General features: G+C 62.1%; 50 protein-coding genes, 1 tRNA gene and 3 pseudogenes. 30 read left to right on the top strand and 24 right to left on the bottom strand.

Features of this window, described 5'->3' with window-relative positions; translation table 11 throughout:
• Positions 1-333: pseudogene (locus EDF61_RS18015) on the top strand (HNH endonuclease); the annotation flags it as partial.
• Positions 334-404: 71 nt separating this feature from the next.
• Here EDF61_RS18015 and EDF61_RS18010 read toward each other — a convergent pair.
• Positions 405-3,236, bottom strand: coding sequence for an FAD-binding and (Fe-S)-binding domain-containing protein (locus EDF61_RS18010; RefSeq protein ID WP_208294307.1), 2,832 nt, complete (start codon positions 3,234-3,236; stop codon positions 405-407).
• Between the two features lie 130 nt (positions 3,237-3,366).
• Here EDF61_RS18010 and EDF61_RS18005 point away from each other — a divergent pair, with 130 nt between their 5' ends.
• From EDF61_RS18005 to EDF61_RS17970, 9 genes are all read left to right on the top strand, one after another.
• Entirely contained in the window at positions 3,367-4,035 is a 669-nt protein-coding gene (locus tag EDF61_RS18005; RefSeq protein ID WP_133835055.1) for a GntR family transcriptional regulator, read from the top strand.
• Between the two features lie 4 nt (positions 4,036-4,039).
• Entirely contained in the window at positions 4,040-4,492 is a 453-nt protein-coding gene (locus EDF61_RS18000) for a hypothetical protein (RefSeq protein ID WP_105658975.1), read from the top strand.
• Positions 4,493-4,611: 119 nt separating this feature from the next.
• Positions 4,612-5,997, top strand: coding sequence for an MBL fold metallo-hydrolase (locus tag EDF61_RS17995; RefSeq protein ID WP_105658976.1), 1,386 nt, complete (start codon positions 4,612-4,614; stop codon positions 5,995-5,997).
• A 32-nt stretch (positions 5,998-6,029) separates the two neighbouring features.
• Complete coding sequence (locus tag EDF61_RS17990; RefSeq protein ID WP_105658977.1) at positions 6,030-6,569, top strand: rhodanese-like domain-containing protein; 540 nt, start codon at positions 6,030-6,032, stop codon at positions 6,567-6,569.
• Positions 6,570-6,572: 3 nt separating this feature from the next.
• Complete coding sequence (locus tag EDF61_RS17985; protein ID WP_133835054.1) at positions 6,573-7,442, top strand: sulfite exporter TauE/SafE family protein; 870 nt, start codon at positions 6,573-6,575, stop codon at positions 7,440-7,442.
• On the top strand, positions 7,439-7,783 hold the full coding sequence (gene trxA / locus EDF61_RS17980; protein ID WP_105658979.1) for a thioredoxin: 345 nt from the start codon (positions 7,439-7,441) through the stop codon (positions 7,781-7,783). The genes EDF61_RS17985 and trxA overlap by 4 nt, the downstream gene beginning before the upstream one ends.
• A 27-nt stretch (positions 7,784-7,810) precedes the next feature.
• The gene (locus EDF61_RS17975) at positions 7,811-8,089 is read left to right on the top strand and encodes a metal-sensitive transcriptional regulator (RefSeq protein ID WP_105658980.1); all 279 of its coding nucleotides are present in this window, start codon (positions 7,811-7,813) and stop codon (positions 8,087-8,089) included.
• 22 nt (positions 8,090-8,111) lie between these two features.
• Positions 8,112-8,270, top strand: a complete 159-nt coding sequence (locus EDF61_RS18910; RefSeq protein ID WP_166650877.1) for a DUF8730 family Cys-rich protein — start codon at positions 8,112-8,114, stop codon at positions 8,268-8,270.
• A gap of 114 nt (positions 8,271-8,384) precedes the next feature.
• Entirely contained in the window at positions 8,385-9,368 is a 984-nt protein-coding gene (locus EDF61_RS17970; protein WP_133835053.1) for a diaminopimelate dehydrogenase, read from the top strand.
• A 20-nt stretch (positions 9,369-9,388) separates the two neighbouring features.
• Here the strand turns inward: EDF61_RS17970 and EDF61_RS17965 are convergent, their stop codons facing one another.
• From EDF61_RS17965 to EDF61_RS17935, 7 genes are all read right to left on the bottom strand, one after another.
• A complete protein-coding gene (locus tag EDF61_RS17965; protein WP_133835052.1) occupies positions 9,389-9,841 on the bottom strand; it encodes a pyrimidine dimer DNA glycosylase/endonuclease V in 453 nt (150 codons plus the stop codon).
• Between the two features lie 9 nt (positions 9,842-9,850).
• Positions 9,851-10,276 (bottom strand): DUF779 domain-containing protein, encoded by a 426-nt coding sequence (locus tag EDF61_RS17960; protein WP_013347532.1) that lies wholly within the window; start codon positions 10,274-10,276, stop codon positions 9,851-9,853.
• A 168-nt stretch (positions 10,277-10,444) separates the two neighbouring features.
• Positions 10,445-11,476, bottom strand: a complete 1,032-nt coding sequence (adhP, locus tag EDF61_RS17955; protein WP_133835051.1) for an alcohol dehydrogenase AdhP — start codon at positions 11,474-11,476, stop codon at positions 10,445-10,447.
• Positions 11,477-11,625: 149 nt separating this feature from the next.
• Positions 11,626-13,149, bottom strand: coding sequence for an aldehyde dehydrogenase (adh, locus tag EDF61_RS17950; protein ID WP_133835050.1), 1,524 nt, complete (start codon positions 13,147-13,149; stop codon positions 11,626-11,628).
• 163 nt (positions 13,150-13,312) lie between these two features.
• Entirely contained in the window at positions 13,313-14,533 is a 1,221-nt protein-coding gene (locus EDF61_RS17945) for a GAF domain-containing protein (RefSeq protein WP_105658985.1), read from the bottom strand.
• A 93-nt stretch (positions 14,534-14,626) separates the two neighbouring features.
• Positions 14,627-16,405: an alpha/beta fold hydrolase gene (locus EDF61_RS17940; protein WP_133835049.1), complete on the bottom strand. Its 1,779-nt coding sequence runs from the start codon at positions 16,403-16,405 to the stop codon at positions 14,627-14,629.
• Positions 16,405-17,004: a TetR/AcrR family transcriptional regulator gene (locus EDF61_RS17935; protein ID WP_105658987.1), complete on the bottom strand. Its 600-nt coding sequence runs from the start codon at positions 17,002-17,004 to the stop codon at positions 16,405-16,407. Before EDF61_RS17935 ends, EDF61_RS17940 begins: the two co-directional genes overlap by 1 nt.
• A 502-nt stretch (positions 17,005-17,506) precedes the next feature.
• On the opposite strand from EDF61_RS17935, the gene EDF61_RS17930 reads away from it, so the two are divergent.
• The 7 genes and pseudogenes from EDF61_RS17930 to EDF61_RS17900 all read left to right on the top strand — a co-directional run.
• The gene (locus EDF61_RS17930) at positions 17,507-17,845 is read left to right on the top strand and encodes an ArsR/SmtB family transcription factor (RefSeq protein ID WP_105658988.1); all 339 of its coding nucleotides are present in this window, start codon (positions 17,507-17,509) and stop codon (positions 17,843-17,845) included.
• An 11-nt stretch (positions 17,846-17,856) separates the two neighbouring features.
• Positions 17,857-18,828, top strand: coding sequence for an SRPBCC family protein (locus EDF61_RS17925; protein ID WP_133835048.1), 972 nt, complete (start codon positions 17,857-17,859; stop codon positions 18,826-18,828).
• Between the two features lie 58 nt (positions 18,829-18,886).
• Positions 18,887-19,588, top strand: coding sequence for a demethylmenaquinone methyltransferase (locus EDF61_RS17920; protein ID WP_133835047.1), 702 nt, complete (start codon positions 18,887-18,889; stop codon positions 19,586-19,588).
• Between the two features lie 162 nt (positions 19,589-19,750).
• Positions 19,751-20,533: a CPBP family intramembrane glutamic endopeptidase gene (locus tag EDF61_RS17915; RefSeq protein ID WP_133835058.1), complete on the top strand. Its 783-nt coding sequence runs from the start codon at positions 19,751-19,753 to the stop codon at positions 20,531-20,533.
• Between the two features lie 213 nt (positions 20,534-20,746).
• The gene (locus EDF61_RS17910; protein ID WP_133835046.1) at positions 20,747-22,351 is read left to right on the top strand and encodes an ABC-F family ATP-binding cassette domain-containing protein; all 1,605 of its coding nucleotides are present in this window, start codon (positions 20,747-20,749) and stop codon (positions 22,349-22,351) included.
• 75 nt (positions 22,352-22,426) lie between these two features.
• Positions 22,427-22,678 (top strand): hypothetical protein, encoded by a 252-nt coding sequence (locus tag EDF61_RS17905; RefSeq protein WP_013347523.1) that lies wholly within the window; start codon positions 22,427-22,429, stop codon positions 22,676-22,678.
• Positions 22,679-22,693: 15 nt separating this feature from the next.
• Positions 22,694-23,287, top strand: a pseudogene (locus tag EDF61_RS17900) (dienelactone hydrolase family protein); the annotation flags it as partial.
• Between the two features lie 90 nt (positions 23,288-23,377).
• Here EDF61_RS17900 and EDF61_RS17895 read toward each other — a convergent pair.
• Positions 23,378-23,450, bottom strand: a tRNA-Lys gene (locus tag EDF61_RS17895).
• 160 nt (positions 23,451-23,610) lie between these two features.
• On the opposite strand from EDF61_RS17895, the gene EDF61_RS17890 reads away from it, so the two are divergent.
• The 4 genes from EDF61_RS17890 to EDF61_RS17875 all read left to right on the top strand — a co-directional run bounded on the left by EDF61_RS17890 (position 23,611) and on the right by EDF61_RS17875 (position 27,437).
• Positions 23,611-24,276, top strand: coding sequence for a hypothetical protein (locus tag EDF61_RS17890; RefSeq protein WP_133835044.1), 666 nt, complete (start codon positions 23,611-23,613; stop codon positions 24,274-24,276).
• Positions 24,277-24,339: 63 nt separating this feature from the next.
• Positions 24,340-25,551: an MFS transporter gene (locus tag EDF61_RS17885; protein ID WP_286172346.1), complete on the top strand. Its 1,212-nt coding sequence runs from the start codon at positions 24,340-24,342 to the stop codon at positions 25,549-25,551.
• Positions 25,552-25,789: 238 nt separating this feature from the next.
• Positions 25,790-26,404, top strand: coding sequence for a hypothetical protein (locus EDF61_RS17880; protein ID WP_041649201.1), 615 nt, complete (start codon positions 25,790-25,792; stop codon positions 26,402-26,404).
• 4 nt (positions 26,405-26,408) lie between these two features.
• Entirely contained in the window at positions 26,409-27,437 is a 1,029-nt protein-coding gene (locus EDF61_RS17875) for an inorganic phosphate transporter (RefSeq protein WP_133835043.1), read from the top strand.
• On the opposite strand, the gene EDF61_RS17870 is transcribed toward EDF61_RS17875, so the two are convergent.
• The 7 genes from EDF61_RS17870 to pstS form a co-directional block, all read right to left on the bottom strand.
• The gene (locus tag EDF61_RS17870; RefSeq protein WP_133835042.1) at positions 27,434-27,631 is read right to left on the bottom strand and encodes a helix-turn-helix transcriptional regulator; all 198 of its coding nucleotides are present in this window, start codon (positions 27,629-27,631) and stop codon (positions 27,434-27,436) included. The two genes, EDF61_RS17875 and EDF61_RS17870, sit on opposite strands and share 4 nt — an antisense overlap.
• Positions 27,631-28,122, bottom strand: a complete 492-nt coding sequence (locus EDF61_RS17865) for a hypothetical protein (protein ID WP_133835041.1) — start codon at positions 28,120-28,122, stop codon at positions 27,631-27,633. Before EDF61_RS17865 ends, EDF61_RS17870 begins: the two co-directional genes overlap by 1 nt.
• Complete coding sequence (locus EDF61_RS17860; RefSeq protein WP_133835040.1) at positions 28,122-28,598, bottom strand: hypothetical protein; 477 nt, start codon at positions 28,596-28,598, stop codon at positions 28,122-28,124. Before EDF61_RS17860 ends, EDF61_RS17865 begins: the two co-directional genes overlap by 1 nt.
• Before the next feature lie 202 nt (positions 28,599-28,800).
• The gene (gene pstB / locus EDF61_RS17855) at positions 28,801-29,580 is read right to left on the bottom strand and encodes a phosphate ABC transporter ATP-binding protein PstB (protein ID WP_013347511.1); all 780 of its coding nucleotides are present in this window, start codon (positions 29,578-29,580) and stop codon (positions 28,801-28,803) included.
• A 46-nt stretch (positions 29,581-29,626) separates the two neighbouring features.
• A complete protein-coding gene (gene pstA, locus EDF61_RS17850) occupies positions 29,627-30,766 on the bottom strand; it encodes a phosphate ABC transporter permease PstA (RefSeq protein ID WP_133835039.1) in 1,140 nt (379 codons plus the stop codon).
• Positions 30,766-31,701, bottom strand: coding sequence for a phosphate ABC transporter permease subunit PstC (gene pstC / locus EDF61_RS17845; RefSeq protein ID WP_105659002.1), 936 nt, complete (start codon positions 31,699-31,701; stop codon positions 30,766-30,768). Before pstC ends, pstA begins: the two co-directional genes overlap by 1 nt.
• A 119-nt stretch (positions 31,702-31,820) precedes the next feature.
• The gene (pstS, locus tag EDF61_RS17840) at positions 31,821-32,936 is read right to left on the bottom strand and encodes a phosphate ABC transporter substrate-binding protein PstS (RefSeq protein ID WP_105659003.1); all 1,116 of its coding nucleotides are present in this window, start codon (positions 32,934-32,936) and stop codon (positions 31,821-31,823) included.
• Between the two features lie 326 nt (positions 32,937-33,262).
• Here pstS and EDF61_RS17835 point away from each other — a divergent pair, with 326 nt between their 5' ends.
• From EDF61_RS17835 to disA, 3 genes are read left to right on the top strand one after another with little or no spacing between them, the layout of a single operon-like run.
• Positions 33,263-34,291 carry an FUSC family protein gene (locus EDF61_RS17835; RefSeq protein ID WP_286134711.1) on the top strand — a complete coding sequence of 343 codons (1,029 nt, stop codon included), beginning with the start codon at positions 33,263-33,265 and terminating at the stop codon, positions 34,289-34,291.
• A gap of 35 nt (positions 34,292-34,326) precedes the next feature.
• On the top strand, positions 34,327-35,721 hold the full coding sequence (gene radA / locus EDF61_RS17830) for a DNA repair protein RadA (protein WP_105659005.1): 1,395 nt from the start codon (positions 34,327-34,329) through the stop codon (positions 35,719-35,721).
• A 34-nt stretch (positions 35,722-35,755) separates the two neighbouring features.
• Positions 35,756-36,829, top strand: coding sequence for a DNA integrity scanning diadenylate cyclase DisA (disA, locus tag EDF61_RS17825; RefSeq protein ID WP_105659006.1), 1,074 nt, complete (start codon positions 35,756-35,758; stop codon positions 36,827-36,829).
• Between the two features lie 6 nt (positions 36,830-36,835).
• Here disA and EDF61_RS17820 read toward each other — a convergent pair whose 3' ends face one another.
• Positions 36,836-37,453 carry a hypothetical protein gene (locus tag EDF61_RS17820; RefSeq protein ID WP_105659007.1) on the bottom strand — a complete coding sequence of 206 codons (618 nt, stop codon included), beginning with the start codon at positions 37,451-37,453 and terminating at the stop codon, positions 36,836-36,838.
• 123 nt (positions 37,454-37,576) lie between these two features.
• Between EDF61_RS17820 and EDF61_RS17815 the strand changes: the two genes are divergently transcribed.
• Positions 37,577-38,485 (top strand): iron-sulfur binding domain-containing protein, encoded by a 909-nt coding sequence (locus tag EDF61_RS17815; RefSeq protein WP_105659008.1) that lies wholly within the window; start codon positions 37,577-37,579, stop codon positions 38,483-38,485.
• Positions 38,486-38,549: 64 nt separating this feature from the next.
• Positions 38,550-39,350, top strand: coding sequence for a DUF1206 domain-containing protein (locus tag EDF61_RS17810; RefSeq protein WP_133835038.1), 801 nt, complete (start codon positions 38,550-38,552; stop codon positions 39,348-39,350).
• A gap of 5 nt (positions 39,351-39,355) precedes the next feature.
• Here EDF61_RS17810 and EDF61_RS17805 read toward each other — a convergent pair whose 3' ends face one another.
• Positions 39,356-39,865 (bottom strand): amino-acid N-acetyltransferase, encoded by a 510-nt coding sequence (locus EDF61_RS17805; RefSeq protein ID WP_105659010.1) that lies wholly within the window; start codon positions 39,863-39,865, stop codon positions 39,356-39,358.
• 130 nt (positions 39,866-39,995) lie between these two features.
• Here EDF61_RS17805 and EDF61_RS17800 point away from each other — a divergent pair, with 130 nt between their 5' ends.
• The 4 genes and pseudogenes from EDF61_RS17800 to EDF61_RS17785 all read left to right on the top strand — a co-directional run bounded on the left by EDF61_RS17800 (position 39,996) and on the right by EDF61_RS17785 (position 42,527).
• On the top strand, positions 39,996-41,213 hold the full coding sequence (locus EDF61_RS17800; RefSeq protein WP_166650876.1) for an MFS transporter: 1,218 nt from the start codon (positions 39,996-39,998) through the stop codon (positions 41,211-41,213).
• 57 nt (positions 41,214-41,270) lie between these two features.
• A pseudogene (locus EDF61_RS17795) lies at positions 41,271-41,613 on the top strand (helix-turn-helix domain-containing protein).
• Positions 41,614-41,661: 48 nt separating this feature from the next.
• Positions 41,662-42,084 carry a VOC family protein gene (locus EDF61_RS17790; RefSeq protein ID WP_133835037.1) on the top strand — a complete coding sequence of 141 codons (423 nt, stop codon included), beginning with the start codon at positions 41,662-41,664 and terminating at the stop codon, positions 42,082-42,084.
• A complete protein-coding gene (locus tag EDF61_RS17785) occupies positions 42,081-42,527 on the top strand; it encodes an iron chaperone (protein ID WP_133835036.1) in 447 nt (148 codons plus the stop codon). Before EDF61_RS17790 ends, EDF61_RS17785 begins: the two co-directional genes overlap by 4 nt.
• Before the next feature lie 32 nt (positions 42,528-42,559).
• On the opposite strand, the gene EDF61_RS17780 is transcribed toward EDF61_RS17785, so the two are convergent.
• The 6 genes from EDF61_RS17780 to EDF61_RS17760 form a co-directional block, all read right to left on the bottom strand.
• A complete protein-coding gene (locus tag EDF61_RS17780; protein ID WP_133835035.1) occupies positions 42,560-43,027 on the bottom strand; it encodes a hypothetical protein in 468 nt (155 codons plus the stop codon).
• Positions 43,028-43,117: 90 nt separating this feature from the next.
• On the bottom strand, positions 43,118-45,631 hold the full coding sequence (locus EDF61_RS17775) for an ATP-dependent Clp protease ATP-binding subunit (RefSeq protein ID WP_105659016.1): 2,514 nt from the start codon (positions 45,629-45,631) through the stop codon (positions 43,118-43,120).
• A 269-nt stretch (positions 45,632-45,900) separates the two neighbouring features.
• Positions 45,901-46,221 (bottom strand): histone-like nucleoid-structuring protein Lsr2, encoded by a 321-nt coding sequence (locus EDF61_RS17770; protein ID WP_105659017.1) that lies wholly within the window; start codon positions 46,219-46,221, stop codon positions 45,901-45,903.
• A 137-nt stretch (positions 46,222-46,358) separates the two neighbouring features.
• Entirely contained in the window at positions 46,359-46,526 is a 168-nt protein-coding gene (locus tag EDF61_RS18905) for a hypothetical protein (RefSeq protein WP_166650875.1), read from the bottom strand.
• A 2-nt stretch (positions 46,527-46,528) separates the two neighbouring features.
• Complete coding sequence (lysS, locus tag EDF61_RS17765) at positions 46,529-48,043, bottom strand: lysine--tRNA ligase (protein ID WP_133835034.1); 1,515 nt, start codon at positions 48,041-48,043, stop codon at positions 46,529-46,531.
• Positions 48,044-48,181: 138 nt separating this feature from the next.
• The gene (locus EDF61_RS17760) at positions 48,182-50,155 is read right to left on the bottom strand and encodes a M13 family metallopeptidase (protein WP_105662699.1); all 1,974 of its coding nucleotides are present in this window, start codon (positions 50,153-50,155) and stop codon (positions 48,182-48,184) included.
• Positions 50,156-50,360: the final 205 nt, after the last annotated feature.

Below are 50,360 nucleotides of genomic sequence, written 5' to 3'. Positions count from 1 at the left end.
CGCACCCCGTTCTGCGACGGCATCGTGGAGGAAATAGACCACGTCAAGCAATACGCCCGCGGAGGCAAGAGCACCGTCTTCAACGGCGATGGCCGATGCGCTAGTTGCAACAAGGCCAAGGAAGCCGCCGGCTGGTACGAATACACGACCTACGGCAACGGCCACACCATCATGATCTGTCCCGGCTCGGCGATGTCCTACAAGTCCACCGCGCCACCAGCCACGGGCTACGCGCACAAGCCGTTCCCGCAATTGAGACGCGACTCGCAATGGATACAGCAACTCAAGGAACGGCTGAAGCCCAAGGACGGCCCCGAAGACCTCGCAGCCTGACTCCCGGCAAGCAACCATTGCGCGTACCCATGGCTTAATGCCGCTCGACGCCGCCGGCTTTGCTCCGACCTCTACTTGCTGGCGGCGTCTGCCAGCAGTTCAACGATGTGGCGGTATTCCTTGCCCGTCGCACGGGTCATGCCCAGTTCACAGGTGCGGTTGCACGAAGCGTGTTCCTGCGCATCCAGTTCACGAACCTCGGCAGCTTCGCGAGCGGTAGCCGACTCGGTCAGCTCCGGATGCAGCATGCCGCGGTCACCGGCAAAACCACAGCAGCCCCAGTTCACCGGGGTGTTCACGGTATCTGCCACAGCCTCTGCGATCTTCTGCATGTCCGGGTTCAGGCCCATCTGCGTGGACGAGCAGGTTGGGTGCAAGGTGACCGAGGAGATCTTCTCGAGCGCTGGCAGCTTCTCCAGCAGGTGCTGCGAAGTGAACGCCAGCAGGTCAACCACTTCGTAGCCATGCTCGGCCAGGGTATGCGCAAAGCCTTCGGTGCAGCTGGAGGCATCGGAGATGATCGGCAGGTCCTTGCCCGGCATGGCCGCACGGACTTCTTCCAGCACGCGCTGGCCCATGACCTCATGGCCCTGTTCGTAGCCCTTGGAAGTCCACGGGGTACCGCAGCAGGTGGATTCAATGCCCTCGGGAACGTAAACCGAGACGCCAGCAGCGTGCAGCAGCTTGGTGAACGCCGGGGCGACTCCTTCCCCGTCTCCTGCAGGGCCGAACATCGAATTCACGCAGGCTGGCAGGTAGATGGCCAGCGGCTCGGTGCCAGCTGCACCCAAGTTGCCGGCCATGGGCTTGCGCGCCTTGCCTCCACCAGGCAGGTCGGCATCGTAACGTGGCATGGTGTCGGTGCTGACCACCTTGCGCGCAGCATCGGTGGCACCGCGGACCAGCGAAGCAGGGAATTTATCGGCGATGCTCAGGGCCAGCGACCCAGCGCGCGTGGCAGGTCCCCATCCCTTGGCCGCGGCCTTGAAGCCGGCTTCCAGGACCGGGTGCGCGTCTTCGCGGCGCAGGCGCTTGACCAGCAGGCCCGTGTTGATGCCCACCGGGCAGGCGGTGACGCACATGCCGTCCACGGCACAGGTCTGCACGCCGTTGTATTCGTAGTCGCGCTCCAGTTCGGCCGCCAGCTCGGCGTTGCCCTCGGCTTCGGCCTTGGCGATGGCCCGGCGCACGACGATGCGCTGGCGCGGGGTCAGGGTCAGGTCCTTGGACGGGCAGACCGGCTCGCAATAGCCGCATTCCACGCAGTGGTCGGCCTCGATCTCGATGGTCTCGTTGAGCTTGATGTTGCGGATGTGCGCGGCGTGGTCTTCGTCGATGATCACCCCGGGGTTCATCATCAGGCGCGGGTCGCAGGCGGCTTTCAGCTCCAGGTGCACCTCGTAGAGCTCATCGCCGTACTGCGCGCGCACGAACGGCGCCATGGCGCGGCCGGTGCCGTGCTCCGCCTTGAGGTTGCCGTCCTTGTCCAGAATCAGCTGGACCATCTTGTCGTTGAAGGAGTTGTAGCGGTTCAACGCCACATCGCCTTCGAAACGGTCGGTGAGCATGAAGTGGATGTTGCCGTCCTTGGCGTGGCCGAAGATCACCGAATCAGCGTAGCCGTACTCGGTGAACAGCTCCTGCAGGCTGTCGCAGGTTTCGGCCAAGGACTCTACCGGGACCACGACGTCCTCGAGCAGCGCGGTGGTGCCTGTGGCGCGGGCACCGGCCACCGAAGCATACAGGCCCTTTCGGAACTTCCACGCGGCCTGACGGTTCTTCGCATCTGGGGACAGCACCGCTGGGGCGCGCAATGCCGATGCGTCGAGCAGCGACTGGCCAGCGGAGCGCAGCCCGGCCAGTTCCTCTTCGGTGTCCGCATGGTATTCGACCAGCAAGGCGGCCTGCTGGTCGACGTCGAAGCCCATGATGGCATCCGGCACGCCGGGCAGCGACTGGCCCACGCGCAGCGACGTGGAATCCATCAGCTCCAGGGTGGCGGCGCCGGAATCCACGAGTTCAGGCAGCGCCCGGGTGGCCAGATCCAGGTTATCGAAGACGGCCAAGGTGGCGATGGCCAGCTTGCGGATCGGCACGGTGCGGAAGACGGCCTCGGCGACGAAAGCCAGGGTGCCCTCGGAGCCGATGATCAGGTGTGCCATCAGCTCTGCCGGGGTGTCGTAGTCCAGGAAGGCATTGATGCCGTAGCCCATGGTGTTCTTCAGCGCGAAGTGCTTCTCGATCTTGGCGACCGAGGCCGGGTTGCTGCGCACGCGCTGGCCCAGCTTGTCCAGCGTGGCGACCAGTTGCGGTTCAGCGGCGGCCAGCTTGCGGTCGGCCTGCGGATCCGCGGTGTCGATCATGGTACCCGAGGGGAGCACGAAAGTCATGGATTCCAGGGTGCGGTAGGTGTTGAATTCGGTGCCGCAGGCCATCCCCGAGGAGTTGTTCGCGATCACGCCTCCGATGGTGCAGGCCGCCTCGCTGGCCGGATCCGGCCCCAGCTTGCTGCCATAGACGGCCAGGCGCGCGTTGACCTGGCGGACGGTGGCACCGGGCTGCACACGCACGCGCGCTCCGTTATCGAGCACGGTGATGCCGCGGAAGTTGCGGCGCACATCAATCATCAGTCCGTCGCCGCTGGCTTGCCCGGCCAGCGAGGTGCCGCCCGAGCGCAGGGTGACCGGCTGGTTGCCGCGCGCGGCCGCAGCCAGCAGGGCGGAGACTTCCGCGGCGTCCTTGGCCAGCACGACAGCTTGCGGCGTGTACAGGTAGTGCGAGGCATCCGAGGCGTAGGCAACGCGGTCGATGGATCGGGTCTTGACGCGATCCTGGTCGCCGACCAGATCGAGGATGCCGGATGAAACCGTCGTTTCTCCGAGTGCTGGCGTGCTCAATGCCATGGTGCGCTCCTGTGCAGTTGGCAAGCGGCGCTTGCCGAATACGAAAATTGTCTTACAAGTATACAAGCGATAGTAGTACTATTCATGGGATACTTGTTAGGTAAATTTTCCGCGGCTCGAAAGGACCCTGATGGCGGCCCGTTTAGGTGTGGTTTCCGTGGTTCAGGCCGTCGTCAAGTCACTGCGTGCCCGGATTTTCAGCGGGGAACTGTCCCCCGGCACCCCGCTGGGCGAAGTGGACGTCGCCGCGCACTATGAAGTGGCCCGGCCAACCGCCAAGGCCGCGCTGGAGAACCTCGTTGCCAGCGGCCTGCTGACGCGCAACGCGCATCAGAGCGCGAAAGTCACGCTGCTCTCATCCGCCGACGCCCGCGACATCTACCGCACCCGCGCCATCATCGAAGCAGAGGCCGTGCGGCTGCTGGCCAGCACCGGACAGGTCCCGGAAGCTGCACGCGAGGCCAATGCCGAAATCACCGCACCGCGCGATGCTTCCCCGATCCAGATCGTCGATCCGGATGTCCGCTTCCACTCCGCACTGGTCCAGGCCCTGGATTCGACCCGTACCAGCGCAATCTACGGCCAGCTCAGCGATGAGATCCGCCTGTGCATGACCCACGTCCAGGATGCAACGCTGCTGAACACCGCGGACATCGCCAGCGAACATGAACGCCTGCTCGAATGCATCGCCGCCGGCGATGCCCAGGGCGCGGCAGAGGTTTTGGCCCAGCACCTCTCCCGCGCCAGCACCCGATTGGCCGAGCACCTCGACAGCCTTTCCCAAGGTAGGCGAAGATAGGAGCATGGGCATTTTCGCAAGCAGGAAAAGCATTGAGCAGGACTTCGCGCGCATGACACAGCGCCTGGATGCGGTAGCCGCCTTCCAGGCCGAGGGGCTCAGCGCGAAAGCGCGCGTCCTGGCCACGGGCCTGCGCAAGATTGTTCCCGAAGCCGGGTTCGAGCTGGCTGCCAAGGATGCCACCGCATGGATCCACGCGCACGAGGCCCTGCGCCTGCTGGAAGGCACCATCTCGATCCTCGAGGGTTGGAACGGTTCACCCGACGAGGTCTTCATCTCCAGGGCGGCGAGCGCATCGCCCGATTCCCCGGCTGGCGAGGCGATGTCCGATGTTCCAGCCGATCACCTGGGTATTCTGCGCCCCGCAGACGACGGCACCCTGCAGCTATTGGCAACCTTGGACCCCGCGGAGCAGCTGCGGCTAACCGGCTGGCTGCGCACTTTCACCCGGGCATAAAAACACCTTTCCCACCTAGCGGCATTGCGGGCCTCCGCACATACCCCCACCCGTATTTTTGACATACCCCCGGGGGTATAGTTTAGTCTGGTTCCAATCCACCTTGAAAGGAACCAACCATGCTGCTTGAACGCCTCTACGACGAAGATCTCGCGCAGGCCAGCTACTTCATCGGCTGCCAGGCCAAAGGCGAAGCTCTCGTGGTCGACGCGCGCCGCGACATCGCCGACTACCTTGCCCTGGCTGCCAAGCACGGCATGCGCATCACGGCCGTCGCTGAAACCCACATCCACGCCGACTACCTTTCCGGAACCCGCGAACTAGCCGCCGCCACCGGCGCCACCAGCTACGTTTCGGGCGAGGGCGGCAAAGATTGGCAGTACGGATTCGAGGCAGAACGTTTGATGGATGGCGATATCATCACGCTGGGCAACCTGCGCATCGCCGCCCGCCACACCCCGGGCCACACCCCGGAGCACCTGGCTTACGCCATCACCGACGGAGCCTTCAGCCAAGACCCTGGCTACCTGCTCTCCGGCGACTTCATCTTCGCCGGCGACCTAGGCCGTCCGGATTTGCTGGACGAGGCCGCCGGCGGTGTCGATACCCGCTTCGAAGGCGCCCGCGATCTCTTTGCTTCGCTGAAGAAAACCCTGGCAGAATTGCCCGATTACATCCAGGTGCATCCAGGCCACGGCTCGGGCAGCGCCTGCGGCAAAGCGCTGGGCGCGGTCCCTTCCACCACGTTGGGCTACGAACGCGAGTTCGCCTGGTGGAGCACCTACCTGGCCAACGACGACCAGGACGGCTTCATCGCCGAACTGCTCAACGGCCAGCCTGACGCCCACGCCTACTTCGGCCGCATGAAGCGGCAGAACCGCCTGGGCCCAGCCATCCTGGGCCAGCTCGACCCCCTAGCTGAAATACCCGTCCAGCAGCTCCTCCAGCAGCTGGAGGCGGGGGTCTCGGTGTTCGTCGATACCCGTGGGCACACCCAGATCGCCGCAGGCACCGTTCCCGGCGCGCTGTCCATCCCGGGTACGGCGAAGACCGCCAGCTTCGGCGCCTGGGCCTACGATCCGGAAAAGGACCAACGCGCCCTGATCGTGCTGGCCGAGACCGGCGAACACGCCGCGACGATCCGCGCCCACCTAATGCGCGTGGGCATCGACGCGGTCAAGGGTTTCACCACCAGCTTGGAAGGCCTGCCAACGGTGAAGCCGAAGTCGATCACCCCGGCACAGCTGGACGATTTCGAGTACGAGATGCTGCTGGATGTCCGCAACAAGACCGAGTTCGCCGCCGGGCATATCCCGGGCGCCAAGCAGCTGTCCGGCGGACGGGTGTTGTGGAATCTCGATCAGCTGCCCGCCGGCGGCACCATCGTCACCTACTGCCAAAGCGGCATGCGCAATGCCGTGGCCGCCAGCGCACTGCGCGATGCCGGCTACAACGTCGTCGAGCTTGAGGGCAGCTACCTCGGCTGGTCCTCCTTCGCCAACTAGCCACCCCCGCCACGAAAGCTGAACTGCATTCAATGACTACCCCTTTGACCACCATGGACGCCGAAGCACTTAAATGCCTGGTAGAAGCCCCCGACACGGACCTCGCCTTGATTGACGTGCGCACCGCGGGCGAATTCGAAACCCTCCACATTCCCGGCTCGTACAACGTGCCGCTCGAAGAATTCACCGCCAACGCCACCGAGGTGCTCGCCAAGATTCCAGGCAAGCCGGTGCTGATCTGCCACAGCGGCAACCGTGCTTCCAAGGCGCAGCGTGCCCTGCAGGAGCAACAGATCGAGCACAGCACGGTACTGCTTGGCGGCGTCACCGCCTACGAAAATGCCGGCGGCACCATGGTGCGCGGCGTGCAGCGTTGGGCGCTGGACCGCCAGATGCGCATGACCGCAGGTTCCGTGGTGCTCGCCGGGTTGCTCGGAGCGAAGTTCATCTCCCCGAAGTTCGCCTATCTTTCGGCGGCCATCGGTGGCGGACTGGTGTTCTCAGCCCTGCGGGATTCTTGCCCGATGATCAGCTTCTTGGGCAAGATGCCCTGGAACAAAGTAAAGAAGTAGGCCATGGAGTTCGGACCGCTGCTGGTTCTGGCCCTTGCACTAGCGAGCATCGTCGGGCTGTCCCTGGGACTGTTCGGCGGCGGCGGTTCAATCCTGATGGTTCCCCTGCTCAGCTATGTAGCCGGGTTGCCCGCCAAGGAAGCGATCGCCACCTCCCTGCTGGTGGTCGGTGCGACCTCGGCAACGAGCCTGATCCCGCATGCCCGCAAGGCCAATGTGCGTTGGAAACAGGGGATGGTCTTCGCGGCCACCAGCATGCTTGGCGCCTTTGGCGGCGGGCTGCTGGCCAGCGGGATCCCTGCCCAGCTGCTGATGCTCGGTTTCGCGATCATCATGCTGGCCGGTGCCCGCGGGATGATCCGCGGACGGAAAAACACTGGCAGCGCAACACAGTCGTTGTGGCTGTCCGCCCCGGTCGGCTTGGGCATTGGCATGGTCACCGGCCTGGTCGGTGCCGGAGGCGGTTTCCTGCTCGTCCCTGCACTGGCTTTGCTGGCCGGGCTGTCCATGCAACAGGCGGTGGGCACCTCCCTGCTGGTGATCACCCTGAATTCGATCACTGGCCTGGCCGGGCAGTTGAATTCAGTTGCACTGGATTGGCCGCTGGCCGCAGGGCTGGCGACCACCGCGATCCTCGGTTCGTTGATCGGCGCACGGCTTTCGCGCAGGATCGACGAACGCGCTTTGCGCAAGGGTTTTGGCTACTTCGTCTTGGCCATGGGCGTGTTCGTGCTCAGCCAGGAACTGCCGGCTCCCGGCGGGCTGGTCGTAGTTGCGGTTGCAGCCCTCGCGGGCGCATTGGTGCTGCTGTGCAACAAAATTCCGGCGATGGGGGCGCGCTGCCCGCTCGTTCTGAAAGGAGAAACCCGATGAAGCCGCTTGAATTGTCAGCTTCGAACTTCGCTGGGTTCATCGCAAGGAACCGGCTGGTGCTCGTGGATTTCTGGGCGCCTTGGTGCGGTCCTTGCCGCGGCTTTGCCCCGATTTTCGACGAAGCATCCGCGGCGCATCCTGAAATCGCCTTCGCCAAGGTGAATACCGAAACCCAGCCGGATTTGGCGCAGGCAGCCCGGATTGCATCCATACCGACGCTCATGGCGTTCAAGGATGGGATACTTGTACATTCAAAACCCGGAGCGTTGAGCTCTGGCGCTATGGAGCAGTTGCTCGTCCAACTCAAACACCTGGATGCCGAAATTGCAGAAGACGACTAACCCGCTACCCGTACCAAGGAGAAATTGATGCGTACTGCTGACGAAGCGACCCGCAAGCGGATCCTCAACCGCCTTAAGCGTGCCCGAGGCCAGCTTGATGCGGTGATCAACGCCGTGGAAACCGATGGTTCGTGCAAAGAGGTAGTCACTCAGCTGGCCGCCGTCTCCACCGCGTTGGACCGCGCCGGATTCGCCATTGTCTCCACCGCGATGCAGTACTGCATCGCCGATCCCGAGAAGGCTTCCGAGGAAGAAGACGGCCTGAGCGTCGAAGAACTCGAAAAGCTCTTCCTCTCCCTGTCCTAACCACTACCCCAAGGAAAAAATTATGTGCCGCCAGGTTCAATGCAAGATCTGCCAGAAGACCACGTGGGCTGGCTGCGGCCAGCACGTTGAAGCAACTATGCGCAATGTCCCCAATAAGGACCGCTGCCAGGGCCACGAAGCCGAACCGAAGAAGGGCTTCTTCAAGCGCCTGTTCGGCTAGACCGGGGTCATAGAGGGTCAAGGGTTTCACTGCCCCGGGATTCGTTGGCATAATCCGAAGTATTTAGCCCATCCGCGGCTGAGCAAACTTCACTCCCCCAAGGAAACGGCAGGCATGACTTCAAAGATCCGCATCGGTATTGCTGGCTATGGGAATCTGGGACGCGGCGTCCAAGCCGCGATCGCCAAGAATCCGGATATGGAGCTGGTGGGCGTCTACACCCGCCGTGACCCGCAGGCCCTCCAACTGGCTCAACCAGCACGGCGGTTCGGCATCGATGAGCTGGAAAAGCACGCCGCACAGATCGACGTATTGATCCTTTGCGGCGGCTCGAAATCGGACTTGCCGCAGCAGGGCCCGAAGTTCGCGGCGCTGTTCAACACCGTGGACAGCTTCGATACCCACGCCCGCATCCCCGAGTACTACGCGTCCATCGACGGCCCAGCGAAGGCAGCTGGCAAGACCGCGTTGCTCTCCGTGGGCTGGGATCCGGGCATGTTCTCGATCAACCGCGTCTTCGGCGAAGCATTGCTGCCCGACGGCGAAACCTACACCTTCTGGGGCCGCGGGCTGAGCCAGGGGCATTCGGATGCGATCCGCCGCGTCCCGGGCGTCGCCGCCGGCGTGCAGTACACCATCCCGAGCCAGGAGGCTATCGACCGGGTCCGGGCCGGCGAGCGCCCTTCCTTGAGCACCCGCGAGAAGCACCAGCGCGAATGCTTCGTGGTGCTCGAAGACGGTGCCGATGCGCAGGCGGTGCGCGAAGCTATCGTGGGCATGGAGCATTACTTCGACCAGTACGACACCACCGTCGAGTTCATCGACGAGCAGACCTTGGCCGCCGAGCATTCGAATATGCCCCACGGCGGGTTCGTAATCCGTTCGGGCAATACCAGCGACGAGCAGAAGCAGGTCATCGAGTATTCGCTGGCCCTTGGCTCCAACCCGGAATTCACTTCCAGCGTGCTGGTGGCTTACGCCCGGGCCGCCTTCCGGATGAACCAGCGCGGCATCACCGGTGCGCAGACCGTTTACGATGTGGCCCCGGGGCTGCTCTCGCCCAAGTCCCCCGCACAGTTGCGCGCGGAGCTGCTCTAGGCTTTTGCCGGGCCAGCAGCTCATCCGCTGGCGAGCGCATCCTTCTCCCAGGCCTCCACTGGCCCCGGGACCTGCACGAACAGCGGATGCAGGGCCACCTGCCCTGCCGGTTCCAAGCGGGCGATGCGCGCGGGATCCCGGACGGAGAGCTTGCGCAGCAGGTGCTCGCGCTCGAAGTGCACCTGCCCCTGGGTGACCGGGATCTTTTCCAGCTGCGCGGCGGCTGCCGGATGCAGGATCTTCGCGGCGTCGAAGCGATAGCCCCGGACAGACGCTTCGTCCCACAAGCCCTGCAGGTAGCCGCCCATATGCACCAGCGGGGCGGGCTGCGCCTTGAACCGGAGAAGCTGCGGGTGCCCGGTATAGCCCTTGGTCTGGCCTGCGAGCACCTTCTGGGCCAGCAGTGTTTCACGCCAGCAGGCAACGAGCCCTTTGGCGTCGAGCAATGAGGGGTGCAGGGACCACAGTCGCATGGGCCAAGCCTAGTCGGGGTTCGGGCCAGCCGGGAACTCGATGATCTCGCTGCGGATCAAGAAGCGCTTGCCCTCCGGGGCTTCGACGGAGAAACCGGATCCCCGCCCGTTGACCACGTCCACGGTGAGCTTGGTGTGCTTCCAGTATTCGAATTGCTCCTTGGACATCCAGAAATCGATGTCGCCCAGAGCGGTGCCATCAGCGCCGTCCAGGGAAAGCACGCCGAGCCGGATGTCCGATCCCCCGGTGCGGAACTCGCCGGCCGGGTAGCACATCGGCGAGGACCCGTCGCAGCACCCTCCGGACTGGTGGAACATCAGCGGGCCGTGGATCCCCCACAGCTTGCGCAGCAGGTCCAGGGCTTCGGAGGTGAAGGCCACCCGCGAGAACTCTTCGCCCTCGATTGCGGCGCGTGTTTCGGTTACGGTGCTCATGTCCTGCTCCTGCCTCGTTGTCCACGTCCGGATTTATCTCGTTGTGGCCAGTGTCCTCTTTTTGGGCCGCACCGTCCATCGCTCGGCCAGGGCGGCCAGGACACCGGTACCGGATGCCGCTTCGAAAAGCCGCATCCGGTACCGTGCCATCAACCGTTGCGGATCCGGCTACGCCCTGCTGGCGTAGTCGATGACAACGCGCCCATCGATCTTGCCATGGCGCATTTCGTCGAATACGGCGTTGATGTCTTCCAGCGGGCGGGTATGGAAGGTCGGCTTGATCTTCCCTGCCGCATAGAATTCCAGCGCCTCGATCATGTCCTGCCGTGTTCCCACGATCGATCCGCGGATGGTCAGGCCCTTGAGCACGATGTCGAAAATGGGTGCGGGGAAATCACCGGCGGGCAGCCCGTTGAACACGATCGTTCCGCCGCGCCGGGTCATGCCGATCGCTTGCCCGAACGCCTTTGGATGCACCGCCGTAACCAGCACGCCGTGCGTTCCGCCAACCTTCTGCTGGATGATCTCGGCCGGGTCCTGGGCGAAGGCATTGACGGTGATTTCCGCTCCATGCTTCGAGGCCAGCGCCAGCTTGTCATCGGCCACGTCAATGGCGATCACCCGCATGCCCATGGCCACCGCGTACTGCACCGCGATATGGCCCAGTCCGCCGATACCCGAAATAGCCACCCACTGGCCGGGCTTGACCTCAGTCATCTTCAGGCCCTTGTAGACAGTCACTCCCGCGCACAGCACCGGCGCGATTTCATGGGGATCCGAGCCCTCCGGGATGTGCGCGGCATAGCGGGAATCCACCAGCATGTACTGGCCGAAGGAACCGTCCACGGAGTATCCGCCATTGGACTGGGCTTCGCACAGCGTCTCCCAGCCGGTGCGGCAGTACTGGCAGTGCCCGCAGGCGCTGGCCAGCCACGCGTTGCCGATCATGTCCCCGAGCGCGACCTCGGTGACTCCTTCGCCGAGCTTTTCCACGATGCCCACGCCTTCATGCCCGGGAATCAGCGGAAGCTTCGGCTTGACCGGCCAATCGCCCTCGGCGGCGTGCAGGTCGGTGTGGCAGACGCCCGAGGCGATCAGCTTCACCAGCACCTGGCCGGGGCCGGGCTCGGGGATCTCGGCGTCCTTCACCTGGAACTCTTCGCCGAAGCCTTCGACTATTGCAGCTTTCATCTTGCTCATGTACTTTGTCCTTTGCATGGCATTCGAAGGTGCGGGGTGCCGGCTGGCGTGCGGGGGATGAGGCCAATCGATCCCCGGACGCTGTCCCGGCTGGCCCCGCACCTTCGAGGTCTGTTGTCATCTCATGCTGCTCGTGGCAGCTACTGCTCCTAGAAGAAGCCCAGCTTGTCTTCCGAGTAGGAAACCAGCAGGTTCTTGGTCTGCTGGTAGTGGTCCAGCATCATCAGGTGGTTTTCGCGACCGATACCCGAGGACTTGTATCCGCCGAAGGCCGAGTGCGCCGGGTAGGCGTGGTACTGGTTGACCCAGACACGTCCGGCCTGGATGGCACGGCCCGCACGGTAGGCGACGTTGCCATTGCGGCTCCACACGCCCGAACCCAGTCCGTACAGGGTGTCGTTGGCGATGGAGATCGCGTCGTCATAGTCCTTGAACTTGGTCACCGCGACCACCGGACCGAAGATCTCCTCCTGGAAGATGCGCATGTCATTAGTGCCCTCGAAGATGGTCGGCTGCACGTAGAAGCCGCCGGACAGTTCCCCGCCCAGATCCGCCCGTCCCCCGCCAAGCAGCACCTTGGCACCCTCGGCCTTGCCGATGTCCATGTAGGACAGGATCTTCTCCAGCTGGTCATTGGAGGCCTGGGCACCCATCATGGTCTCGGTATCCAGCGGGTGGCCCTGCTTGATGGCCTTGGTGCGGGCCACGACATCGCCCATGAACTTCTCGTAGATGCTTTCCTGGATCAGTGCACGCGATGGGCAAGTGCAGACCTCGCCCTGGTTCAGCGCGAACAGGGTGAAACCTTCCTGGGCCTTGTCGTAGAAGGCATCGTCCTTGGAGGCAATGTCCTCGAAGAAGATGTTAGGGGACTTGCCGCCCAGCTCCAGGGTGACCGGGATCAGGTTTTCCGACGCGTACTGCATGATCAGCCGGCCGGTAGTGGTTTCGCCGGTGAAGGCGATCTTGCGGATGCGCTTGTTGGAGGCCAGCGGCTTGCCCGCTTCCACGCCGAAGCCGTTGACCACGTTCAGCACGCCGGCTGGCAGCAGGTCGCCGATCAGCTCCATGAGCACCAGGATCGAGACCGGGGTCTGCTCGGCGGGCTTGAGCACGATCGCGTTGCCGGCTGCCAGCGCCGGGGCGAGCTTCCAGACGGCCATGAGGATCGGGAAGTTCCACGGGATGATCTGCCCGACCACGCCCAGCGGCTCGTGGTAGTGGTATGCGGTGGTGTCGTCGTCGAGCTGGGAGAGGCTGCCTTCCTGGGCGCGGATAGCACCGGCGAAGTAGCGGAAGTGGTCCACCGCCAGCGGGAGGTCGGCGTTCAGGCACTCGCGGATCGCCTTGCCGTTATCCCAGGTCTCGGCCACGGAGAGCATTTCGAGGTTTTCCTCGATGCGGTCCGCGATCTTGTTCAGGATGACTGCGCGTTCGGCCGGGCTGGTCTTGCCCCAGGCGCCAGCCGCCGCATGCGCCGCGTCCAGTGCTACTTCGACGTCCTCTGCGGTGGAACGGGCCACCTCGCAGAAGACCTTGCCGGTGACCGGGGTGATGTTCTCGAAGTACATGCCCTTGACCGGGGCTACCCATTCACCGCCGATGTAGTTCTCGTAGCGCGGCTTGAAATTGACCAGTGCTCCATCGGTATTCGGGTTTGCGTAAACCGCCATTGCTCCACGTCTCCTTAATCGGATGTCCTGGCCGCGACGGCATCATCGCGGAACCATGCTTGTGACTCTAGTCACATAAAGGTTGCAGGCAGGTTGCAACGGGTCCCAGATGACCGCAATGGCATGTTCGTGCCTGGCGGGAGGAACGGCAATGGCAAGGAACCTAGTTCTCGAGGGCCTGGACCTCGGCGACGACAAGTGAGCGCGCTGGCGATTGCGCAGGCAATTCGCGCAAGGCAGCTCGCAAGAGGCCAGGGTCAGCCAACTGGCGGCCCAGGTTCAGCAGCTGATGCGCAGTTCCTCGATCCAGCACCATTTCACGCAGCGCGGCCTCGGTCCGGTACAGCAGCGAGACGATGCCTGGCGCCTGGGAGCGGGCCAGCAGGCCCGGGGAGTACAGCGGCAGGGCGGAATCGAGATCGCCCTGCTCCAGTGCACGCCATAGGCGGCCAAGGGTCGTATGCAGGTCCCACTGAAGGCGGTACGGGCGTGAAGTCAAGGCACGCCCGCCTGGGCCCGCGAGTACCTTGCGCAGCCTGACGATTTCGGCGCGGACCGTGCCCTCGGCCGCGGAATCGGGACGCTCGAACAGCTCTTCCACCAGCTGGGCAGTGCTCAGGCCTTCCCGGTAGTGCGCCAGAAGGGTCAATATTTCTGCATGGCGAAGGGAAATCGGCACTGATCCCAGATGGGCCCCATCAGAGCGCCCCAAGTCCAGGTAGTCGGGATCGGCCACGACTCCGGCACCCGGCAAGAGCAGCTGCGTTTCCGCAGCCATGACCGCCGCTTGCAGCAGCGGCAAGGAGTGCGTGGCAACGGCTTCCGGGCCACCGGTCAGGTCGATTGCGCCAATTACCTGACCAGTGCGCGGATCGCGGATCGGTACCGCCGAGCAGCTGTACTGCTGGGCTTGCTCATAGAGATGCTCAGCCCCCGAGACCTGCGAACCGGCCCCGGTTGCCAGCGCCATTCCCGGCGCGGATGTGCCAACACTCTTTTCTGCCCAGTCGGCACCTGCCATGAAGCCCACGTGCTCGGCTTGGCTCATCGAACTGGTGCTTCCCGCAACCCACAACAAGGTTCCGCCGGCATCCGCAAGGGCGACCAAGAGATTGGCGTCGGTTGCGGCGGGAACAAGGAGCTTTTCGAAAACAGGCCAAATCCGCTGGAGCTCGCTGCGCTCGCGGGCAAGGCGCAACCGGTCGTTGCTCAGAACCGGCGGTTCTTGAACCGAGCCTGTTTGGGCCAGCGACCGTTTCCAGGATTCGCGCACGTCATTGCGCAATGGGAGGTCGCCCAGTCCGGTTTCCTGCGAGGAGAGCAGCTCGCGGGCTTTTTGTGCGCGGCGAGTTGCGTTGGACCAGTCGATGGCAGATGTGCTCACGCTCCCCCTTCACCCCGTCGGAAAGATGGTTCTGTGCAGTTCCAACCAGACTAGGCGAAGAGGGGATGCTTGAGAAGAGGCGTGCTCCAACCCCTACTTCAACAGTTCAATCAGGGCATCCTCGTGGGTCAGCTGCGGGTGGTGCCCCGCGGAGGGAATGGAGTGCAGTCCAGCCTCGGGCCGGGACTCCAGCTGCCGGATTGCGGCGGGGTCCAATGGGTCTTCGGCTCCCCAGATAATTCGGAGCGGACCGTCATAGCGATCGAGCATCTCCCGCAACTGCCGGCGCCACTGCTTGGAACTCGCCAGGGCGAGATGGCCAGCTACCGCGGCGGCGGTACTTCGCTTCAGATCGCTGACGCTGGAGACCAAGGCAGTTGAGCTCGCCTCGTTGCCGGTCAATTGACGTGAGAGTTGCTCCGCGGTCGCATGGCGCAAATAGCCGCGGACCAGCGGCTGGAACCTTGGCGCCTTCCCTGCGTGCCCTTGCAAGAAAAACGGCGCAACCAAGGTCAGCGAGCGGACCTTGCCCGGCAGTCGACCCGCGGCGAGCGTGGCGGCGGCTGCCCCGATGGAGTGCCCGATCAGATCCACCGGGCCGCCTGCCAGGAGAGCGGGAAGCCACCGGTCCCAATCCGGGACGCCCCGTCCGCCGCTGAGCCCAAGCCCTGGCAGGTCAACGGCCCGTCCGCCAATGCCCTGAGCTACTGCGGCCCAGGTATCGGCATTTACCGGAAGGCCAGGGAAGATCAACCGGCGTTCCTCGCGGTCGCCCAGCTCAAAAGTTCTCACTCCCCCGACATCTACATAGCGGCGTGCCCCAGATGCCGCGGCCCCGAATCGGTGGGCGGCCAGATAGTCGGCCCAGCGCTCCAGAGAGGAACCAACATCAGGCATCTGGATTCCGTGCCGGTTGGCGAATTCGATCGCGGGCCCGGTCGGATAGCGGTCCGCGGACATGAAGTGGAGCGTTTCCGGATCGGCTTTGGTGACCCACGAAGGAAGAGCCTTGATTAGACCCACGGGCAAGCGCAGCTTGGGGACTTTCGCGCCAAGATGCCGGCCAGTTTCGGCCAGCAAGCGCCCCAGTGGCGCAGTGGCATCATCCAGCAGCCAGTAGGATTTGCCTATCGCCTCCGGCGCAATGGCCACGGCCGCCATGAACGCAGCCATATAGTCGACCGTGAGCACCGGCAAGAAAGTCGAGTCACCTGCGGGAAGAGCTGCGGTTTTCCCTTCCCAGAGCTGCTCAATGGTGCCGGCCAGCCCGATGTGCTGGTCGGATTCCCCGGTAATGCTGTGGCCGATGACGCTGGCCGGATTGACGATGGTCCAAGGGATTCCGTGTTCTTTGCCGAGGGCTTGGAAGACCGCGTCGGACTCCACTTTCGAGGCTTCGTAAGCGCCTAGTTTCCGGTAGAGATGATCGCGGCAGTCCTGCGGCCACGGAACCTTCGAGGGATCCTGCCCGCCGACTCGGTAGCCGGAAATATGCACAATGCGCTGCAGCTCTGGCAGTGCTGCAGCAAAATCCACCAGCTTCTCGACAATGCCAACATTAGCGCTGCGGGCTTCCTGCGCACTCATGCCGAATCGGTAGGTTCCGGCGCAATTGTGAATTTCGGTGACGCTGGTGAAGGCCGCAGGTCCGCCAGCCAGGATTTCAGGGGCGTCGAAGTCGACGATCGCGGTATTGATCTCTTGTTCCAGTCCGTGCTGGCTCAGCCAATTCTTGACCTTCGCTGCGGATTCAGCATTCCGGACAGCTGCTGTTACCTGCGTTCGGGCGTCGAGGAGGGCAAGGATCAGATGCCTGCCGATTAGTCCCGATGCCCCGAAAACCAGCGCATGGCGAAGGTTGGCTCCGTGCATCAATTCTGGTCCCCTTCGCCCTGTTGGCGCAGGCCAATGAGGTCGGCTACCGCGTCGGCGGCGGCGAGAAGCGGCCGGGTGCTTTTCATCGCCCGGGAAACGATGGCGGCCCCTTCGATGGTCGAGACGATAACAGTTGCCAGGGACTTCGCTTGGGCATTGCCCACGCCATCGGCTTCGAGCAGGGCAGTGGTCGGAGTGATCCATGACTCGAATGCGGTGGCGCAGGCTTGCCGCAGGCGTTCACTTGAGTCTCCCATTTCCAAGGTCACCACTGACACGGGGCAGCCTAAGCGGAAGCCGCTATCGCTGATGATGGCGGCCAACGCTTGGATAGCAAGCTTGGCGGCTTCGGCAGCACCTCCTGCGCTCTGGGCGACCTGGATAATCATGGTCTCGAATTGCTTGGCGGCCAGTTCTACTGCGGCCACGCCCAGCCCCTCTTTCCCATCGGGGAAGTGGAAATAGACCGACCCCTTTGGTGCTGCAGCGTGCTCGATCACTGCATTGAGGCCGGTGCCGCTGTATCCGCTGGTCTGGATGAGTTCAAGCATGGACTCTGCGAGCCGTGCCTTGGTGAGGTCTCCTTTGGAAGTCATACAATTAAAAATAGACCAGTCTATATATTTTTACAATCCGGCCTCTCGAACGCCCCGGGCAGCGCATCCACTTGCCACGCGCGCCCAAGCAATCCTGGGCGCGACGCTGCAGAAGCGCTGAATCATGATCACCGGAGCCATGGATGATGCTTGCCCCGTCCAGGCTTTGCGCAAGCAGTCGCCTCAGGGCGCACTGGGGAATTCGCTCCGCTCATGCCCGACGCCTCGCCGAGGCAAGGGATGCGATCGCATCGGCCACCGCCTCGGGTTCGGCAAATCGGAAATCCGCGCACGATGCGCATCAGCACCCTGTTCCCGACATGGGAACGGCTGCTCGCGAGTGGCATGGGGGCGGCCCCGCGGCGCGCAATCCCAAGGCTAAAATTCGCAGGTGACATATCACCTATACAATGTCGATTATATAGGGGATAAGTACACTACCTCCAAAAGTTTTGATCCACCTCTTTACTTCCAGCCCATTCCGGGCGTAACATACAACCAAATGGTTGTATATGAGTTGAGCGAAGAACAGGCAAACAAGGTCTTCCGCGCCTTGGCAGATGCCACACGACGAGACATCGTGCGGCGGACGCTAAACGCCGAGGTGAGCGTTTCGGAAATTGCTGCAAGCTATGACATGTCTTTTGCGGCAGTTCAGAAGCACGTCGCGGCATTGGAATCCGCTGGTCTGGTCACAAAAATCGCACGTGGTCGCGAACGCATAGTTCGCGGGCAGCCGGATACCATCCGGCACGCGCAAGAGCTACTCTCTTCCCTCGAAGACATCTGGCGCCAACGCATCAGCCGGCTCGATGATTTCCTCGCCGATGGGGACAAATAAGGAGCATTCCCATGCCTGTCACATCCGTTGTCAAAGATTCCGAAGCACTCTCACTGACTGTCCACGCAGAATTTCCGGTCAAGGTTTCCCGCCTGTGGGATGCTTACCTGGACGCCCGGCAACTTGAAAAATTCTGGGGGCCGGTGGAATACCCGGCAACTTTCACCCGGCACGATGCCGCCCCTGGTGGCCGTTCGAATTACCACATGACTTCTCCCGAAGGCGAAGAATTCCACGGATACTGGATCTGGAACGAAGTCGTCGAGCACAAATTCTTCGAGGTCAGTGACGGCTTTGCGCACGCCGACGGCACGCCCAATACCGACTTGCCGTCCAATCGCATAGTCTTCACCTTCGATCCGACATCCGAGGGAACGAAATTGGCCATCACCTCCACCTTCGACTCCGCCGAGGACCTGGAGCAGGTCGTAGCAATGGGCATGATCGACGGCACCCGTTCGGCCATGAGCCAGATCGAGCAAGTCCTCATCGACCTGCGCAATTATGCCGAAGATTTCATCACCGACGCACAGATCCTGTCGGACACCCAGGTGCGCATTACCCGCTTGGTTCGCGGGTCAGTGGCGCAAGTCTGGCAGGCCCACCATGACCAGCGGCTCATGAAGCGTTGGATGCTCGGCCCCGACGGATGGCAGTTGGCTGAATGCGTGACGGCGCAAGAGGCCGGCGAGACCTACCGGTACTGGTGGGAACCGCTATCTGCCGATGACGGCTCCGGTTTCGGTTTCACTGGAACCGTGCTTGAAACGTTGCCCCAGTCCTACGAGCGGACCACGGAGCAAATGATTGGCACCGAGTACCCGGCCACGGTGAATGAATTAACGCTGACATCGAACCAGGGCGGCACCCTGCTGACGATCCTGATCACCTACCCAGACGCGCAAACCCGCGACATGGTGCTCTCCACCGGAATGACCGACGGAATGGAGGCCAGCTACGCCCGGCTCGAATCGATTCTCTAAGGGCGATTCGCCCCACATCCGGCGCCTTCGCGCGCGCAAATATGAAAGACTTAGACCCATGAGTTCTCAGAATGCGCGCGCAGGCCTGGATAAGAAGGCCGATCAGGTTCAGGAAATGTTTGACAAGCTGGCTCCTCGCTACGACTTGCTCAATACCTTGATGACCGGCGGCATCGTGAACTACTGGCGCAAGATCACCACCGAAGCGATCGCGCCAAAGCCCGGCGAGCGCATTCTCGACCTCGCCGCAGGCACCGGCACCTCCTCGGTCCCGCTCGCGGAAGCCGGCGCTGACGTCACCGCCTGCGATATGTCCCACGGCATGCTGGATGAAGGGCGCAAGCGCTACCCGCAGCTGAACTTCGTCTACGGAGACGGAACCGACCTGCCATTCGAGGACAACACCTTCGATGCAGTGACCATCTCCTACGGGCTGCGCAATATCGCAGACACCGAGAAGGCCCTGTCCGAAATGCGCCGCGTGATAAAGCCCGGCGGACGCATCGTCGTCGCCGAGTTCTCCACCCCGACGGTCGCCCCGATCAAGGTGGCCTACAAGCAGTTCCTGCCGCGCGCCATTCCCGCGCTGGGCTACCTGGTTTCCCCTAACCCGACCGCCTACGCCTACTTGGCTGAATCCATTGCGGCTTGGCCAGACCAGGACGAGCTGGGTGCCAAGTTCGTCAACGTTGGCTGGAAGAACGTGGAATACCGCAACCTGACCGGTGGCATCGTCGCCGTCCACCGCGCCTGGAAGTAGCACTTCTCCAGAATTTTCCTTCTGGCCCGCAGCCGAAATGACGGATGCGGGCCAGAAGCTTTAAAGCACCGGTTCCGCGGCGGCGGGCTGTGTCTTTCTGCCGGCCCAGCTGGCATGCTTGTGTCCGTGAGCCAGATACCAACCGAATCGCACCGCCCCGCGATGAGCTGGAAGCTGCTGCCGGCTTCCCTGCTCTCGGGTTCCGCAGTGCTGCTTTTCGGCGTCGGCAACGACCCGGCGGGCTACGGCCTGCTGGCGCTGAGCCTGCTGTGCGCGGGGTTCATCGACCGCAGGCTTGCGCGGCATCTGGGACTCATCGCAACCGGTTTGGTGGTCATCAGCCTGGTTCCATTGAATGCCGACCTGAGCCTGGGGCATATGGCATTAATGGGTGGCGCGCTGGCCGCGGCAGTCCTGCTGCCCTGGCTGATCTCGCGCTTCGCCTTGCGCGAGCAGATCATCAAGTTCCCGGTGAATACCGGCCGCAAGTGGCCGCTGGCGGCGAAGCTGTACTTGCTGGGGGTGGTGGCCCTGGGCTTCTTCATCCTCCCGGTGTACCTGATCAGCACCGGTGCCTACCAGAACTGGCCGGACGCCTCGGACCCAGCCATCTTCTGGCGGCTCTTCCTCGGAGTTAATTCGGTGGGCATCTGGGACGAGCTGTTCTTCATCTGCACGGCATTCGCATTGCTGCGCCAGCACTTCCCGGACTGGCAGGCCAACATCCTGCAAGCGGTGATCTTCTCGTCATTCCTTTGGGAGATCGGCTACCAATCCTGGGGGCCATTGCTGACCTTCCCCTTCGCCCTGCTGCAGGGGTATACCTTCAAGCTGACGAAGTCCCTGTCCTATGTAGTTAGCGTGCACCTGATCTTCGACCTTGTCCTGTTCCTCGCGCTGGTCCACGCGCACAACCGGGAATGGCTCCCGGTCTTCTTGTACTGAGGGGGTTAACACCCCAATTCCCCCCTGCTACACTCGTTGGCATGGATACCTACTGAGCCAGCCAATGACCCCGCACCGATTCCGGCCGGTGCATCTTGTTCATTTCGGCTACCGGCTTCGGTATCCATTTCTTTGCGGCTCCCCTTGCGTGGTTGAGCCAACTCCGCGATTACCCCAGTCGGCAGCCTCTTCACCTTCGTGAGAGGACCCCGCATGCCTTTGACACCACCAGTTACCCTCAATCACCTCAGTTTCGCCTGGCCCTCGGGAGAAAACGCCCTAGCGGATGTGGACGGCACGTTCCCCTCCGGGCTCACCGGCTTGATCGGCGCCAACGGCAGCGGCAAATCGACGTTGCTGAAATTGATCGCCGGACAGTTGCGCCCCACCAGCGGAACGGTAGAAGCCAGTGCGCCGCTGAGCTATCTTCCGCAGACCATCGCTTTGGAAAAGGACACCACCGTCGCCCAGCTGCTGGGGATACATGAGGTCCTGGCAGCTCTGGAAGCCATCGAGTTAGGCAGCATCGACCCGGCAGATTTCGATGCGGTCGGCGCGAACTGGGACGTGGAAGCCCGGGCTCGCGCCGAGCTGGCACCATTGGGCTTCGGCGGCCTGGATCTGGGCCGCAAAATCACCACCTTATCGGGCGGGGAGGTCATGCTGCTGGCGGTACTGGGCCTGCGTCTGGCCGATTCGCCGATCACGCTGCTCGACGAGCCCACGAATAACCTCGATCACCCAACCCGTGAGCTGCTCTACGACCTTGTACGTGCCTGGAAGGGCACGCTGGTCGTGGTCAGCCACGATATCGAGTTGCTCGAGCTCATGGAGCATACGGTGGAGCTTTACGACGGGAAGCTCAGCGTTTTCGGAGGGCCCTACAGCGCTTACCGGGAGCAGCTCGAAACCGAACAGCAGGCAGCCGAGCAGGCAGCCAGAACCGCCCAGGCGTCCCTGAAAGTGGAAAAGCGCCAACGGGTAGAAGCCGAAACGAAATTGGCGCGTGCCAAACGCAAGGGGCGGGCCACCCAGCTTTCCGGAGGCATGCCGAAGATCCTGGCCAACCACCTTCGCCAGAAATCCGAGGCAAACGCCGGGAAGATGCGTTCCAACCTGGATGGCAAGGTCGATTCGGCACAGGCCCGGCTCGATGATGCCGATCAGCGGGTTCGGCAGGCCGAGCACATCAACATCGAGTTGCCCGATCCGCGGCTGCCCTCGGGCAAGCAGGTCGCGGCGCTGGGTCCAGCGGATCACCAGTTCATCATCCAGGGACCCGAACGCGTGGGCCTTGTCGGCCCCAACGGTTCCGGGAAAACCACTCTGCTCAAGCAGATGCTCGCGGGCGAAGCTCCCGGCCCCGGACTGGGCGGACAGCTCTTCCTTGACCGGGTTGGGTATCTGCCCCAGCGACTGGACGGCCTGGATGGGGAACTGAGCGCCATGCAGAACGTGGCATCGGTGGCGCCAGCGGCAACCGCGAACGACGTGCGCAAGATGCTTGCCCGGTTGCTGCTGCGCGGTGACAGCGCCGACCGGCCATTGGCGGTGCTTTCCGGCGGCGAGTGTTTCCGGGTCTATCTGGCGACGCTGCTGCTGGCAGAACCAACTGCGCAGCTGCTCATCCTCGATGAGCCGACGAATAATCTGGATATGGACAGCGTGCGCCAGCTCAGTGAAGCACTGGGCGCCTATAAGGGCGCGTTGCTGGTAGTCAGCCACGATCAGCATTTCCTGTCGCAGCTGGATCTGGACTATTTGCTGGAAGTCGGCCCTCAGGGAACCTTGACGAAGACCTACCCGAATCCGGTTTGATTGCCTTCAGGCAGTGTGCTGGCGGTCTAGACTTGTTCAAAGCACACCGCCGAGGACCGAGAAAGCAAGTTGAATATGTCCTATCCCCAGCGTACCGTCGAAGTCGTTAAGACCGGTCTGGTCATCGACCAGTCCGCAACCCTGCTCTGGCAAGACATCAAACGTGCCTTCATCTATGAAACCGGTTCCGGCCAGGAAGCACTGACCTGCGCTGAATTCATGCTCGTTGAGGGGTACAGCGTGGAGATCAACAGCCAGATGCCCGGCTGGGATTTGGCCATTGAACACCTGACGCAGCGCATTGAAAACCTTGTCGACGAGCGCTAGACACCACTAGGAGCACCCATGGCTACGATCGTTCTCTTCCACCACGTCCAGGGCCTGACACCCGGGGTGCAGGAGATGGCCGCAGAATTGCGCGCCGCTGGCCACACCGTGCACGCACTGGATCTGTACGCCGGCAAGCTGCCCAAGGATTTCGATGCCGGGATGCGCATGGCAGGCAAGCTGACCGCGGACAAGATCCAGGACCGCGTGGACAAGCTATTTGGCAAACTGCCCGAAGAGCTGGTCTACATCGGCACTTCCTGGGGCGCGGCCCTGGCCCAGCAGTGCGCGCAGCAACGTCCCGGCGCCATCGCCGCGATCCTGCTCGAATCCTTCGTGGATCTGGACGCCGACTGGAGCTTCGGGCCGTGGCCGGAAAATGTCCCGGTGCAGATCCATGGTATGGACCAGGACCCGTTCTTCGCGAAGGAAGGCGACCTGGAGGCAGCTCAGCGCTTCGTTGAAGCAGAGGGCGACGATATCGCCCAGCTCTTCACCTACCCTGGCAAGCAGCACCTGTTCACCGACAGCTCGCTTCGCTCGCATGATCCAGAAGCTCGCGCGTTGGTGATGGAACGCATGGTCAAGTTCCTTCAGCCCTACGTCTAGCACGAGGGCAGTCCGCTGGTTCCATGCCGGACAATAAATCGAAAAACCGGACCCGGCTTGCGCTAGCAAGCCGGGTCCGGTTTCATTTCGTGCGCCCTGCGGGGATCGAACCCGCGACCAATGGATTAAAAGTCCAGTGCTCTACCAGCTGAGCTAAAGGCGCACGGCACAAGGCCAGAATCCATACTACCTGATTGATCGGCATGAGTATTAATCGGCGTATTCCGCAATTCGGCAGCCCGTAATTTCCGCTGGATCTTGGGGATTGCAAGCTAAATCACTTGTTAGCGGAGAACTCAGGATCAGCGAGTATTCTGGAGCGCATGAGAGGTGCACGCGCAGGATCAAGAGTTGCCCAGGATGCGGGATTCCGCCATCACAAACCACGCCCCTTCGCCCCGGCAGAATTCGAGCCATACGAGGGTGGCGCGGATCCGGCGCGGGTATCGGAGGCAGCCCACTTATCCGCACAGGCTTTCGTGCGGCGCGGCATCGCCAATAACGATCCCGAAGTATCCCACCGGCTGATCGCGGTGGCTGAAGACGAGGGACTGGAGGTGCTCGCACAGCTGTGGAGCGAAGCCCCGGCCCATTCCCTGCCAGGTGCCCTGTGGCGCTTGTATGCGGTTCGTGCGGCCACCATGAGCAAGCCCGAGGTGCATTCGGCGCGATTCATGGCCGGAGCCCATCGCGCCGAAGTGGAACGCGTCGTTGCCGGAGTAGCTGAACCGCCGACCGCCGAGGAAATGAAGAAGATGACCGGGTCAATCCTCTCCGGCGCCTTCAACGGCGACTTCGCCCATGCCTTGGAACGCACCGCCGCCTATTGCCGGGTATTGGCCTTGGGCATGACCGAGCATGCCGATGCGGCAGATTTCTCCAACAGCGATCGCGGCACCAAACTGACCCAGCAAGCGCGGGCACTGGACGGCACCGCAGCGGACTTGGAAGTCTGCGCCCGCCTTTGGCGCCAAGACGCATTGGACTGAAAACCGGCCCCGCCCCTCTAGGATGGACTGGGGAAGTTACCCCTCAATCTTAGGCAGGTGGGTGTGGGCGCAGCATCGAGGACCAACTCTTCAGGACTCGTGCGCTGGTTGCTGATCTTGATCGCAACGGCGCTGCTTTCGCAAACGGCGCTGAACCTCATCCGCCCGGTGACCACCTATAAGCTCATCTCTTTTGGCTCCGGCGAGTTCACCGTCGGCGTGGTAACCGCGGCCTATGCCATCCTCCCGCTGTTCACCGCGATGATGCTGGGCCGCATCAGTTCGCGGATCCGCAGGGTGCGGTTCTTGATGGTCGCCGGCGTGGCCTTGCTGGCCGCGGGCGGCATCGGCATCAACTTCTCGCCCAACGCATTGACCGTGGCCCTGGCCAGTGCCGTGCTGGGACTTGGGCATCTGATGTTCACCATTGGCGGGCAATCTTCCATAGCCCGGTTCTTCCCCGACAGCGATCTGGACAAGGGATTCGGCTGGTTCACCGCAGCCTATGCGGCCGGGCAATTCGCCGGACCGCTGATCGGCGGCTTGGTGCTCGGCTCCGGCACCGATGCCACTTCCCCGGAACGCATTGCCGATATCAGCCTGTCCTTGTGGATTGCCGCCGGATGCTCATTGCTGGCCATCCCCTTCTTGCTTCCGAGCTGGCAGCCGCGGATCTCCAAAACCAAGTCGAATACTCGCCCGCAGAAGTCCATGGCTTCCCTTGCCTCTGTTTTGCGCGTCAATCGCATGGCTTCGCACATGTTCGCCTCGATGACCCTGCTGGCCATGCTGGACATCCTCACGGCGTTCTTGCCGCTGGTCGCGGAGAAACATGGTGTCACACCGGAAGATGTTGGTGTGCTTTTGGCCATTAGAGGCCTCGCCTCGGTGATATCACGGCTGTTCATCCCCAAGCTCTCGGCCCACTTTGAACGCAACCACCTGCTGGTTACCAGCTTGTACATTTCGGGCATTGCCATTGCGCTGGCACCGGTATTCATCGACAACTTATGGGCCTCGGGAGCCGCGCTGCTGATTGGCGGATTCTTCCTGGGCCTGGGCCAGCCGATGACCATGACCATGATTTCCACGTCGGTTCCGGCGGTGGATCGCGGTGCCGCATTGGCGGTGAGACTCATGGGAAACCGGGTCGGACAAGTAGCTTTGCCGATTATTTCAAGTACCGTGGCTGCCGGTTTGGGGCCGGCGGGCGCGATCTGGTTCTGCTGCGCCCTGCTCTGCCTGAGCGGAGCCGAGAAGAGCGTGCGCCGCTAGCGTGAGAAAACGCACGGGTGGCGGTCTGCGGTTGACAGCACCGGTGCCGGGCGAGAACACTAGGTATCGGTGCCGGGCCGCTGGTAACCCCGGGCTCCAAAATTCTGCCGCTTCGAGCGGCCTTCCGCCGAGAGGCGTTCCCGGTCCGGCACCTTCAAATACGATTCGTTAACTTCCACGTCGTAAACTGTTCTGCGTTGGTACCAATTAGCTGTCGAATCGAATGGTGCGCCGTAAAGTGAAGTTCCAGATCTTTCCCTCCACCTCGCGTGGCATCGAGTTGCTGTGCGGGTTGACGACGACCATTCGCACCTCCGTTGCCAATGTGTCCGAGATGATCGGCTCCCCCGACACCCGTGCGGATCAGCTGCGCGATTTGGCCTCAGCAGAAGCCGAGGCCTCCGATCTGGTGCACGCAGTGCTCACCCACCTGCGAACCAGCTATATCAGCCCGCTTCCCCGCGAAGACATGTACACGCTTTCGCGCTTGCTGCACGAAACCATGGAGCATCTGCGCGGCACCGGCGAACTGATCATGAATGTCGGCTCCACTCCGCTGTCCGAACGTTCCTCGGAGCAGCTCGAGCTCATTTCGCAGCTGGCCGAGCTGGCTTCCGATTCGGTACAGCGCCTGCATAACCTCGATGATCTGGAAGACAACTGGCTGCAGATGCTGCAGTTCTCCAAGCGCGCGGCCCGAACCCACCTGGTGTGGGTCAATGAGATTTCCAAATTCGCCAAGCCGGGAACCATCCACCGCCACCAGCGGGTGGCCGATCACCTGATGCTCACCGCCAACACCCTGCGCCAGTTCGCCGACCACCTCGGTCGCGTGCTGGTGAAGGAGTCCTAGGTAAATGGCCATCCTTTCGGTCCTCACCGGAATCGCGATCGTCCTCACCCTGGGCTATGGCGTGCTCAACGGCTTCAGGGATGCCTCCACCGCCGTCGCGGCCTCGATCCGCACCAGGGCGCTGCGTCCTGCTGTTGCGGTCTCAGTGGCCGCCCTATTCGCCTTCCTGGGCACCTTGGCGACCACGGGACTGAGCGTGGCCCTGGTGGACAAGCTGAACTTCAACGTTCCCGATGGCGTGGTCGGCCTGAAGCTGCTGATCTGCGGTCTGCTGACCGCCGGGGCCTGGGGCCTTTACTGCTGGTGGCGCGGACTGCCGGTCAGTTCCACCCACGCGCTGTTCTCCGGCCTGGTAGGCGCCAGCGGCGCCTCGGCCTTCATGGGCGATATGTCGATGTCCGGCGCCTGGGGCCTGTTGCTGGGCTCGGTGCTCCTGCCCTTGCTGGTCACTCCGGCAGTTGCCTACATTTTGTCGTATGCGCTGGTGATTCCAGCAACCTGGCTGATGCGCCACAACACCTCGCGGTCGGTCAACAACGGGTCGCGCGCAGGCCAGGCCATCGCCGCTTGCGCCGTGGCCCTGGGATTGGGACTGCAAGACGGCCAGCGTACCGGTGCGATGATCGCCCTGGTGCTGATCACCGGGCATGCGATGGATCCGGGGCCGATGACCTGGGCGATCCAGCTGGCCGCAGGTGCGGCGCTGAGCCTGGGAGTGCTGCTGGGCGGATGGCGCATCACCTACACGCTCAGTCGACGGCTGGTGAACTTCGATCCGCTGCGCGGAATGATCGCCCAGGGCGTGGCCGCAACCATGCTGTTCCTCGGCTCGCTGGTCTTGCATTTGCCGCTGTCCACCACGCAGGCGGTCACCAGCGGCATCGTCGGTGCCGGCAATAACCAGGCCTTTGAATCGGTGGTCTGGCGCAATGTCAGCAAGGTGCTGGTGCATTGGGTCCTGACCCCGGCCATCTGCGTTGCCGGTGGCGCGATCCTGACCTTGGCGGTGCACCCGCTGCTGGGCAACGCCTAGTCTTCACCTGGAATGAAGAGGTCTTCGATCTTGCACCCGAAGACCGCTGAAAGCTTGAAGGCCAGCGGCAAGGACGGGTCGTAACGGCCCTTTTCCAGTGAGATAATCGTCTGCCGCGAGACGCCAAGCAGGTCCGCCAACGCCTGTTGGGAGAACCCGTGTTCCTTGCGGTATTCGCTGAGGTTGTTCTCCACTAGCTTTCGGCTCGCTTAACCAATTGGTACCTGATCATGTAATCGAGCAGGGCGGCCAAGATCAGCCCCGCAAAAACCAATGGTACCGGCCAGGCAGGCATCTGGCCTGCGATTAGTGACACCAGCGAGACCGTCACGCAGCCAAGTCCCAGAATTGTGATCAGGTCCCGGTAAACGCCTGCCTGAGCGCGGGTATGCCAGTTCTGCTCGACAGTTTGTTCAGGATTCTTCGCGAGCTTGGGTAGGGAGCTGCGGTCAACGAAGAAGAACCATGCAATCGCGCTGGCCACCAGCCAGAAGGTGAATGCCAAGTTGATCCACGCTGGCCAGAACCCTTCATCGAAGTCCACCAGCAGGCTGATCAGGGTGCTCAGCACGACGGCGGCAAGCAGGCCGCTTCCCAGGACCAGTGTGATCATCAACGCCTTACCCCCGCCGAAACGGGAGCGGCCCAGCGCCAGGGTGCGCGGTTCGATTCCTCGGTTGCCCATCAGCCTTCCACCTTCTTGATCACCAAGTAGCGCACGAGCACGTCCACGGCAGCCAGCAGCACGACCCCGACAAGCAGCATCACCGGATCTACGTCAATGCGCAGCAAGCCCAGCGCCATGGCGCCTAGCCCGCACAGGGCGATCAGATCATTGAATGCACCGAAAACCGCCTTTTCGTACCACTTTCCCTCGATAGAGGAATCGGGATCTTTCACGGCTCCGGCAAGAGTGTCCCGGTCGAGCATTATTACCCAGCACAGGGCGAAAGTTGCCGGCAGCATCAGCAGTGCAAAGACCAGCCCGGCCAGCATCTTGCGCTGCTGATCGGCCTCGGGGCCGAATGTCCACCAGATCAGCGCCATGGCAGCGCAGAGCACCAGGCCCCCGAGCAGCGACAGGAGCATCAGCAAGGCCGTCGATCCGCCAAATCGCGAACGGCCCCATTTGCTTTGGCCAACTGACTCTTTTGAATCCACCGTTATCCCCTTTCCGATAAATGTAAACCTCACTTTACTGACAAGCTTGCTTTACAGTCAAGGGTGCTTTACATCAGTAGTTAAAGTGCAGCGGCGCACCGTAATCGGTGCGCCGCTGGCGGTGATCCCCTCCAGGATCCCCGGAAGACCCCCCTTCCGGTCCGTCTACCGCCAGCTCAAGGAGCGGCGGCATACGAAATCTTTATCCGAAGCGCCCGGAGACGTAATCTTCTGTGGCCTTCTGCTCCGGGTTGGAGAAGATGGCTGCGGTGTCGTTGAACTCGATGAGCTTGCCCGGCTTGCCGGTGCCCGCAATGTTGAAGAAGGCGGTGCGGTCGCTGACGCGTGCGGCCTGCTGCATATTGTGGGTCACGATCACCACGGTGTAGTCGTTCTTCAGTTCGTTGATCAGGTCCTCGATTGCCAGCGTGGAAATCGGGTCCAGTGCCGAGCAAGGCTCGTCCATCAAGATCACGTCCGGCTTGACCGCAATGGTGCGGGCGATGCACAGGCGCTGCTGCTGGCCGCCAGAAAGGCCCGAGCCTGGCTTGTCCAGACGGTCCTTGACTTCGTTCCACAGGTTCGCGCCGCGCAGCGACTTCTCAACCAGGGAGTCGGCATCGGACTTGGAGATCTTCTGGCCGTTCAGCTTCACGCCGGCGAGTACGTTGTCCTTGATGGACATGGTCGGGAACGGGTTCGGACGCTGGAAGACCATGCCGATCTGGCTGCGTACGGTCACCGGGTCAACGCCGGCACCATACAGGTCATCGCCGTCCAGCAGCACCTGGCCCTCGACGCGGCCGCCGGGGATGACTTCGTGCATGCGGTTCAGGGTGCGCAGGAAGGTGGACTTGCCGCAGCCCGATGGGCCGATGAAAGCGGTGACGGACTTCGGCTCGATGTTGATCGAGACGCCTTCAACGGCGAGGAACTTGGAGTAGTAGACGTTCAGATCGTTGACGTCAATGCGTTTTGCCATGATGTAATCCTTGGAAAGTTTGGGTTGTCCGGACCGGAGCCTTAGCTCAACGGCCCTTCTTTGGGGCGAAGATCGAGGCGACCAGGCGGGCGAGGAGGTTCAACGCCATCACCATGAAGATCAGCAGCAGGGCCGCGGCCCAGGCTCGCTGTACCGACGGGTCGATGTTCGTCGGGCTGGTCGGGGTCAGGATCTGGTAGTAGATGAAGGTCGGCAGCGTGGACATCCAGTTTGCGAAGACGTTCATGTTGATCTGGCTTGCGATGCCTGCGGTGACCAGGATTGGCGCGGTCTCTCCGATCACGCGGGCGATGGCCAGGGTGACGCCCGAGGCGATGCCGGAGATCGCGGTCGGGATGACGACCTTCAAGATGGTGCGCCAGCGGCGCACGCCCAGCGCGAAGGAAGCTTCACGCAGTTCGTTGGGAACGATCTTGAGCATTTCCTCGGTGGAGCGGACCACCGTTGGGATCATCAGCACGCTCAACGCGACCGCCGCGACGATGCCCATGCGGGCGTTCGGACCCAGGATCATGCCGAAGAAGGCCGCTGCGAACAGGCCGGCAACGATCGAAGGAATGCCGGTCATCACGTCGACGAAGAAGGTGATCGCCTTGGACAGCGCCTTGCCCTGCCCGTATTCCACCAGGTAGACAGCGGTCAGCATGCCCACTGGAACGGAGATCAAGGTGGCCCACAGGGTGATCAGCAAGGTGCCCATCACCGCGTGGTACGCGCCGCCGACTACCGGGGTGCCATTGGCGACGGATTCATTGTCCACCGCGCCGGTCACGCCGTTCATGGAGCTGAACAGGAAGTGGCTGTTCAGGCCCGGCATGCCCTTTTCCAGCACCGTATAGAGCACGGATACCAGCGGGATCACGGCGACGATGAACGCCGCGTAGATCAGGTAGGTCCACATCGCGTTCTTGCCGCGGCGCTTGCCTTCAGCTGCGGTGGTGATCACGGAGGCGGCCACCAGGAAGATGAGCGCCGAGTAGATGGCGAAGGAGGCAACGTTGAAGCCGGTCAGCGTGGACGCTGCCGCGCCGACAATGATGGCGCCTGCGGCGATCGCCCAGATGGCCCACTTCGGCAGCTTGCCCTTGGCCAAGGAGTTGCGCTTGCGCACCGGTGGAGTCGGGGCCCCGGGCCTGTTGCTCTGGTTAGTAGTCATGGTGCTCATCAGTTAGCTCCCGAGAATTCCTTGTGGCGGGCGATGATTCCACGAGCGATCATGTTCACGACCAGGGTGATCAGGAACAGGACCAGGCCGGCGGCGATCAGCTCCGCCAGGCGCAGGCCGAAGGCCTCAGGGAAGTTCAAGGCGATTTCCGCGGCGATCGTCTGGTTGCCGGTCTTGATCAGCGATGGGATCAGGTTGCCGGTGGAGAGCACCAGCGCAACGGCCATGGTCTCGCCCAAGGCGCGGCCCAGACCCAGCATGACGGCGGAAATGATGCCCGGACGGGCGAACGGGATCACCGCGGTGGTGATCATTTCCCAGCGGGTTGCGCCCAGTGCCAGCGCGGCTTCCTCGTGCAGCTTGGGAGTCTGCAAGAAGATCTCGCGGCTCAGCGAGGTGATGATCGGCAGCACCATCACGGCCAGCACGATGCCGGCGGTGAGCATGGTCTTGCCGGTCTGGCTGGCGGGGCCTTCGAAGATGGGGATGAAGCCCAGATTCTTGGCCAGCCATTCGTAGCCTGGAACCAGAGCCGGAGCGAGCACCATGTAGCCCCACGCGCCGTAGATCACCGAGGGGATCGCGGCGAGCAGATCGATCAGGTAGCCCAGCGGGCCTGCGACCTTGCGTGGAGCGAAGTGCGAGATGAACAGCGCCACGCCGATGCCGATCGGGGTGGCGATCAGCAGCGCGATAGCCGCTGCGATCACGGTGCCGATAACAATCGGCCAGATGTAAGCGAAGAATCCTGCGCCGCCGGAAATCTCCGCCGGATCGGCGAAGAACGTCGGCAGGGCTTGGATCAGCAAGAAGACCGCGACCGCGAAGAGCGTGATCAGGATCAGGACACCGGCGCCCAGGGCGGCACCGGAGAAGATCTTGTCACCAGCGCGGCCGGAAGTCGATGACTTGCTTGTCAAAGCATTGGTAGTCATGGCTAGAGCCTTTACGAAACGGGGGTGGTGCAGTTTTCACTGCGGGGGTGGAGGGGTACTGCTGGTGCGGGTGGGTGAGTTCGTCCACCCGCACCTGGTGCCGGTTGCCCGGCGGGGTACTACTCGGCGACGGTGATGCCGTCGATCGACTTCTTTGCCTTCTCGGCAATGGCTGCCGAGATCGGGGCGTTGCCTGCCGAAGCCTGCGCGGTCTTCTGGCCATCTTCGGAGATGACGTAGTTGCCGAAGGCCTTGACCAGATCGGCTGTTGCCTGGTCCTTGTAGCTGCTGCAGAAGATGTGGTACGAAACCAGGACGATTGGGTAGGTGCCCGCTTCGGTGGTGTCGCGCTCCAGGTCCAGAGCCAGGTCGTTCTCGGCTGCGCCTTCAACTGGGGTTGCGGTCTCCAGGGCCTTGGCAGCTGCTTCAGCAGAAATCTTGGTGTATTCCTCGCCGACCTTCACGTTCACGGTGGACAGGCCGCCCACTGCGGAGAAGTCGGCGTAGGTGATTGCGCCGTTGGTGGAGGTGGTGGTCGAAACCACGCCAGAGGTGCCCTTGGCATTCTCCGACTGGATGTCGCTTGGCCAGTCGCCGGAAACATCGTAGCTCCAAACGTCAGCCGCTGCGGCCTTCAGGTACTCGACGAAGTTCTCGGTGGTACCGGACTCATCATTGCGGTGCACCACGGTGATTGCGGTGTCCGGGAGTTCAACGCCTTCGTTCTGCTTGGCGATAGCCTCATCGTTCCACTTGGTGATTTCCTTCTTGAACACCTTGGCGATGGTGGCTGCGTCCATGTTGATCTCTTCAACGCCTTCGAGGTTGAAAGCGATCGCGATCGGCGAAACGTAGGCCGGGATGTTGAATGCGCCTTCTGGGCCGCAAACTTCCTTGGCCTTTTCGGCTTCGTCTTCCTTCAGGTATGCATCCGAGCCGGCGAACTGCGCGCCACCTGCCAGGAATGCTTCGCGGCCTGCGCCGGAGCCATCTGGCGAGTACTGCACGTTGGCTTCCGGGTTGGCGGTCTTGAAGCCGGTGGTCCATGCTTCCATGGCCGAGTTCTGGCTGGATGCGCCGATGCCGGTCAGGGTTCCGGTGACACCGGATGCTGCCGACGCCTCGGCACCTTCAGAACCTGCTGCGGCGGTTGGGTTATCCGAGCCGCAAGCGGTCAGCGCGAGTGCCGCTACGGAAAGAACAGCAGCTGCGCTGCCAAAGCGATTGAGCTTCACGAGATTTACTCCCCATGTTGGTAGATCGATGTAAAACCTTCAGCGGCGTCTTCCCGCTTCATCTACGACGTTAAAGATCGAAAGTAACCAGCTCCCCCGGCAAAGGTGAACATAAGGTTAACAACATACCCGAAGCCAAGTGATCCTGCTCACCAGCGCAATATCCCGGCAGCTTCTGCCACCTGCCGCCGAACACGTGGAAGACTGAAGCCATGGCAACTGGGCGGAAAGTGAAGCGCATGCCAGCGCATCTATTCGGATTCATAGCGCAGCGCAATCGCGCTGGGCTGATACGCTCGCGCAACTCCCTGCCTAGAATCCTGCGCATGACGCTTGGCGCAATCGGAGCCTTTTGGATCGCCGAAAGCATCTGGGGACATTCCCAACCGATTTTCGCAGCCACCAGCGCGCTGGTTTCCCTGGGCTTCGGTGCCTCCACCACCGTGCGCAAAACCGCCGAAGTCGCCCTGGGGTGCACCCTGGGGGTGGCGCTGGGCGATACCCTCATGCACTGGTTCGGGCAGGGGATCTGGCAGGCCGCACTGGTGATGTCGCTGAGTCTGGTCATTGCCCGCTATTTGGATTCCGGTGCCATCTTCTCCACCCAGCTGGGCATGCAATCGGCACTGGTAGTGCTGCTGCCCATCAGCGCGGATGGGCCATTTGCCCGTTCCATCGATGCCCTGACCGGGTCCCTGCTTGCCCTGCTGGTGATTATTTTCTGGCCTACCGACCCGCGGCGCAGCCCGGTGTCCGCGTTATCGGATCTGTTCAAGGAGCTCTCCGAAGCGCTTTTGGAATGCGCCTGGGCCATCCGCGACGATGACCGGCGCGCAGCCTTCCACGCACTGATCAAGGCTCGCGGAACCCAGAAGTACCTGGATATGCTGCCAGCCGCCTTCCGCGCTTCGAAGGAAATCGCAACGATTTCCCCCACCGGGCGTCGCCACCGCCATGAACTGAACCGGCTATCCAAGCGTTTCAACCACTACGACTGGGCCGCCCGCAACTCGCGGGTCTTCGCCCGGCGCCTTGCTTCCGTGCTCAGCAACAGCGCACTGACCCCGGAAGGCGCGCAAACCTTGGCTCCCCTGATGCGCGAGCTATCCGAAGCGGTCAACACGTTGGCGCATTCGGTGCGCGAAACCACGGTGGCTGGCCAACGCAAATACGAGAAGGCCGCCCAGCTGCAGCTCGAAGGCGTCGCCGCCCAGCTGGATCCGCGCGCCCTGGGAGTTGAGGGACTCCAGGGCGAAGGCCTGGTCTTGCTGCTGCGCCCGATGGTGGTGGATCTGCTCGAAGCGGCCGGCCGCGAACACGAAGAAGCCATCGAAGTGCTGCCCAAGCTGTCCTGAACGAAAATGTCCGCATAGCTCGATAGCATTGAGCCATGGCCAAAACCTCCACTCGCAGCAAGTCTTCCGCATCGTTCAAATGCTCTGAATGCGGGTGGACCACGATTAAGTGGGTGGGCCGCTGCGGCGAATGCCAGGCCTGGGGCACTGTCGAAGAAGTGGGTGTCGTCTCCGCCCGTACCGTAGCCGCGGCCAAGGTGGCCCACCCAGCCAAGCCGATCGCGCAGATTGACGGCTCCGAAGCGGCCTTCCGCCCCAGCGGCGTCTCCGAACTTGACCGCGTGCTCGGTGGCGGCCTGGTTCCGGCAGCCGCGATCCTGCTGGCCGGCGAACCTGGCGTGGGCAAGTCCACGCTGCTCTTGGACGTTGCCGCGAAAGCCGCGCAAACCGGCTTGCGCGTGCTCTATCTAACCGGTGAAGAGTCCGCCGCGCAGGTAAAGTCCCGCGCCGAACGCATCAACGCCATCGCCGATACGCTGTTCCTGGCCGCCGAAACCGACCTGGCTCTGGCCTTGGGGCAGATCCAGGAGATCGATCCGCAGCTGCTGATCCTGGACTCGGTGCAGACCTTCTCCTCGGCAGAGGTGGACGGCGCTGCCGGCGGCGTTTCCCAGGTGCGCGAAGTCGCTGCCTCGATCATCAACGCGGCCAAGACCCGAGCCATGTCCACCATCATGGTCGGCCACGTGACCAAGGAAGGTTCGGTCGCCGGCCCACGGCTGCTCGAGCACCTGGTGGACGTGGTCTGCCAGTTCGATGGCGAGAAGCATTCGCGGTTGCGCATCCTGCGCGCGCTGAAGAACCGCTACGGAGCCACCGACGAGGTGGGCTGCTTCGATTTGAATGAAGACGGCATTGAATCGCTGACCGATCCTTCCAAGCTTTTCGTCACCCGAACCCGCACCCCGGTGCCGGGCACCTGCATCACCGTCACGATGGAGGGCCGCCGGCCGCTGGTTGCCGAGGTGCAGACCTTGCTCTCGCGCAGCAATGCCCCTGCTGCCCGCCGGGCCACCAGTGGCTTGGATGCCGCGCGGGCGCAAATGGTTGTGGCGGTGCTGCAGGCCCGCGCGCATATGGATCTGTCGTCCATGGACTCGTATATCGCCACCGTGGGTGGCGTGAAAATTGCCGAACCCGCCTCGGATCTGGCCTGCGCGCTGGCATTGGCTTCTTCGATGAATGAATTCCCGCTGCCGCAGGACTTCGTGGCCTTCGGCGAAGTCGGCTTGGCCGGCGAAGTTCGGCAAGTACCGGAAATCTCACGGCGCATCACCGAGGCGCAGCGTCTGGGCTTCTCTTTCGCGATGGCTCCGGCCACCCCGGAACCGTTGAAGAATATCCCCGAGGGCATCCGCGTATTCCAGGTGGAGAACATCGCGCAGGCGCTGGATATTGCGTTTAACCAGCGACAGAAGCCCGCAGGATAAACTTGATTGTTGCTGCCCGCCGAAAGGACGCAAGTTGAAAGCGCACCCAACCCCCGGATTCCTTGCCGTTCTGGCCCAGATTGCCCCGGGTACCGAGCTCGCCCAGGGTCTTGAACGGATCCAGCGCGGCCGTACTGGCGCTCTCATAGTGCTGGGCCATGACAGGCTCGTGGAGTCGATCAGCTCCGGCGGCTTCAGGATCAACACCGAATACACGCCTACACGCATCCGCGAACTGGCCAAGATGGACGGCGCGATCATTCTGGACGGCACAGGACGCCAGATCCAGCAGGCCGGCGTGCAGCTGATGCCGGATGCGCAGATTGAAACCCAGGAGTCCGGCACCCGCCACCGCACGGCAGAACGCGTAGCCGCGCAAACCGGGTTCCCGACGATTTCGGTTTCGCAGTCCATGCAGACCATCACCCTCTATGCCGACGGCGAGCGCCATGTGCTCGAGCCAGCCGAGCGCCTGCTGGCCCGCGGCAACCAGGCTATTGCTACCTTGGAACGGTACCGCCACCGCCTGGACCAGGTCACCAGCGCCCTGTCAGCTGCGGAAATTGAAGATGTCGCCACCGCGCGGGAAGTGCTCGCTGTCTTGCAGCGCACCGAGATGCTGCGCCGTACCAGCGAAGAAATCTCCCGCTACGTGCTGGAGCTGGGCATCGATGGGCGCCTGCTGGCGGCCCAGCATGCGGAATTGCTCTCCGGCATCCAGGCGGATAACCAGTTGCTCCTGCGGGACTATTCCGACGCTGAAGGCCAGGAGCTGGATATCGAGCGTGCCCTGGAGACGCTGCATGAAGTTTCCGATGCCCAGCTCATTGAGCTTGATGGCCTGACCAAGATCCTGTTCCCGCACTCCACCATTGGCCAAGACGACCAGCTGACCCCGAAGGGCTACCGCCTGCTTTCGCAGATCCGCACGGTGCCCAAGCTGGTCGGGGACCGCCTGGTGGCGTCCTTCGATAACTTGCAGCTGCTCATGGCAGCGTCCACCAGCCAGCTCATGGAAATCGAGGGCGTCGGCGAGCAGCGTGCACGCTCCATCCGGGAAGGGCTGGCCCGCATGGCCGAATCCTCGTTGCTGGATCGCTACATCTAGGCGTTTTCACTCCAAGGTGAAGGTGACCGGCTCCGAAACGAAGTCGCCGATAGCGGCGGTGAACTTGTAGGTTCCCGGACGCGGCTGCACGCTGACCGACTTGCACCCGGGAGCCGAACGCTCGCGGTTCCAGGTGAAGCGCGCGTTCTCCTTCTGCCCCGGCTTGAAGGCCAGGTTCACATCTTCTGCGCCATCCAGGCAATCGATGGTGGAGAAGATGCGGTCCGCGCCGCTGGAAACCAGGAACTCCTGCTGCGTGGTTCCGACGTTCAATTCGCATTCGCGCTTGGAAACATTTTCGATGCCCAGCAGCAAGGTCGGCTTCTTGTCCGAGGCGTAGCTTTTCGCATCGGTAGTCGCAGTAATCTCGACCTCGTCGCTCTTGCACTTCTTGGCCGCAGCTTCGTCGTCTTCCGGCTCTGGCGATGGCGAAGGAACCGACTGGGTTTGCTGGGCGCTTGGCTCATTGCCTGCAGTTTTCTTCTCATCAGGGGAGAACAATCCGGCCAGCGCAACGACGCCCCAGACAAGCAGGCCGACGAGCACCAGGGCAAGTACTGCCACGGTGATCCGCCTGCGCCGGTAGACGCTGGCCGATGGTTTCCCCCCTGATGCGTTGCTCATGGCTTAAGGCTAATTCATTTGCCTGCCCGAAGCCGGTAATGGCGTAGGATCCAGGGCAAATCACGTTCTGCAATCCATTCCCGCTGATTCCGGGCGGACGGTGCGCTGGCTTAGAGTGGTGGGGTGCAGCAAATCCACAACACCATCAACACCTGGTACCTAGAGAACGCCCGCGACCTGCCTTGGCGACGCCCCGGAGTGAGCGGCTGGGAAGTCATGGTCAGCGAGTTCATGCTCCAGCAGACTCCGGTAGTTCGTGTCTTGCCGGTTTGGGAAGAATGGATGCGCCGCTGGCCACGGCCGCAGGATCTGGCTGCGGAACCGCTGTCCGAAGCACTGAAAGCGTGGGGACGGCTGGGCTATCCGCGGCGCGCGCAGCGCTTGCATGCCGCCGCCGTGGAGATCACCACCGAGTACAACGGCGAAGTCCCGCGCACCGAAGCCGAGCTCCTGGCCTTGCCGGGCATCGGCTCCTACACCGCGGCCGCCATTGCCTGCTTTGCCTTCGGCGAGCGCACCGTTGTCGTGGACACGAACATTCGCCGCGTGCATGCACGGCTCTTTGGCGGCATGGCATTGCCCGAGCCAAGCCCGCGTGCCAGTGAATTCGCCCGGGCTGCAGAAGTCCAGCCCGAGGATCATCAGGCAGCGAATCTGTGGAATATTTCGGTAATGGAACTCGGTGCCCTGGTGTGCACCGCTCGCAGCCCGAAGTGCGAGCAATGCCCGGTCTTCCAGCAGTGCGCATGGATTGCCCAGGGGCAGCCGGCCCCGCACTACATCCCGAAGGGACAAGCTTGGAAGGGTACGGACCGGCAGGTCCGCGGCGCCATCATGGCGATCCTGCGCGAGCATGAGCAGGCGGTGCCAGAGCAGTCCTTCCTGGCCGAGCTGTCCCATGAATCGCATGCAAGGTATGTGGCGCTTGACCAATTGCAATCACCATTGGAGCAGCGTGAACGGGCACTGGCCGGGCTGCTCAAAGATGGCCTGGCGATCGCCGAAGAAGATGGAATCCGCCTGCCTTCGTAGCATCGGCCCGGAACGAGCCAGAAGCGGCTAGCTTTATGCCCTGATGCATACCTATGCTTAGCCCATGAACGCTTCAGTTGATCCAGCCGCTGCTGTTCGCCACGTAGCCAAGCACCCATGGTTCGAACGCGCCGCACGCCTGGGATACGTCGCCAACGGCGTACTTCACGCAACCGTGGGAATCCTCGCAGCTTTCGTCGCTGCCGGCGGCAAGGCGGAAGCCGATCAGGGCGGAGCCATGGGCGCCTTGGCAGAGCAGCCTTTCGGCATGGTCTTGCTGTGGATCTGCGCAATCGGCGCACTATTGCTGGGCCTATGGTCCTTGGCGCAGGCCTTCTTGCCCGAAAACGAGCTGAAGGGCAGGCTCAAGTCCGCGGCCATCTCGGTGTCCTTCTTGGCTGTCGGCTTCACCTTTGGGCGGTTTGCGGTGGGAATTCCCAGTGATTCGGGAAAGACTGCCACCAGCTTCAGCGGAGAAATGATGAAGACCGGACTTGGCCGGGGGTTGCTGATCGCCTTGGGCCTGGGGCTGCTGGCCATGGCCGGCTACTACATCTACAAGGGTGCCACCCGGAAGTTCTTGAAGGATCTCTCCGGTTCCGGAAATACCGAGGTATCGCGCGCGATCAAGCACTCGGGCATGCTGGGCTATCCTGCCAAAGGCGTAGTCCTCGGTGCCGTGGGCCTGCTCTTCATCGTGGCCACGGTACAGCGCGACCCGGAAGAGGCCAGCGGTATCGATGGCGCGCTGAAGGCCATCCAGGATCAGCCGTTTGGGCCGGTTGCCCTGGTTGCTATCGGTGCGGGCCTGGTTTGCTACGCGCTGTATCTGGTATTCCGTGCGCGCTACGACCGGATGGACTAGAAGTATCAGTCCAGCGTAATGATCATCCGGGTATTGCCCAAGGTATTCGGCTTCACGCGTGCGAGGTCCAGGAATTCAGCGACGCCTTCATCCCGGGAGAGCAGGATCTCCTGGTATACCGCTGGATCCACGGCACTCTGGTCAGCCATCACCTTGAAGCCTTGGCGTATGAAGAAATCCACTTCGAAGGTCAGGCAGAAAACGCGGCCAACCCCGACTTCCCGGGCACGTTCCAAGAGTTCGGAGAGCAGGACATGGCCTACGCCCTTGCCACGCAGCTCGCCCGAGGTCGCCAAGGTACGGATTTCGGCGATGTCTTCCCAGATGACGTGCAAACCGCCGCAGCCGACAACATTGCCGTCCGCGTCCTCGGCGACCAGGAATTCCTGGATGGACTCGTAGTAGGTGACCGCTTCCTTATCCAGCAGGATCCGTTCCTCGGCCAACGGGCGCACAAGATTGCGGATAGCGTTGACATCACTGGTTCTGGCTGAGCGGACGGTAAAAGAGTTCACGTTCTAAATCCTATGCCCCACCGTTTGCAGAATCGAAGCAGATGCCGGATATGTCATTGAAGGAACATCCCGCAACACGGCGTGCCAAGATAAACTTGAACATTGAAGTCGCACTGGAGCAAGGATGAGGATGCCAGCTAGAACAGTACGCCCCGGATTCGGATTGCTTGCCATCCTCCTATCCGCCGTCGGCATCGCTCCCCTGCTTAATTACGGGTTGAACGCCACCAGCGACCTGGTCATCAGGGATTTGGGAATCACCGAATCCCAGTTCGGCCTGTTGGCGACAGTGTGCTTCGGCTGCGCCGCACTGGGTAACGCCGTCTTCGGGAAGTTCTCCGACAGGCAACCGGATACCAGGCTGATCCTGCTGATCTTCGGCACGACGGCGGTCGCGCTGGGCTTGGCAGCCATTCCCGCAGGCTACGTCTTGCTCCTGGCGGCTTCCGGCCTGGCCGGCTTCGCCCAGTCATTCCCCAACGGGGTCACCAACCGCATTCTGGCCCAGCGCGTCCCTAGTGCCCAGCGCATCACGTGGACTGGCATCAAGCAGTCTGGCGTGCAGGTTTCGCAGCTCGTAGGCAGCGTGGGGTTCCCGCTGCTGGCTGCATTCATTGGCTGGAACGGAGCATCGCTGGCCGGCGCCGTGCTCGCCGCGGTCCTCGCGGTGATCGCTGTACGGGTTATCCGCGCAACCCCCATGCTCGCCGCGTCTGCCCCGCAGAAGGCGGCAGCGGGCGCGAGCCAGCCGGTGGCTACGGCCGCCCCCTCCACGAAGTTCGTCATTTTTGCGCTGGCCCTATTCGGTTTCATCAACGGTGTCGGCGTACAGGCAACCAACGTCTACCTGGCGCTCTTTGCGGTCCGCGAGCTGGACTTCTCCTTGGTGGCTGGCGGCCTGACCGCCGCGGTCGCTGGCGTCATTGGCGTTTCCGCCCGCGTCGGATGGGGGCAGATGATGTCACGCGGCGTATCAGCGCCTAAGCTCTTGCTGCTGCTGGCGTCACTGGCCACTGCGGGCGGTGCCAGCTTCCTGATGGCCCAGCAGCTGCACTCGGTGGCCTTGCTCTGGCTAGCGGCCTGCCTGCACGGGGCCTCGGCCCTGGGAGTTTCGGTAGTGCTGATGGCGGGCTTGCTGCGGGTGATCCCCGCAAGCCGCCTGGGAAGTGCCAGCGGAATCGTCTCGGCGGGCCAGTTTGGCGGTTTCACCGTGGGGCCCTTGGCCATGGGCCTGCTGGTCGGCTCGGCCGGTGGCTTCACCGCGGGCTGGATCACCGTCACCGGGATCTACCTGTGCTCAACGGTGCTGGGTGCATTCCTTGTCCTGCGAGCCAGGAACCGGGGCTAGCCGGTGGATGCCGAAGCGCTGAAAACCCTGGCGCACCTGCGCCGGGCCAGGGACCTGATGGACCGGCACTATGCGGAACCATTGGATGTGCCTGCGTTGGCCCAGCGTGCTTCCATGTCTCCTGCTCATTTTTCCAGGGAGTTCAAGCGGGCCTATGGCGAGACCCCGCATGCCTATTTGCTCACCCGCCGTATCGAGCGCCATGCATCTGCTGCGCGCATCGGTCTCGGTAACAGATGCTTGCATGCAAGTGGGATGGACCTCTCTGGGTTCCTTCAGCACGCGCTTCACCGAAGTTGTCGGCGAAACTCCCTCGTCATACCGGGAACGGGACCATTCAGCCACCGAGCAGATCCCTGCCTGCATCGCCAAGATCCTTTTGCGTCCCGAGAGATTCTGAGCAGTTTTGAAGAAGCGCTATCTGGTCGGCGCTCCCTAGGCTGGAGCCATGGCAAGCATTTCAATCAATCATGTCCCTTTGACCGTGCTCGATGTGGATGAGGCGCTCGCGTTCTACCGCGATGCGCTGGGCTTCACGATCCTCTCCGATGTCGCCAACGGCGGCTTCCGCTGGGTGTCCCTTGGCGGCTCCGACGGCCTCGGCACCAGCCTGGTGCTTTCGGCTCCGGGCGCTGGCCGGTCAGCTGCCGATGCGCAGGCCTTGGCCGAGCTGGTAGCCAAGGGCGCGATCGGCCCGCTGGTGCTGTCCACCAATGATCTGGACAAGGTCTTTGAAACTTTGAGCGCGTCGGGCGCTGAAGTCCTGCAGGAGCCAATGGACCAACCGTGGGGTCCGCGCGATTGCGCCTTCCGCGATCCTTCGGGAAATATGGTCCGTATCAACCAAGCAGTTCAGGGAGAAGAAGCATGAGCAGTTCAGAACAAGAAGGCTTTTCAGCCGCCGAGAAGGCCGCGATGAAAGAGCGGGCCGCTGAGGTGCGCACTTCGAAGAAGCGCATGACCAAAGCCGAGAAGGCGGAACAGGCCCGCAAGGAAGTGGAAGAGAAGATTGCTTCCTTCGAGGACAACGACAAGGTGCTTGCGCAGAAGCTGCACCGGATCATCACCGAGACGGCTCCGGAATTGGAGCCGAAAACCTGGTATGGCATGCCCGCTTACGCTTTGGACGGCAAGATCTTGTGCTTCATGCAGGATGCCAAGAAGTTCGGTACCCGCTACCTGACTTTCGGCTTCAACGATGTTGCGCAGCTGGATGAGGGCACCCTATGGCCCACCTCGTTCGCCATTACCGCGCTTGATGGGCAGCTCGAAGAAATGCTTGCCGAGTTGGTAGCCAAGGCGGTGGCCCGCTAAGCCCAGCACGCCCGGAGGGAATCGATTGCTCTTCAGGCGTCGAGGCTTTCTTGCTCCGCCTGGGGCAATGCCTTTGCCAGCAGCGAGGCGGAAAGCGCGAAGACCCCGATCAGCCCAAGCAGTCCCATGCCAATAGGCAGGGTGCCTTGCTGCGCGGCGTCCTCTCCCATGGCAGCGAGAAGCATGGCAGCGCCCAGTCCGAGGATTCCGAAGCCAGCGGCCAGGAAGCAGACCACAATCGATTTCGGTCCCGGGTTCCAGTGCCCCAATGAGGTGAAGTCGCGGTAGGCAATGATGCCGATGGCAATACTGAGCGTGCCCGCGGCACCAATCACCAGCACCACCAGCCACGTTGGGCCGTATCCGGCTCCGTCGGTGCCGGCATGGCGCACCAATTGTCCAGGAAGCTGGGGACGGAGGAGAAGGTACAGGGCTGAATAGGCCATGGCTGCGAGGCAGGAAGCGGCAATCAGCTGTTGCCCTTTGCTTCGCTTCTTCATGTGTTGAGCCTACGACATGGCCGGATTAAAGCCAATAGCCGTGGAACTGAACGTTGTCAGTTCCACGGCTATGGGTTATGCCTCTGCGGCCTAGCTTTCCAGTGCTGCCGGTGCCGGCTCGCCTTCCAGCTGGCCGGTGCCGCCTTCAGCGTGGAAGACGAACTTGCGGCTCTCGCCTTCGCCCTCGACGTCGACGGTGACCTTCTGGCCCGCAACGATCTGGCTGAAGAGGATGCGCTCGGAGAGCTGGTCCTCGATATCGCGCTGGATGGTGCGGCGCAGCGGGCGGGCACCCATTGCTGGATCGTAACCGCGCTGGGCCAGCAGGCTGCGGGCAGCCTGGGTCAGCTCGATGGTGATCTCGCGTTCTTCCAGGCGCTTGGCCAGGCGTGCGATGAACAGGTCGACGATTTCTTCGATCTCGTCCTGGTTCAGCTGCGGGAAGACCACGGTGTCATCAACACGGTTCAGGAATTCAGGGCGGAAATGCTGACGCAGTTCTTCCTGGACCTTGGCCTGCATGCGCTCGTAACCGGTCTTGGTATCCGCGGCCGACTGGAAGCCGGTCATCACACCCTTGGAGATGTCGCGGGTACCGAGGTTGGTGGTCATGATGATGATGGTGTTCTTGAAGTCCACCACACGGCCCTGGGAGTCGGTCAAGCGGCCGTCTTCCAGGATCTGCAGCAATGAGTTGAACAAGTCGGCATGCGCCTTCTCGACCTCGTCGAAGAGCACTACGGAGAACGGACGGCGGCGGACCTTCTCGGTCAGCTGCCCGCCCTCTTCGTAGCCGACGTAGCCCGGAGGAGCACCGAAGAGCCGGGAAACGGTGTGCTTCTCCGAGTATTCGGACATGTCCAGGGTGATCAGCGCGTCTTCTTCACCGAAGAGGAACTCTGCCAGCGCCTTGGCCAGCTCGGTCTTGCCTACACCGGTTGGGCCGGCGAAGATGAACGAACCACCTGGGCGGTTCGGATCCTTCAGGCCTGCACGGGTACGGCGGATCGCCTGGGAGATGGCCTTGATCGCCGAGTCCTGGCCGATGACGCGCTTGTGCAGCTCGTCTTCCATGTTCAGCAGGCGCGTGGACTCTTCCTCGGTCAGCTTCACAACCGGGATGCCGGTGGAGTTGGCAAGTACCTCGGCAATAAGGTCCTCAGTCACCTCGGAGACTTCGTCCATGTCGCCATTGCGCCAGGACTTCTCCTTCTCGTTGCGGGCCTCAATCAGCTTGGATTCCTTATCGCGCAGCGAGGCAGCCCCTTCGAAGTCCTGCGCGTCAATCGCAGCTTCCTTCTCCAGGCGCACGGTGGCGATTTCCTCGTCCATTTCCTTCAAGGCCGGAGGAGCGGTCATGCGCTGGATGCGCAGGCGTGCGCCCGCCTCGTCGATCAGGTCCACGGCCTTGTCCGGCAGGAAGCGATCGGAGATGTAGCGGTGCGCCAGCGTGGCAGCGGCCTGCAGTGCACCATCGGTGATGGTCACGCGGTGGTGCGCCTCGTAGCGGTCGCGCAGGCCACGCAGGATCTGCGTGGTCAGCTCTACCGAAGGCTCCTTGACCTGGATCGGCTGGAAGCGGCGCTCAAGCGCTGCATCCTTCTCGATATTCTTGCGGTACTCATCCAAGGTGGTGGCACCGATGGTCTGCAGTTCGCCACGAGCCAGCATCGGCTTGAGGATCGACGCGGCATCGATGGCGCCCTCGGCGGCACCAGCACCAACGAGGGTGTGGATCTCGTCGATGAACAGGATGATATCGCCACGGGTGCGGATTTCCTTGAGGACCTTCTTCAGGCGTTCCTCGAAGTCGCCGCGGTAGCGGGAGCCGGCCACCAGGGAACCGAGGTCCAGGGTGTACAGCTGCTTGTCCTTGATGGTCTCGGGCACATCGCCGCGCACGATCGACTGGGCCAGGCCCTCGACGACTGCGGTCTTGCCGACACCAGGCTCGCCGATCAGCACCGGGTTGTTCTTGGTACGGCGCGAGAGGACCTGCATGACGCGTTCCATCTCGTGCTCGCGGCCAATCACTGGATCGAGCTTGCCCTCGCGGGCAGCTGCGGTGAGGTTGCGGCCGAACTGGTCGAGCACCGCCGAGCCTGCCGGGGTGCCTTCCTGCTGTCCGCCCGAGCTGACGCCAGCGGAGGCAGTTTCCTTGCCGCCCTGGTAGCCCGAGAGCAGCTGGATGACCTGCTGGCGCACGCGACCGAGGTCAGCGCCCAGCTTCACCAGGACCTGGGCTGCGACGCCCTCGCCCTCGCGGATCAGGCCGAGCAGGATGTGCTCGGTACCAATGTAGTTATGCCCCAGCTGCAGCGCTTCGCGCAGCGAGAGCTCCAAAACCTTCTTGGCGCGAGGAGTGAACGGGATATGACCGGAAGGCGCCTGCTGGCCCTTGCCGATAATCTCCTGAACCTGCTCACGAACGGCACCCAGCGAAATATTCAGCGACTCAAGCGCCTTTGCGGCGACACCGTCGCCTTCGTGGATTAGACCGAGCAACAGGTGCTCGGTGCCGATGTAGTTGTGGTTGAGCATGCGCGCCTCTTCTTGGGCGAGCACGACAACTCGACGGGCACGGTCGGTAAATCTCTCAAACATCTTCGGCACACTCCTTGCTTACCAATAATTCGATGCTACGCACCAAGCGCCGGCAATGCGCCCTTGTTCGCCACAGGGATAACCGAAGCGGTCCCCTGGTACCGGAAATCCGTAATTGAGGTGCAATTAATTTCCAGATTTACTTGGCTCGCCAATATTGCGATGTTCAATGAAGGTATTGGATGAATTACGAACGTCGTTATAAGAATAAGAGCCGGCACGCATTGCGTGCCGGCTCTTATATTGAGACTTGTTGAAAACCTCGCAAATTACTTCGCGCGGTTTCGTCCGCCCTTGCGCATTGCAGCATTGTAGGCATCTACAACTTCTGCATTAAGGCGTCCGCGTGCGTTGACCTTGATGTTGTTTTCCTTCGCCCATGCGCGGATTGCTGGAGCTTCGCTCGCTGCAGTCTGCTTCGACGAGCGCGCCGCATCGATGTACGGCTCGATGGCTGCATGGAACTGAGCAGCATGCTCGTCGTTCAGGTCGATTTCAAAATGCTGACCAGCGACGCTGAATGCAATAGATTCAGTCGCCTCGCTACCATCAATATCGTCGATCAGGGCAATTTGAACCTGACGTGCCATTTAGGAATTCCTCCGAGCTTGAATGTACTGGACCAACTGACATTCGATCATCAGCCCATTTCAAACAACAAGCATATACAAATAGCCGCACTAAACTCTAATTATCATCAGAATTCACAAGGTTCTTTCAGGAAAGACTAATTCTCGTTTACTGGATTATTAGAATCCGAGCGATTTTGAATTAGCGCATCAGCTTCAGCTTCAGCTTGGCGTTCTTTTCGATCCGCGTTTGTAATTGCTTTCATCACGTACCAGAAAAGCAGCGCCAGGCCGATTGTCGGGACGATCGCCTCAATATATGGCATTCCTATGCCTCCGGCTTTAGGAGTGGGAACAGAATAGTTTCACGAATACCGACGTTGGTGAAAAGCATAACCAGACGATCGATACCCAAACCGATACCGCCCATCGGCGGTGCACCGTATTCCAATGCACGAAGGAAGTCTTCGTCAAGCTGCATTGCTTCCGGATCGCCGCCAGCAGCCATCAGGGACTGCTCGGTCAGGCGCTCGCGCTGGATCACCGGGTCAATCAGCTCGGAGAACGCGGTACCGCGCTCCATGCCGCCGATGATCAGGTCCCAGGCCTCGATGACTCCCGGCTTCGAGCGATGCGGGCGTGCCAGCGGCTGTGCCAGTGGCGGGTAGTCGCACACGAAGGTCGGATCGATCAAGGTCGGCTCGACGATTTCGCCGAACAGCTCGATGACCAGCTTCTGGGCGCCCCAGGCCGGATCGATCTTCACTTCGTGCTTCGCAGCGACTTCGCGCAGCACCGAAGCATCGGTTTCCGGGGTGATCTCCACGCCGACAGCTTCAGACAGGCCAGGGTAGACGCTGACCCAGCGCCAATCGCCGTCCAGGTTAGCGGTGCCCTTGGGGGTCTCGATGGTGCGGCCGGCACCAATGGCATCAGCGGCATTGAGAATGATTTCCTTGATGCGATCGGCCATGACGTACTGGTCGGCGTAGGCTTCGTAGGATTCCAAGGTGGTGAATTCCGGCGAGTGGGTCGAGTCGACACCCTCGTTGCGGAAGATGCGCCCCACTTCGAAGACGCGGTCAACACCGCCAACGACGCACCGCTTGAGGTACAGCTCGGTTGCGATGCGCAGGGTCATTTCCTGGTCAAAGGCGTTCAGGTGCGTCTTGAATGGACGGGCCGAAGCGCCACCGTGAACCAGCTGCAGCATCGGGGTCTCAACCTCGACGTAGCCGCGGTTCTCCAGGGTGTTGCGTACGGCGCGGACGATCGCGGCGCGCTTGTAGACCATTTCGCGGGCCTCGTTGCGCACGATCAAATCGGCGTAGCGCTGGCGCACGCGGGTCTCTTCATTCAGATCGGCGTGCAGCACCGGCAGTGGGCGCAGGGCCTTGGAAGCCATTTCCCAAGCGTCTGCCATGATGGACAGCTCGCCGCGGCGCGAGGAGATGACCTTGCCGGTCACGAACACATGGTCGCCCAGATCGACGAGCGACTTCCACTGGGCCAGGCGCTCTTCGCCAACGTTGGCAAGCGAGAGCATGACCTGCAGGCGAACCCCTTCGCCCTTCTGGCCGCCTTCCTGCAAGGTGGCGAAGCACAGCTTGCCGGTGTTGCGCATGAAAACGATGCGGCCGACAATGCCGACGACGTCTTCGGTCTCTTCACCAGCTTCGAGGTGCTCGTACTTGTCGCGGATTTCCTGCAACGAGTGGGTGCGAGCTATGCCTACCGGGTAGGCTTCCTCGCCCTTGGCCAGCAGCTGGTTGCGCTTATCGGTGCGCACCTGTCGCTGATCGTTTGGATCTGGGGCCTGTGCGGAATTATTTTCGGAAGTCACAATAGACCATTCTACGTGTCATGGCGTGCAGTTGAAGCCCTTCATGATCAGCCTTACACAGTGATCTTGGCCCGTAACGCAGGATAGGGCAGGGGCAAAGCTGGCTTTGCCCCTGCCCTATCCATTCAGTTATGCGGTTTACCAGATTTCTACGCGGTCAGCTGGATCCAGCCACATGCCATCGCCGGGCTTGGTGCCGAAGGCCTCGTGGAAGGATGCCAGGTTCTTCGGAACCTGGTTGCAGCGGAACTCCCCGGGTGCATGCGGGTCGGTGGTCACGCGTACTACCGCGGTCTCCGGACGAATCAGCGTGCGCCAGCATTCGGCCCAGGAGTAGAAGAAGCGCTGGTCTCCTGTGATGCCGTCGATCACTTCATCTTCCTGTATGCCAAGGGCGGCCAACTCGAGCTTGTAGGCCTTGTAGGCAATGCCCAGGCCTCCGAGGTCGCCGATGTTCTCGCCCAAGGTCAGTGCACCGTTGACGTTGTGTTCCGGGGCTTCTGAAGGGGACAGCGCGTTGTACTGGTCCACCAGCTTGGCGGTCAGCTTCTCGAAGGAAGCCCGGTCCTCATCGGTCCACCAATTGGTCAACTGGCCAGTGCCATCGAACTGCGAGCCCTGGTCATCGAAGCCGTGGCCGATTTCGTGGCCGATGACCGCGCCGATGCCACCGAAGTTCGAAGCGATATCGCGGTTCACGTCGAAGAATGGCGGGCGCAGGATTGCCGCTGGGAACGCGATTTCGTTCAGCAGCGGGTGGTAGTAGGCGTTCACCGTCTGGGGGAACATGAACCACAGTTCGCGATCCACCCCGTCATCGATCTTCTTCAATTCACGAGCGAACTCGAATTCGTTCGCCGAGGCAATATTCGCGATGACGTCCAGTTCATCAGCCTGGATGGCAGAGTAGTCGATCCATTGGTTCGGGTAGCCGATCTTCGGACGGAACTTGGAAAGCTTATCCAGTGCCTTTTCGATGGTCTCCGGGCCCATCCAGGACAGTTCGCTGATCGAGATGCGGTAAGCCTCGATGAGCCGTTGAACCAGCGCGTCCATGGCGTCCTTGGCCTCTGCAGGGAAGTGCTCAGCCACGTACAGCTGGCCGATGTCTTCGCCTACAGCACCTTCGGTGAATGCGACACCTCGCTTCCAGCGCTCCTTGAGCTGTTCCACGCCACCGAGCTTGGCCGAGTAGAAGGAGAAATTCTCATTGACGAATGCGCTGGACAAGTAGGGAGCGAAGGAGCGCAGCACCTGGACCCGCAACCAGTTCTTCCAGGCATCCAGCGGCTGGGAGCCGAATAGCTCAGACAATCCCTGAAGGTAGCTTGGCTGCCAGACGACAACTTCGCTGTAGTACTTCGGCTCAATGCCGGCGCCAGCCAGCCAGGTCCTCACACCCGGGAAAAGCGCGGAAAGCTCCTCATCGGACATCAGGTTGTAGCGTGCCTGAGCATCGCGGACCTTGACCCGGTCCCAGTGATGCGAGGCCATGGCCTTCTCGAGCGCTACGACATGTGCGGCCGCGGCTTCGGCATCAGCAATACCGCCAAGGGCCAGCAGGCGGCCAAGGTGGTCCTGGTAGTCGGATACGGTTTCAGCGAACTGCTCTTCGCGATAGTAGGACTCATCAGGCAGGCCCAGTCCGCCTTGCAGGAAGGTCAGCAGGTTCCGGTCCGGATTGCCGGCGTCGTTCATCGCGCCGATATCCATGAAGCCGCTGATGCCTTTGCGCTGGAAGAAACCGCATACTTCGAGCAGTTGTTCGGTGCTCTGGATATCCGAAATAGTATTCAAGAAGACAGCAACCGGATCGGCACCGCGTTCTTCGATAACGGCTTCATTCATGAATGAGCTGTAGAGGCGGGCAATGCGCTGGGTGGCGGCGTCAGTTTCTGCACCGGAATCGACCTTCTGCACTGCTTCATTAATGATTCCGTGGACCGCAGCCTCAGCCTGGTCGCGGAGTTCCATGAAGGAACCGTAAATTCCTTGATCTCCTGGAATTGTTGCTGTCTCGAACCACTTGCCATTGCTATGGCGGTAGAGATCGTCCTGGGGACGAATTGAATCGTCGCGGTATGTCAGTGGACTCGTAGTCTCGGTGGTCAAGGAAAGCCCCTCGTGTAGAAGATCTTGTTATTTCTACTACACACCTTATCTACTTCCATGAAGATAGGAAGGGTGAGGACGGCCGATGCGCGTACGGCTTAAATAGTCAAGTTAAACAGGTGAGGCCCCGGCACCAAACGGTACCAGGGCCTCAAACCATCTACTCAAGTTAAGTCCGGCGGTGACCTACTCTCCCACACCCTCA

It is taken from the genome of Arthrobacter sp. JUb115, assembly GCF_004365035.1.
In the GTDB taxonomy this organism is placed as follows: domain Bacteria; phylum Actinomycetota; class Actinomycetes; order Actinomycetales; family Micrococcaceae; genus Glutamicibacter.
Note: the sequence above shows the minus strand (reverse complement) of the source record. Positions and strands in the feature narration are given on the sequence as shown.

Excerpts from the sequence above, each read along its gene's own strand:
- EDF61_RS17775 (WP_105659016.1), bottom strand. The coding sequence starts at position 45,631 with ATGTTTGAGAGATTTACCGACCGTGCCCGTCGAGTTGTCGTGCTCGCC.
- EDF61_RS17770 (WP_105659017.1), bottom strand. The coding sequence starts at position 46,221 with ATGGCACGTCAGGTTCAAATTGCCCTGATCGACGATATTGATGGTAGC.
- EDF61_RS17905 (WP_013347523.1), top strand. The coding sequence starts at position 22,427 with ATGTCCTATCCCCAGCGTACCGTCGAAGTCGTTAAGACCGGTCTGGTC.
- EDF61_RS17865 (WP_133835041.1), bottom strand. The coding sequence starts at position 28,122 with ATGGGCAACCGAGGAATCGAACCGCGCACCCTGGCGCTGGGCCGCTCC.
- radA (WP_105659005.1), top strand. The coding sequence starts at position 34,327 with ATGGCCAAAACCTCCACTCGCAGCAAGTCTTCCGCATCGTTCAAATGC.
- pstA (WP_133835039.1), bottom strand. The coding sequence starts at position 30,766 with ATGAGCACCATGACTACTAACCAGAGCAACAGGCCCGGGGCCCCGACT.
- pstB (WP_013347511.1), bottom strand. The coding sequence starts at position 29,580 with ATGGCAAAACGCATTGACGTCAACGATCTGAACGTCTACTACTCCAAG.
- EDF61_RS18005 (WP_133835055.1), top strand. The coding sequence starts at position 3,367 with ATGGCGGCCCGTTTAGGTGTGGTTTCCGTGGTTCAGGCCGTCGTCAAG.
- EDF61_RS18000 (WP_105658975.1), top strand. The coding sequence starts at position 4,040 with ATGGGCATTTTCGCAAGCAGGAAAAGCATTGAGCAGGACTTCGCGCGC.
- trxA (WP_105658979.1), top strand. The coding sequence starts at position 7,439 with ATGAAGCCGCTTGAATTGTCAGCTTCGAACTTCGCTGGGTTCATCGCA.
- EDF61_RS17975 (WP_105658980.1), top strand. The coding sequence starts at position 7,811 with ATGCGTACTGCTGACGAAGCGACCCGCAAGCGGATCCTCAACCGCCTT.
- EDF61_RS17835 (WP_286134711.1), top strand. The coding sequence starts at position 33,263 with ATGACGCTTGGCGCAATCGGAGCCTTTTGGATCGCCGAAAGCATCTGG.
- EDF61_RS17925 (WP_133835048.1), top strand. The coding sequence starts at position 17,857 with ATGCCTGTCACATCCGTTGTCAAAGATTCCGAAGCACTCTCACTGACT.
- EDF61_RS18910 (WP_166650877.1), top strand. The coding sequence starts at position 8,112 with ATGTGCCGCCAGGTTCAATGCAAGATCTGCCAGAAGACCACGTGGGCT.
- EDF61_RS18010 (WP_208294307.1), bottom strand. The coding sequence starts at position 3,236 with ATGGCATTGAGCACGCCAGCACTCGGAGAAACGACGGTTTCATCCGGC.
- EDF61_RS17990 (WP_105658977.1), top strand. The coding sequence starts at position 6,030 with ATGACTACCCCTTTGACCACCATGGACGCCGAAGCACTTAAATGCCTG.
- EDF61_RS18905 (WP_166650875.1), bottom strand. The coding sequence starts at position 46,526 with ATGCCATATATTGAGGCGATCGTCCCGACAATCGGCCTGGCGCTGCTT.
- adh (WP_133835050.1), bottom strand. The coding sequence starts at position 13,149 with ATGGCGGTTTACGCAAACCCGAATACCGATGGAGCACTGGTCAATTTC.
- EDF61_RS17940 (WP_133835049.1), bottom strand. The coding sequence starts at position 16,405 with ATGCACGGAGCCAACCTTCGCCATGCGCTGGTTTTCGGGGCATCGGGA.
- pstC (WP_105659002.1), bottom strand. The coding sequence starts at position 31,701 with ATGACTACCAATGCTTTGACAAGCAAGTCATCGACTTCCGGCCGCGCT.
- EDF61_RS17875 (WP_133835043.1), top strand. The coding sequence starts at position 26,409 with ATGGCCATCCTTTCGGTCCTCACCGGAATCGCGATCGTCCTCACCCTG.
- EDF61_RS17915 (WP_133835058.1), top strand. The coding sequence starts at position 19,751 with ATGAGCTGGAAGCTGCTGCCGGCTTCCCTGCTCTCGGGTTCCGCAGTG.
- EDF61_RS17920 (WP_133835047.1), top strand. The coding sequence starts at position 18,887 with ATGAGTTCTCAGAATGCGCGCGCAGGCCTGGATAAGAAGGCCGATCAG.
- EDF61_RS17970 (WP_133835053.1), top strand. The coding sequence starts at position 8,385 with ATGACTTCAAAGATCCGCATCGGTATTGCTGGCTATGGGAATCTGGGA.
- EDF61_RS17890 (WP_133835044.1), top strand. The coding sequence starts at position 23,611 with ATGAGAGGTGCACGCGCAGGATCAAGAGTTGCCCAGGATGCGGGATTC.
- EDF61_RS17930 (WP_105658988.1), top strand. The coding sequence starts at position 17,507 with ATGGTTGTATATGAGTTGAGCGAAGAACAGGCAAACAAGGTCTTCCGC.
- EDF61_RS17985 (WP_133835054.1), top strand. The coding sequence starts at position 6,573 with ATGGAGTTCGGACCGCTGCTGGTTCTGGCCCTTGCACTAGCGAGCATC.
- EDF61_RS17995 (WP_105658976.1), top strand. The coding sequence starts at position 4,612 with ATGCTGCTTGAACGCCTCTACGACGAAGATCTCGCGCAGGCCAGCTAC.
- EDF61_RS17780 (WP_133835035.1), bottom strand. The coding sequence starts at position 43,027 with ATGAAGAAGCGAAGCAAAGGGCAACAGCTGATTGCCGCTTCCTGCCTC.
- EDF61_RS17960 (WP_013347532.1), bottom strand. The coding sequence starts at position 10,276 with ATGAGCACCGTAACCGAAACACGCGCCGCAATCGAGGGCGAAGAGTTC.
- EDF61_RS17800 (WP_166650876.1), top strand. The coding sequence starts at position 39,996 with ATGCCAGCTAGAACAGTACGCCCCGGATTCGGATTGCTTGCCATCCTC.
- EDF61_RS17785 (WP_133835036.1), top strand. The coding sequence starts at position 42,081 with ATGAGCAGTTCAGAACAAGAAGGCTTTTCAGCCGCCGAGAAGGCCGCG.
- EDF61_RS17910 (WP_133835046.1), top strand. The coding sequence starts at position 20,747 with ATGCCTTTGACACCACCAGTTACCCTCAATCACCTCAGTTTCGCCTGG.
- adhP (WP_133835051.1), bottom strand. The coding sequence starts at position 11,476 with ATGAGCAAGATGAAAGCTGCAATAGTCGAAGGCTTCGGCGAAGAGTTC.
- EDF61_RS17820 (WP_105659007.1), bottom strand. The coding sequence starts at position 37,453 with ATGAGCAACGCATCAGGGGGGAAACCATCGGCCAGCGTCTACCGGCGC.
- EDF61_RS17965 (WP_133835052.1), bottom strand. The coding sequence starts at position 9,841 with ATGCGACTGTGGTCCCTGCACCCCTCATTGCTCGACGCCAAAGGGCTC.
- EDF61_RS17935 (WP_105658987.1), bottom strand. The coding sequence starts at position 17,004 with ATGACTTCCAAAGGAGACCTCACCAAGGCACGGCTCGCAGAGTCCATG.
- EDF61_RS17790 (WP_133835037.1), top strand. The coding sequence starts at position 41,662 with ATGGCAAGCATTTCAATCAATCATGTCCCTTTGACCGTGCTCGATGTG.
- EDF61_RS17810 (WP_133835038.1), top strand. The coding sequence starts at position 38,550 with ATGAACGCTTCAGTTGATCCAGCCGCTGCTGTTCGCCACGTAGCCAAG.